This window comes from Pedobacter sp. PACM 27299, from assembly GCF_001412655.1.
Taxonomy (GTDB): Bacteria; Bacteroidota; Bacteroidia; order Sphingobacteriales; family Sphingobacteriaceae; genus Pedobacter.
In genome coordinates, this window is record NZ_CP012996.1 from 4267690 (window position 1) to 4325360 (window position 57671).

A 57671-nucleotide genomic window follows, 5' to 3' on the forward strand; every position below is an offset into this window, starting at 1 on the left:
TGATGGTGCTTCATCGTCAAAACCTTTACCAACTACATAAAACTCATCAAATCTTGTTTTCTGGAAAGAAAATCCTCCTGTAAAATCTAACTGATGGCTTCCAAAGGCTGTTTTATAATTAAGAACCTGTTCTGCAAGAAAGTCGTTTTTCCTGGAATTACCTTCTTCCAATGAATTGATCAGCACAGGCTTTCCAACTTCAGGGCGCTTTGGTGTAAATATTTTTCTATTGTTAAATTCTTTAGTTAAGCTAAAATTAGATTTAAAAGTCAGGCCTTTAGCAAGGTCTAAGATGATATAAGGATTGATCAAGAGCACATTTTTTGGCTTTTTAATGTCTATCCTTTTCAATTCTGCTACCGGATTCACGATATCACCATAATCGCCCGCATAAGCACCACCTGGTAAACCTGCGAAACTGCCATCTGGATTGTATGGCGTACCATTAGCAGGATAATAAATCGCCGACAATAAAGCACCAGTGTAATCACTGCTGGTATTTGCGCCCCGACCATTCGTGCTGCTAAAAGAAAGGTTTTCACCGATTTTCAACCAGGAATTCAATTTATGTTCAGAATTGATCCTGAAGTTATAGCGTTCCACCTCGGTATTCAAGACAATACCTTCCGCTTTACGGTAATTAAAACTCAAATACATAGCAGATTTTTCAGAACCACCGGAAGCAGCCAGGTTATAATCCTGAGTCTTTCCAGTTCTGAACACCTCATCCATCCAGTTGCTGCGGGTAATTCTGCCCTCCGGATATTTTGTAACATCAAAAGCAGGGAGCAAGTTCGTTTTACCATTCTTCGCAGCAGTTTCTGCTACTGTCGCCCTTTGTTCTGCATTTAGCGGCGTTAGCTTTTTCCAGGCACTCTGCGCACCGGCTTTTGCATCAAAGCTGATTTCCATCTTACCTGTCTTTCCTTTTTTCGTAGTGATCAATACCACCCCTCCGGATGCCCTTGCTCCATAAATAGCGGCAGCACCATCTTTCAGCACAGAAATTGATTCAATATCATTTGGATTGAGTACCGGTGTTCCAGGAAAAATTGAACCGTCCACTACATAAAGTACATTTTCTCCATTGATTCCACCAGAACCGCGAATGTTGACGCGCGGAGCAGAAGTAGGGTCACCACCTTCATTAGTGACCATTACACCGGGTGCTTTTCCTGCCAGTACTTCGCCAATACTATTGACTGATCTGGAAGATACTTTGTCTAAAGCAACTACACTTACTGCACCAGAAAGTGTGGCTTTTTTCTGTGTACCATAACCCACTACCACCACTTCCGACAATAACGAGCGATCTTCCATCAACACCACATTCAATTCCTCCTGCTCGGCTGCTTTCAGTGTCTTAGTTTTATAACCCACCATGGAAAAAGATAAGGATGCATTTTCTCCAACTGCGATCGTAAACTTTCCGTTTACATCAGTAGTAGTGGTCCTTGGTAATCCAACCACCTTTACTGATACTCCCGGCATGGCCATTCCTAAAGAATCCGTCACTTTTCCGGAAACATTAAAATCAGGCTTTGCAGGAGGAACAGGGATTTTTCTCAGGATCACATGACCGCCCTTTTCCTGGAAATCAAAACCCATCAGGCGAAGTAAAGCGGAAACGCGCTCATTTTTTAAAGCGACATTTTCCTTAATCTGATGTTCGCGGATGCCATCTGCATTGTATACAAAATGAAGTCCGGTACTGGCTTCAATTTCTTTAAGCATAGCGATGGTGGCACGTTTTGGACCTACATTAATCGTGACCCTACTTTTTTCCAATACCTGAGCCATTGTAGGCGAGGCTGACAATCCCGCACAAAAGGTGCAGAGTATAGAAAAAGTTAACAATGAATATTTCATGGCTTTCAAAAGAGCTGGTGACCTCTTTACTGAGGATTTTTTCATATTTTTATCTGTTTTATAACTTGAATTGGTTTTAAAATATTCCGGCTTTATAATTTCGACGTTAGCAGGCCGGTTTTAACACTTGCCGGTACTGATCTGATCAGTACCGGTTTATTGATCCCCTTTATATTCTCATTTTCTATACACATTAAAAGTTTTATGATTTTCTGATGCACTGAATTTCAATTGATGGAGTGCACAAATGATCTCCAAAATCTCTTCAGGGCTTTGTCTGGTGTTAAATATTCCCGTACATTTTAATTTCCCCAGCGCAGGACTGCCAAGGGAGATGCGGATATTATAGGCGTATTCCAGTTTAGGAATTAAATCTGCTATTGCAATATTTTCAAACTTAAGATCAACCAGCAGTTTAACCGGCGTATCCTTGATTTCAACACGCTGCTGTACCTTATCATAAGAAAGTTCCTGGCCTTTCACTAAGGTTCCAAATACCTGGTGTGTATTGCCCACAGCAACCTTACCGGTGGCGACTTGTATAGAGATCTTAGATTGATTTTTATATGATTTTATCCGAAAAGAAGTACCCAGTACTTTTGTATACAGGTCATTGCTGGTTTTCACAAGGAAAGGTCTGTTTTCCTCATGCGCCACCTCAAAAAAGGCCTCTCCTTCAGTCAGTGAGATCGTCCTATCCTTAGTATTAAATTTCAAGGGATAGACCAATTGCGCGAGGGGTGCCATGATCACCTTTGAACCGTCACTAAAAACAATGATTTTTTTCTCGCTGGCACTGGTATGCAGGGTAGCAAACCTTTCTTTAACCAGCTCGTTTTTTTGAACTGACCAATAGCCAATACCGATAGACAGTACAAAAAATACAGCTGCAGCAATTTTAGCCGCAGGATAAGTTCCAAAAAAACGGTGGCTTTTAGCGCTCTTCCGCGCCATTTCCTCCTGAAGATTTAAAAGTACCGCCGCAGCGATTTCTGATTTCTTCCCTTTTGCCAGAGGAGTTTGAAATTCATAAGACTGGTACCATTGTTCTACCTGTTCCAGTTCCTGCGGACTGGCTTCTCCATTTAAATATTTACTGAGCAGCAATTGTGCCTGTTCTTCCTTTGTCATCTGCAACTATGTCAAATGAAAAGAAGAATGGTACTAACCAAAGTTGTTACGCTTAGGTTAAGTTTAGATGAACAGTATACAAATCGTCATTAATAACAAGTACGACAGCCTTTTCTTCATTACTTTTAATGCTGAGGATATTTGATTTTTTACCGTTTGCGCAGAAAGATCCAGTTCTTCTGAAATTTCCCTAATGGTTTTTTCTTCCCTTCTGCTCATAGAAAAAATCAGCCTCATTCTTTCCGGAAGTTCCTGAATCGCCTCTTCCACTTCCAGGTGGAGTTCTTTGAGTATTAACCCCTGAGCGGCTGAAAGCCCGGTATTTTCTCTCATCAAAAGACGCAGATCTTCCTGATGCTTTTCTTTAACCTGGGAAGAACGGAAATAATTGATCACTCGGTATTTTACGGCCCCCATAAAATAAGCAGAAAGACTGCCCTTCAGTTCAATGGTTTCCCGGTTTTCCCAAAGGGAGATAAAGATCTCCTGACAGATGTCCTGAGCAATTTCCTCTTCACGTACGCGTTTATAGGCGGCATCCAAAACCTCCTCCCAATAGTAACGGTAAATGTCCTCCATTGCCTTATGTTCCCCCCGCTGTAGCAGCGAAAGCAATTCAGTCTCTGCTATCATCTGATGATCCCTCTGGTAATTTTTCCAAATCTACCTCGGGCATATTCCCTTAACGTTAAGAAATCTTTTAGTTAATAATAAGGCTGCTAAAACGAATCAACAGCTGCCCTTTGGAAAAATCAGGCAAAAAGAAAACGGAGTCCCTCTTCTAGCGATTTGGTTCTCCGTTTTCACCTCTTCGTTGCCATAGCAGCGAAAAAGCATCAAATTCTCTGTCATTCTAACCTCCTTTGGTACGCTTAGTATTTTTCAACTTTGATACCATTGAAATTTAATGCTCACATCCTTCCGTAGAATAATGGATCGTTTTAAATGTTTGTCCCGAATTCAGTGAATATACCTTCACTTAACAGCACAGGCATTTTAAGCATCATTTTCTCTGTCTCCTTTGAATCTGATCTTTTACTAATTCATTGAACGCTTCAGAATCTTCTGCCCTTCGGCACCTATTCTTTTTGAAGTCATTCTTTCAAACGGCTAAAGAACTTCCTTTTTGATATATCTAATTTACGAAGTATAACCTTCTAATCCAAAGATAATTAGAAATTATTTTTAACATTAATTCCACAGGTTATTAACGCGTTACCAACAGGTTTTACACATAGTTATCAACAGCGCTATTGTTCAGGGATTTATTTTTGAAGCCCCCATTTGGCTTCTATCGCCGCAATTTTGTCCAGACGTTTAACATGTCGCTGTTCTTCGGAAAATTCTGCCCTTAGAAATGCAAAAACAATGTCCTTTGCCAGTTCCAGACCAATTACCCGCGCACCAAGGCATAAAATATTTACATCATCGTGCTCTACGGATTGATGTGCAGAATAAGTATCGTGACATACGCCCGCACGGATCCCTTTAAATTTATTGGCTGCAATGCTTACCCCCACCGCACTTCCACAAATCAGAATCCCTCTTTCGCCCTCTTTATTCAATACTGCTTCCGCAACTACCGCAGCATAATCAGGGTAATCACTTGGCGTAACTGTATGTGTACCAAGATCGAGCACCTCATATCCTTCCTCATTTAGTGCCGCAGCTAAAATCGTTTTGTAAGCAAACCCTGCATGGTCTGAACCTAGAATAATTCTCATACCGCTAGGCACACAAATTTCATTCCCAATTCCCCGCCTTTTTAATCTAGATAAATTTGTAGCGTTTCAGCGACGAATCTCGTTTTAGCCATAACAATCTAAAACTTATTCAATATGATCCTTTCTACAAGACAAATTACCGGAAACTTAACCAAGATAATGACCGGCGCGTTATTTACCCTAAGCAGCTTATTGATCAGCTCCTGCTCTACAAAAGAGACTCCAATTCCAGAATCAGCCTCTTTAATGATGGTGAATACCTCACCTACTCCTGCTACTTACAATAGCTATGTGAACAACTCACCGGCTAATCAAGGCGCAATTCCATTTGGTGGTGCATTGCCTTATTTGAGAGTCGGTACTGGAGATCTATCTATTAAATTCACTACTGCAAGTAGCACAGAAAGTTTGATCACCAAAAAAGTTTATACTGAAAATAACAGAGCGTACTCTCTTTTTCTAATTGGAAAAGATGATAAACTGGACTATTTAGTGATCAAGGATGAAATCACGCAAGCTCCAAAAGAAAAAGCGCTGATCCGTTTCATTAATTTATCTCCAGATGCAGGAGCATTAGATTTGGGCATTAAAGACGGTGCCATCTTAATCAGTGATAAAGCTTATAAAGTAAATAGCGCTTTTATTGAAGTAGAGGCTAAAACCCAAACCCTTCAAATCAAAGACAAAGCCACTGGATTGATGAAATCAGAGTTGGTAGATGCAGAAATTAAAGCTGGTGGTATTTATACCATCTTAAGTATAGGAATGATGGCTCCGACAGGTCTGGAACAGAAAGCAGTTGCCAAACTAATTACCAACTAGTCAAAAATTAAATGATAAAAAAATAGGCCTTCCATTTGTGGAGGCCTATTTTTTTTATCGTATACGGCTGCGGTCAGCAATTCTGCTTAACGACCCCTGCCATTCTCATTTCCACGTTTTTCACGTTCATTTCCTCTTTTATTCTGGTCATTTCCACGGTTATCGCGTTCATTTCCTCTCCCATTGTCCCTAACTTGTGGTCTTTCTACTCTTGCAGGATATTTTTTCGCTTGTCCCGGAGGCATTCCATGTGGATGTCCTTTCACGACATAATAACGTTTATCGTTGCTATTTCTGATCACCTGCTGCGTACGTACATTTTTGTACCTCGAATACTGAAGGCGATCCCGGTCGAAATTGCGGTAAGGATCTCTGGAATTCACTACTACTTTGTATCCGTTATATAAGTCATAATTTCTGTATCTGACAGGTAAAGATCTGGAGAAAATCCATTTTCCTCTTTCCTGATAGATGAACTGCTGCTTTGATACAGAATAATAACTCTCTACATCAGGCAGGTAATAGTAATCTACATGGTCATAACCTACCGGCCCCCATAATGGCTGTGAGCCAATATTTATATTTAAACTGATCTGTGCAGCTGCAGGCTGAGCTAAAAAGCCCATAATCCCTAACATGCTCAATATGATTAACTTTTTCATATGTGTTTTTATTTGATGATCAAATGATTAACCTCTACCTCTTCCGTGTCTGTTATCGCCGCCACGGTCATTCCCTCTGCCTTCATTTCGGCCTCTTCCATGATCTCCGCGGTCATGTCCGCTCCGCTCGTAGCGATGTCCGTTGTCACGATCGTATCTTTTATTACCTTTCCAATTATCATGCCCTCTGTCGCTGCGATTAAAACCACCACGGTCTCCTCTACCATAATATGGATGCCCTTTCACTACATAATACCTCGAATCATGGCTATGTCTGATCACCTGCTGAGTTCTGATGTTTCTATACCTTCCATAAACGACACGGTGGTGGTTAAAATCACGATAAGGATCTCTGGAATTGATCACGACTTTGTATCCACTATATAGGTCATATCCTCTATATCTTGATGGTAATGAGGACGAATAAATCCATCTGCCACGCTCCATATAAATAAACTGACGTCTTGGTACACTATAATAGGATTCTATGTCCGGCAAATAATAATTATCTACATGATCATAACCTACAGGTCCCCATAATGGTTGAGAACCAATATTCAAACTGACACTGATTTGTGCCGAAGCCTTAAAGGGCGCCCATCCTATTACTCCAAGTAACCCTAATACTATTAACTTTTTCATAACCCTATGTTTAATGTTTCATTTGTGTGTTTGTTGATTCAAATGTCTATAGCGAACATGAAATGAACATGAAATTTCAGATTTATTTATTTTAATTTTCTTTTTCATCTTAATTTCATCTTCGGCCCGCATCTTCGTATTCAATACAAGTGGCGCAGATAATAAAACACACACAATGTTTTAAGGAGAGGGAGGAAAGTTTGCCTCGCAAGAGGCAAACTTTCTATATATTTACATCATGAGCACTAATAAATCCTTACGTTCATATACCGCAGCCCTACTTTTCCTAGGACTCCCGATTGGTTCTTTCGCCAGCGAAAAGATCACTACAGCCCTGTTTTCCAAGGAGAATACCATCAGTTCAAATGAAAACTTTTATCAGGATAGAAGAGATAAAAGACAAGAACGCGGCAAGGAAAAGAAAAAGCCAGATGTCAAAGAAGTTCCTCAATCCAGGAGACAGGAAAAACCAGGAGAAGTAAAACCTGAAAAAGAGAGCGACCAAGCCGGGACGATAAAAGAAGAAGAGACTAAAACCCCATTATGAAAGTCCTGATTGTAGAAGATGAAAAAACGCTGGCGTATGAAATGGAAGATTTCCTGAAAAAGGCCTTTTATATTTGCGACCTGGCCCATACCATTAAAGATGGCCTGGAAAAGATGGAAAGCAATAGCTATGATTTTATCCTGCTGGACCTTGGACTTCCCGATGGCGATGGACTTACATTATTACCAAAAGCGAAAAAGCACAATCCTGATGCAGCTTATATCATTCTGACTGCCAGAGGCAACCTGGAAGATCGCATTGCCGGATTAGATCTTGGTGCCGATGATTATTTACCGAAGCCCTTTTCTCTATTAGAACTTCAATCGAGGATGCAAGCCATCGCCCGTCGTAAATTCAACGTCAAAGAAGAACTACTGCCATTAGGCGATTTCCAGGTCGACCTGCAAAAACGACTGATCCTCTTCCAGGAAAATCAGATCGAACTTTCCAGAAAAGAATTTGATTTATTGAGTTACCTTTTCCTGCACAACAACCGTGTGCTGACGAGGATGCAGCTTAGTGAACACATCTGGGGCACTTTTGCAGATGACGACTATGATTCCAACTATATAGACGCACACATTAAGAACATCAGAAAAAAATTGAATGCCTGGGCACCAGCCGATTTCCTAGAAACCGTGCGAGGTGTAGGTTACAGAATCAGAAAATAAATGAAATTATCATCAAAGCTCATCCTGTTTATCACCAGCTCAAAACTGGCTGTTGTCTTGCTGTTTGTATTTTCATTGCCTTACCTCGTGAACAGGATTGTCTCAGAATACACCAACTACTCTTTGAGAAATCAGCAAAATAAGGTCATTGATGTGGTGCAAAAGAACGGGATTGAACATTACCTGCAGGGCGATGATAGTTATGGTAGCTATACCATGCTTAAAGAAGAGTATATAGCACTGGAGCCCGCAGCCAAAAATATCCACATTGATACGATAAAAACTGCGCAGCGGGTCGTAGAGCGCGATACGCTAACCTATAAAATTCTGATCCATACCTTTAAATACGACCAGAAGAACTACCTGCTGGAGATTGGAAAAACCATTTCCAGTATCAACCAATACAACAAAACACTGCAAAAAACTGCCCTATATGTGCTGATGGGCCTCATCGCCCTCACCCTATTAATTGATTTGATCTTTACCAGAATCCTCATCAGGCCTTTAGGTCAGATCATTAAGAGTAAACTGATCAATAGAAAATTTCCTTTTAAAGATTATTCTCCTCCGGTGCCCACTTCCACCCAGGATTTTAAATACCTGGATGAATCCCTGATTCTTTTGATGGACCAGATCAACGAGGCTTTTGAAAAAGAAAGAGAATTTACCGCCAATGCTTCTCATGAACTCATGACTCCAATCGGCATCCTTCAAAATAAAATGGAAAACTTATTGGGAGATGAAAATCTTCCGGAAAGTGTGGTGCTGAGAATTATTGAGATGATGAAAACATTAAGCCGCCTCAAGAAGATCTCCAATTCCCTCCTGTTGATCTCCAGAATTGAGAACCAGCAGTTTGTGAAATCCGCCAGCGTCAAACCTGCTGTGATCATTAATGAAGTATTAGAAGAGATCAATCACCGCCTACTGGAACAGGAAATCGACCTTAAAGTAGACCTAACCATAAATCAGACCTTAAAGCAGGTCAATCAGGATTTACTCTTTCAGTTGTTCTACAACCTGATCAATAACGCCATTAAATACAATGTTTATCAAGGAAGCATCCTGATCACAGACGGCTATACCCCTGAAAATGCCTATGCCATCACCATTCAGGATACCGGAATTGGTATTGCCGAAGAAGATCTGGATTTCATCTTTGATCGGTTTAGAAAAGCAAACCTTTCTGAAAATGTAGGTTATGGTCTTGGCCTTTCTATTGTTAAAAGTATTGCCCTTTATCATAATATTGAAATCAAGCTGCACTCTAAAGTAAAAGAAGGCAGTACCTTCACGCTTATCTTTCCAGCCAGCTAACTTACGATAACGCCGCTTCAACTGCACTTATCAATGGCATCATTGTTCCTGATAGCTGATAAAAAACAACCCGCTTTAGTTTTCCCTGAATACATCCGCTTCTTGTTTTATTTTTAACACCTGAATATCAGCAGATTAAACAATTAAACTACATAAATAGTTAGTAAACTACATAAATAGTTTGCTAACTATAAAAATAGTAGTATCTTTAATCAACAATCGTAATTAAAGCATACAATGAGAGAACTTACAAAAGCAGAAGAACAGGTCATGTTGATTTTATGGGAAATAAAGGAAGGCTTAACTAAAGACGTGATTGAAAAAATGGATCCACCTAAACCCGCTTATAATACGGTATCTACTGTGATCAGGGTATTAGAGGGCAAAGGTTTTATCGATCACAGAGCCGTTGGAAATACACATATTTATTTCCCGGTCATCACAGAAGACCAATATAAGCACTTTGCATTCGATAAAGTGATGAACAATTACTTTGAAAACTCTTATGAAAGCTTAGTATCCTTTTTAGTAAAAGAGAAAAACATGGATATGGAGGCGCTTGACGAATTAATTCAAATGGCAGAGCAACTTAAAAACAAGAAATGATGAACTGGTTCTATTATCTTCTGGAGGCTAATTTATACCTCGCGGTTTTTTACGGAGTTTACCGATTGCTATTGCATAAAGAGACTTTTTATGCTGCCAACAGGTTTTTTCTAATCGGAAGCAGCCTTCTGGCTTTCAGTCTGCCGCTCCTGCAAATGGGCTATCTGAATCAGCTTTTTGGGCGTGGAATTGATCAGCCAGCGGCCAAAATCATGAAATACACCAACAGCAACGACACTGATTTACAGCCATTAAACCTCTTACTCTATACGATTTACGCTGGAATTGCGATCTTCTTCAGCGTAAAACTCATCAGAGATATATACCGAATCTTTGCACTCTCCAAAAGATCCGAGCGCTATCAAAAAAACAAGGTAACTTATGTCAATTTGAACCAGGACAACCCAGCCTTTTCTTTTTTTAACCTATTGTTCATTCCCTCAGCTATTTCAGGAAAAGAAACGATTCTGAAACACGAATTGGTACACATTCGTCAGTGGCACAGTCTGGATATTATCTTTTTTGAAATCATTCAGATCTTGAGCTGGTTCAATCCCATCACCTATCTCCTTAAAAAAGACATCAAACTCCTGCATGAATATATTGCCGATGAACAGACCACTTTAAAAGAAATTGGAAAATATGATTACGCCTTATTTCTGATTAAACATTCTTTTGGAATGGAAGCCAATCCTTTGAGTAATCACATATTTAATCAATCTATACTTAAACAGAGAATCAACATGTTAAACAAGGAAAAATCAACAGGAAGGGCAAGGCTCAAGTTCCTGTTCGCATTGCCAATCGCAGCTGTCATGCTGGGCAGCTCCACCATGGCTTTTACCAAAGATTACAGTCTGGTAGACTTATATCCGGAAAAATCAGTCAGCAACACTGCAGAAATACTAAAGCCCTTACACTTTTCAACAAATCAGGAGCCCACTAAAATCAGAGCGCCTAAGACCCCTGCTGTACCACCAGCTCCGCCAGCTGCTCCACCGGCACCAGGAATAGCTCCTCCGCCGCCGCCACAAGAACCCATTAAAAACGGAAAAGTGAAATTCCCAAAACCAATTGTGAAGAAAAATGTCACCAGATTTCCTCCTCCGGTTATCGTACCTGATGCAAAAGAAAATAACAAAAAATTCCCTCCTCCAATTGTCACAAAAGACAAGGAACCAGTTAAAAAAGACGCAGCATCCAGTAAACCAGTATATCCTTAAACAGCAAACGTCATCAAGAGTGAAATCATGATGACGTTTGCTGCTTGGGTAAATCCCTGTAAACTATATGATTCTATTGACTACATTTCCTTTTGCGTCAAAAACTACTTTCTTTTCTTCTCCTACTTTTTTAAGCTCCACCTTATAAAGCAGTACTTTTCCTTCTTCAAACTGATCTACATCATCAATTCTATAGCCACTATAGTTTTTCTTGATGACATTAGATACCGCTACAGGCAGCTCCTTCGCTCTGATTTCTTTTTTATGCCTAACGATTACACCTTTATTATTGAACCAGACTTCATGATCACGTTTACCGATATCAAAATCTGCATTGTATAAATCTCCTTTCAATTCCCAATCTACCTTCGTGGCATTAGGGAATGCTTTCTTCAAGGAATTTCGCACCTCTAAAGGGACATCTTTTGCAGGAATATCCTGTGCATAACTGAAGCCTGAAAACAACAGGGCCAGGGCTAGTAATAGTCTATTTTTCATGGTAAATGATTTATGTTTCATAAGCCTACCACAAAGAAAGCGCCTAAATTTATCAGCAAATCAAATTAAGCAAGAAAACCCTGCTTTTTAGTGCTTAAACAAATATCTAAACGTAATTATTTTAGTTTTAGCCGATAATAATAGATTTACAGCGCCTGTAAAAGCATACGATTTTATGCCTCAGGACGAAGTTTAGCGGCCATTTTTCTTTTATGAAGGGAATCGAAGATGATCAATGACATCCCGGCCATAATAGACAAGTCAGCCACATTAAAAATACCGGTCTGAAATACAATGAAATCGATATGAAGAAAATCAGTAACGGATCCGTAAATGATCCTGTCGTATAAATTACCTATCCCACCGCCAATCACGCAGCAAATACCAAATATCAATACGGGGCTGAGGTCTTTCCTGCTCATGACAAAATAAATACCAGCGATTAATACGGCAACCGGCAGCAGCAGTAAAAAGACAAATTTAATTCCGGAATGCAGGGCATCACCCATACTCAAAAAAGCGCCAGAATTCTCCACTTTAGTCAGGGTCACATAATTACTGAAAACCTTTATATTTTCATAATAATCCACTTGTTCTCTTACGATAGACTTGCTAATCTGATCACAACCGACATTTAACAATATAATTACTAAGATCAGTACCTTTCCCGCCAGACCACTAAATTTTCTTTTTTTCATTTTGGCACCTCAATTGATAAATATAGGAATTGTATTTTTGAATTCAAATGACAGATTCCTCAGATGAGAACGCGATATTGCCAATATTAATCTATAAAAACACCTTATGAAATCATTTTTCTTTTCCCTGCTATTCATTTCATTTTCAATTGGCGCATTTGCCCAGGGCCTGGCAACAGGATCAACACTCCCTAAAGCTGTTTTTTACAAAGAAAATGGCGCAACTTTCTCTACTGATCAAATTCCAGGAGGAAAAAGATCATTGATCATGTTTTTTGATGCTACCTGTGAACATTGCCAGAAAGTGGCCGGAAACCTAAGCAAAAACACCAAAGAAATCTCCAATGTAAACTTATATCTGGTATCACAGGATGTATTTCGTTCCATTAATTACTTCGTGGATACTTTTGCCAAGCCTTTAAGAGGCATGAAAAACGTAATTACCCTACAGGATAAAGACTATGTATTCATTCCACTATTCCACCCGAAACAATATCCATCTTTATACTTGTACGGAGCAGATAAAAAACTAATCCTATTCTCCAGCAATGAAAAAGATTTACCAAAATTTCTGGCCTTAATGAAATAAGGAATTTAGTATTCTCTATTTATCGTAGAGAAATAAAATCTATAAAAAATGCCCAATCAAAAGAAATTGATTGAGCATTTTTTATGCTTCTGGGCCTTATTTTTTATAATTAATTCCCATGTTGTAAAATAAGAAAGACCACCTGTCGGCTATTTCTTCAATTGCTTTATCAGTTGGTTTCCCTGCACCATGACCGGCATTGGTCTGTATGCTGATTAAAATCGGGGCATCACCCGCCTGATCCTTTTGTAAAGTTGCAGCAAATTTAAAAGAGTGTGCAGGAACAACGCGATCGTCATGGTCTGCAGTGGTAATCAGCGTTGCAGGATATTTAACACCAGGTTTTAAAGCATGAACCGGCGAATATTTATACAGGTATTCAAACATCTCTTTTGAATCCTCAGCGGTACCATAGTCATAACTCCATCCTGCTCCTGCTGTAAATTTATGGTAACGAAGCATATCCATTACGCCTACCGCAGGGAAAGCCACTTTGAACAAGTCAGGGCGCTGTGCCAATGTAGCACCAACCAGCAAACCGCCATTTGAACCACCCATGCTAGCCAGGTAATCTTTTGACGTATATTGATTAGCAATCAGGTATTCTCCCGCAGCAATAAAATCATCAAACACATTTTGCTTTTGCATTTTCGTTCCTGCCAGGTGCCATTTCTCTCCATATTCACCACCGCCACGCAAATTCGCTACGGCGTAAATACCACCTTGCTCCATCAGCACAATATTGGCTGTACTAAATGCAGGAGTCAGACTGACATTGAAACCTCCATATCCGTATAAAACAGTAGGATTTTTGCCATCCAGCACGATTCCTTTTTTATAAGTAAGGATCATTGGTACTTTTGTCCCTTCTTTTGAAGGGTAGAACACTTGCTTAGACTCGTAATTTGAAGGATCAAAATCTACTCCTGATTTCTTGTAAACCTCAGATTTGCCCGTTGCGATCGTATATTTAAAGATGGTTGCAGGATAGACGTAAGAAGTGAACGTATAATACAATTCTTTATCTGTTTTTTTACTGCCAAAACCACCGGCTGTTCCCAGTCCAGGAAGCTTGATTTCATGTTCCAGCTTCCCATTCATATCATATTGCAATACCATAGATACCGCATCTTTTATGTAATCGGCAAATAGTTTTCCACCTCCAGTAGCAGCACTCAATACATTTTCTGTTTCTTTGATCAGCTCTTTCCAGTTTTCAACACCAGGCTGAGCAGCATCTACCGTCACGACACGACCATTCGGTGCATTCAGATTGGTATAGATGAATAACTTGCTGCCAATGTTATCAATAATACTGTGGTTCTTATCAAAGTTAGCGACTACAGGAATGATCTTTCCATCTTTTGCCTTCAGGTTTTTAAGGTATAATTCATTTCCAGAGGTAGAGTTTGCAGCAGAAATGATCAGGTAATGCTCATCTTCCGTCAAACCGGCTCCAATATAACGTCTTGGGGTTTGATCACCTCCAAAGATCAATTGATCGTCCTTTTGTGCAGTCCCCAGCTGATGGAAATATAATTTATGATATTGTGTTAATCCGGACAGCTGGCTGCCCTCCGCAGGTTTATCATAACTGCTGTAGTAAAAACCTGTATTTCCTTGCCAGGCAATGCCGGAAAACTTCACATCTGTCAAAGTTTCTCCAACTATAGATTTATCACTTGCTTTCAATACAATCACTCTCGTCCAGTCTGAACCGCCATCCGACACCTGGTAAGCCACCATACTTCCATCTTTTGAAAAGCTGATCCCCGCCATTGAGCTGGTTGCATCTTTTGAAAAAGTATTCGGATCAAGAAAAACTTCTGGTGCTCCACCTTCCTTCTGACGATAAAGTACACTCTGGTTTTGTAAGCCTGTATTTTTATAATAATAAGTATACCCCCCTTCTTTAAATGGCTGAGAATACTTTTCATAATTCATCAGCTTTTTCAGGCGCTCTTTAATGTCGTTTCTATAAGGGATTTTCGCCAGATATGCTTTGGTTACCGCATTTTGAGCCTCCACCCATAGTTTAGTCTCTTCCGATCGGTCGTCTTCCAACCATCGGTAAGGATCTGCTACAGTTGTCCCAAAATAGCTGTCTGTTACGTTTTCTTTTTTGTTTCCGGGTAAATCATAGTCTTTTGTTGAGGATTACTCAGCTGGGCTTCCGCAACGAATGGAAGCATAACGGCGAGAAAGATGAACCCTTTGCCTGAGTTTTTCATAATTTTTATTTGTTCGTTAATGGTGATGTTGCATTTATATGGCCAGATACTGCTGAACAATGGGTACATCCGCTTCGGCCCAATCGCAATTTAGTAAATCTGAGGGCGCCATCCAAGCATAAGCCGCATGCTCTCTTAATCGTATAGTTCCAGCCACAATGCGGCAAACAAAAGGAAGCAGGAGAATAGAAAATTCGGGATAATGATGTGCTGAACCTGGTTGCTGGGAGATAATTTCTATAGTGATGTCCAGTTCTTCTTGTATTTCCCTGATCAGGCCATCTTCCGCAGTTTCACCAGGTTCTATTTTACCACCTGGGAATTCCATTTTCAAGGGCATAGACATCATCGCACTTCGCTGGGTCACTAGAACCTGCCCCTCTTCATTTACAATAATTGCACAGCAAACTTCAATCATCACCGAAGATAATTTATTTATATAAAGAAAAGCCCGCTTATCTACCATTAATATGGAAAATAAGCGGGTTTTTAAAGCTAAATAAGGAGGTTTATGCTTAGTCCAGAGAAACAAAAAGTTCCGACTGTGTCAACCATACCCCATTTATTTTGCGCCACATGGCAGAATAATTACCTCTAAATGGTTCTGTTTTATAACTCCAGGCTCCAGTTTCCCAGGCTAAAATCCCACTGTCGCCAATTACAATGGACGAAGGAATGCGTTCAAATAATGGCGGTTTACTTGCAAACATTTCTTTCCAGGCTTTCAGCAATTTTGGTTTGCCTAAGTACTGTCCACCTTCACCAGAGATCACCACGATATCATCCATCCAATATTTAGCAACTCCTGCAACATCCTGGTTAGAGATGGCCATATTTGAGTCCATCCTGGATAGGCGGATGGCTTCTTCTTCTTGTCTTTTAAAAAATGATACTGAACTCATAAAAAATTAGCTTCGTCTTGTTTATTGAACCGCTAAGATGGTGAAAATATTAATTTTTCACTCTATTCTGTTCCGCTTCTGCTCCAGTATTTTTATGTTTTTTTAAGTCAGAAAAGGTCTTTCCAAAACGATAGCTGTAACTAACCACCACATTTCTAGAATCTGAACGGTTGCGCCAGCCCGCTTCTACGGAAGCCAGATTATTGATCTTTCCGTTGACGATCTTAGTATAAAAGAGGTCATTACCATTGATTTTAATCGTTGAACTCGGAGATAATTTCTTTTGCAGGCCCGCATTAAACTGGTACATCTCCCCTATGACAAACTGCACATCAGTAATCTTGGAACTATAAGATCCACTACATTCCGCCGTCCAGGTTTCTCCAATTTTAAATTGAAAACTACTCTTTGTGAAAAAGAAAGTACCCTTTGTGTGCAGGGCACCACTGTAAAAATCATTACTTTTTGCATTGATATTGGTCAATTCGCCATAAAACTGCCAGGAAAGCCCGGGAAACAAATCCAAGCCCGAATTTACGCTTAGGCTTTTCACGATCTTCCTGCCAATATTTCCAGGCCTGCTGTAATAAATCCCATCCCGAATCTCTATGGTTTCATTCACTTCATCTTTCGTGTCACTGTAGCTCAAAGCAGTAGTCACTTTATTTTTGAAGGTATGAGAAAGCTCGATACTATTGGTAAAAGAGGGATTCAGGAAAGGATTGCCTTCATAATAAGTAAACTTATCCAATGGAGAAATAAATGGATTCAGGTCTTGAAAATAAGGACGGTCTATTCTTCTTCCATAATTTAAACCAATCTGGTTGTTTCCTAATGTATCCAGTTTATAAGATAAGTAGGCTGTAGGAAAAAGACTGGTATAGTTTCTATTGAAAGCAGAGTCTGGCTTCAAAAGATTGCCCAATTGATGGCCATCAGAATTGGTGTTTTCTGCCCTTAATCCCAATTGTATGGACCATTTTCCACTTTCCCTGCTCAGGTTCATGTAACCCGAGTTGATGTTCTCCTTATAAATAAAATGATTGCTCTTTTGATAATCAGGTCTGGTAATATCGCCAATCGTGTAACTGTAATCTCCCACATTATCTGTCTTGGTATAGCTTGACTTCAAGCCCGCATCTATCTTCCAATTATTTTTCAGTGGCTTTGTATAATCTGCTTTCAGGGAATATATTTTGATATTAGCAGGTAATGCTCCATGAAGGATATCTTGAGATTTCAAGCTTTGATCAGGCAGGTAAGAAGAATTAAAGATCTGCTGACGGTTATTGGTATTGTATACCAGGTAATCGGCATCCATCGCAATTTGCTGACCATTTTTATCAAAATCATGGCGATAATTCAAGTTAAAACCCAAATTTTTAAAGCTTTCTTTTTCTTTACTGAGTGCTTTAACTACCGAATCTAATCCCCTTCCGGCATTTAAAAGCTGACTTACATTATCTGTCGTTTGATTTCCAGATCTGTTCATGCCAGTTAGCACCACTCCCCAGGTTGTTTTCTCCGATTGGTAATAGTCCATCCCAATTTTCCCGTTTAAAGTATTGGCCTTTCTACGGATATAACTGTTTTGTTCAAAAAAAGATTGAGTGCTGCCATCCTCATTTTTATACTTGCGGAATAAATCCAGATCAGTGAAATTATTTTGGTAATTCTGACTTAGATTGGCGAAAAAATTCAACTTATCTTTTCGAAAATTCATATTAAAACTATTGTTACTTCTTGGCAGTTCACCTTGTGTATATCCCAGATTTAATCCTCCATTCCAGCCTGTCTGGTTACTTTTACGCGTTTTAATATTGATCACTCCACCTTTTCCTGCAGCATCATACTTTGCAGGAGGATTGGTCATCAGCTCAATCTGATCTAATGAAGAAGATGGCATGGACTTCAGGTAATTTTCCAGATCTGCACCCGATAAATAACTGGGTTTACCATCGATAAATACCGCTACTCCTTGTTTTCCTTTTAAACTGATCAAACCATTCTGATCCACCATTACTCCTGGCGATTTCTCCAGTACGTCCAAGGCAGTGGTCCCCGCATTGGCAATTAAAGCATCTACATTGACCACGGTTCGATCAATTTTGCGCTCAATAAAAGCCTTTTTCCCAATAATGGCTACCTCTTTGAGGTCTTTTGTAGCGCCCAACAGGATTAATGCCGGAAGTACAACATTGGAATTGCTTTCCTGCAAAATCACCACTGCGCTCTGGAGGTTTTGATAACCCATGGCGGAGATTCTCAATTGATAACTTCCTTTTGGTAACTGTTCAAAAGAAAACTTACCATCCTGTTCTGTAAACGTACTTTTCAAAAGACTACTGTCCTGTACGTTAAACAAGGCCACTGTTGCCAGGTCAAAAGGCGCATTCGCATCTTTCATTATTTTACCTGAAATACGCCCCGTTCCTGATAATCTGGTTGCAGCGGGCGCTTGGGAAAAAGCTAAAATTTGGGCAGTACTCAGCCATGCGGTCAGAATTACCGCGATCAATATTTTCATTTATTTAAGAATTAAATTGTAGAAAAGCTGTTTTTACAGCGCGCTATAACACATGAATTGAATATTTATGCTCCCTACTTTGATTCATATTCCTGTTTATAGGAAATGATCCAATCTGCACTTTTCAGGTATTTTTGCTCATAACGTTTTTGAACTTCTTCCGGAAGTTTTTTATTATTTAAGAGAAATTGATGCTGATTGATTTCAAAAGATAACTTCTGGTCCTGCTTCACTAAACGGTCTTTTATCAAGTCCTTCAAAATATAATCTGGCGTTTTCTCATCATAAGGAGTCGCGGTAGAATTATCAGAAACAAACTTCTTGGTAATCCTACTTTTTGCAGCTGTCGATTTTACCTTTTTTTGAGCAGCTGCTCGTTTTTCCTCCTGAATTCTGCTCTCTTCGTTTTTGGTCCTGATTTGGTCATTTTCAGCTCTGATTTGATCATTTTTAGCCCTGATTTCATCGTTTTTAGCCCTGATTTTATCAGCGGCTATTTCCTCCTTACTCGGATCAGGTCTCCCTTGATTTTCCAATAATTCAGCTTTAATGGCCTTATCCCTTGCCTTATCAGCAGCATACATTGCTTTATCAGCTGCATATCTTAATCTATCCGCTTCATATCTTGCCTTATTAGCTGCATATTTTTGTGGGTCACCCGGAGACCATTGCTGCTCCACATCAACTACAAAGTTTTCAGTTTTAGCTACGGCATTTTCCGTTTCTAAAACACCTTTTTCTACTCCTTTCACCAAATGTTCGGCGGTCAGCACCCCGCTTTCAATAGCAGATATCACCTTTTGATAGGCTGGCACTTCTTTTTCAGTTTCTGCTAAGCTCTGACTTGTCAATGCTTCCTGTGTTGATTTCTGGACCGGTTTTTTCAATACGGTAGAAAATGCCATGCTAAAAGTAACCACCGCTAACAGGGAAACTGCTAAAATACTCTTCTCCATTTTATTTAAAGTCGGATGGTCATTAGAAACCATTCTCTTTACCCGTTTTACCAATTGATTGGAGTCCCCTGAAATCGCCATCGCATAGACTGGTTTATTCATTTGAAACTCTTCACAAGAAACCAGTGCACTGATGTAACCTGCTTTATTATTATTTGTATTCAAAACAGCCAGATCATCGCAGCAGCTTTCTCTTTCTTCTCTGATCAACCCACTCAGCCAGGAGACTGCTGGATTAAAGAAAAACAGCAATTCCATGAAACTTTGAAGGATATTCACCAGGTAATCTCTTCTTTTTACATGAGCTAACTCATGACATAAGATGGCATCAACTTCTTCTTTAGAAAGGTTATTCAGCAAACCAACAGGGATTAAAATTAAGGGTTTAAAATAACCAACTACCATAGGAACATTCACCAGTCCGGACTGTACAATGGCCACCATCTTATAAATACCAAATTGTATGGCCAGTTGCTGCAGCCTATTCTCCCAATACGGCCCTGCTGAGCTGATTTTAGTCTGGCGAATTCTTTTAATACTATACAATCCTGCAAACAACTGCACACTTTTAGCGGCGATCACTAAAAGCCAAAGCAACACAATCGTGCTGGCATAGGAATTAAAGAATGAAAGCCCCTGTTGCAGCCAAACCCAGGGTTGCTGTACCGCAGCAATAGAATCATTCCCAACGCTATCTTGTGCTGGTAAAGTGCCCGAGGACCATGGAAAGGCATTAGCCAGTCGATCCGAAGCAGTAACTACTCCAGTATCCACAGCAGCATCTGCAGATTGCCATTCATAGATAAAGCTGGCAAAAACACTTACTGAGAACAGCATCAGGCAAGAAATCAATAGGTTGTACCGTACCCTGGCACTGGATTTATGTGTAAAAACCAGCACTGCTGCAGTGAGGAGGGCAAGGATCAGGCCCTGCCAAAGGGAGTGTAATAGGGTTTTAAATATGATGCTTTCCATTCCTGTGGTTCTTTAGGTGGTCGTATTTATTTTAATAATCTAGTCTGCTATTTTTCTTCCAGTTGATTCAGTAAAGTTTTAATCGCCTCAAGATCTGATTTTGAAGTTTTCTTATTCCCCATCAATTGCATCATCAATCTACCTGCCGATCCATTGTACATGGTATCAATAAACCTGTCTAGTAAAAAATCTTTAGTCGTCTGTTCTTTTTGCGCAACATGGTAAATGTGTTTCATCTGACTTTCATCACGGGTTAGAATTCCTTTTTCTGCCATAATCTGCATCAGCTTCAAGGTAGAAGTATAATTGACTTCGCGAAATTCATTTAATTTATCATTCACCAAACGAACGGTAGTAGGGCCCTGCTCCCATAGTACCTGCAGGATTTCTAATTCTGCTTTGGTTGGCTCTATTGGTTTTAGATTTTTCGAGTGATTCGTTTCCATAAATCAAAGGTAGGAAAACTTTCGTACGAAACAACACTTAGGATTATTATTTATTTTTTAACTAAATACCTTAATGCTCGAATATGAAGGAAAACCATTACATCATGGATTCCGATGGGGTTTACTGGGGATTATAATCCTTGGTGTCAGCAAAGGGGTTATGGCATTGAGATATTCAGTACTTTATGTGCGATTCCACTGATCAGACTCTCCTTTTGGAATATTTACGAAAAAGAACACCTCGTTATTAATACAAAAACGATGATGTACCAGCATGACTATGGTTTTTTCAGGACCACCCCAAAATTAAAATTCTTTCAAAAGGGTCTATCTGTGATTAAGAAAGAGGCCGCAAAAGCGGGGAGCAATGCTCAAGTCCTTCTGGTTTTCCAGACTTTCAACACCTATGATTTACCTGAAGATGTATACCAGAGAGTGCTTCCAATTGCGAAAAGAAATGCCGATCTATTAATTAAGGCGATCAATTCGCTCTTTATTGAAAAAATAACGGAAGACTATAGTCTTCCGCCAATATTTATGAATTAAGCTTTACGGTTCATGATGGCTTGATAAGCACCATCCCAAAGTCCGATTCTTTTTCTTAAAGATTCCACGCTCATTTCTTCTGCAGCCAGCCAATAAGCTTCGTTACTGCCGCAAAGTTCCGCTGTCATTTCTAAGGAAAGATGGCTATGGTGATCTCCATCTACTTCTATATGTCGGTCTAAGTAATATTTAAACAGGGAAATCTGGTCAGGAAACTTCTGATTTAAGTCGTTAACCATCGTTAAAAACATGTTTGGAATCAGGTCTTCTCTGCCAAAGGTGAAAGTACTCGCCTGGATATGTGCTTGTTTTTCATCAATCACCTGAAAGGTAAAATCAACAAATTCTTTGGCCTCCAGCGGAGTTCCTGCAGCTTCATAAGCCGCATTCATCGTTTTTCCTGATTTTAAGGCCTCCAGAAATATGCCAATTGGCTTGATATCCGCGCCACATTGCTGCATAGCATCCAGGTACATTTCAAAATGACTCTTTTTAACCCCCTCAGCGTCAACATCTGATTCTTCACCTGCGACAATCTCGTTGATTAACGCGCGGGTATTTCCAGAACCAACCGGAAACCATGGAATACTGGTACAGGTCAGATTAATCTGTAAGGCTTTTAAAAGGGACATAAAATCCCAGACTGCATAAATATGGTATTCCATAAAGATCCTTAAATCTTCCAGGTCGTTGATGACACCGTAAACTTTATGCTGAATGATCTCCTGTCTTAAAGGTTCAATATGCTGTTGAATTCTTTCCAGGGTAGTGTGTGTTCTGTTTTCCATGGTCGTAAAAAATGCAAATGTATACATTCGTTGCGATGGAATATCAGCAGCCAACAGGAACTTATTTTAATATGACAATAGTCCTGATTTCCCTTCAGAATTACCCATATGGGTGCTAAAAAGCGTCATTTACTTACCTGCAGTGATCACAATAATATCTCTTTTCACATCCATACCTATATTATTTGTCACCTGTTCCTTCTCTTCCCATACTTTGATCACTTCAAAACCTACTTCTTCCAGCAAATCTTTCACCATTTGCGTATCGTACAATTGAAAATCCCATTTCGTAAAGGGCAGCTGCTCCATAAAGTTTTTGTCGGCAAAACCGATACAAAAATAACCTCCTGGTTTTAAAGCTTTATAAATTTCCGTCGCATACGCTTTAGGGTCTTTCCAGAAATACAGCGTATTCACCGTAAATATTTTATGAAAGTTGTGGGCAGGAAAATCGATATGGATGCCATCCGACAATAAAAAAGTAGCTGCACCGGTATTCAGCAGTTCATGATTGATCCGGCTCGCCTCTTCAATCATTGTTTCAGAAATATCAATTCCTGTATACTTTAAGCCCTTTGCCAGTGCCATCAGCATGGGCAGATGGCTCGCATTACCGGGTCCGATTTCTAATACCTGCTGCTGATCAGCCAGTTTCATGGCATCAATAGTCCGCTTGATCATATTTTCATTTGAAACAGCCATCCGTTCTCCGGTTTTCTTACCGGCCTCACCATTTGGCGAGCTCAATTGGCTGCCAACTTCCTTCAAATCGTCTTCATTCCATTTGTTTTCCATAATTGAGCTATTAAAATCTAATGTATCAAAAGAAAAACTCCTTTAATACCAGATTCGTTTTACAAGATAGAAAATAGCCAGCAGGAAATAAAGCAGCCCATCGGATTTCTAATGGAAATGACTATTTCTGAGCTATCGGAAAAGAAATGAAAATATATTTCTTCGCTCTATAGGATGAAAACCGAAAGTATTGCGATATTGCGACCCTTTTTTAACTATAACTATGATGATGTTTTTCCTGGTTGCAATCAATGCAATGATTTTTCTTTTCCTAGCATTTTTACATATCTATTGGGCATTTGGCGGCACCTGGGCATTGGAAAATGCACTTCCAGTTTGCAGCAGCGGCGAAAAAGCCTTACAACCTGGTAAAACAGGAACCTTAATGGTCGCCATGGGCTTGATTATTTTTGCCTTCATTACTGTAGCCAACACTGGATTGATCGGTAGTTTTATTCCAATGAACTATATCCATATTGCTACTTATTTCATTGCTGGAATCTTTTCATTACGTGCCATTGGCGATTTTAAATATATTGGAATGATGAAAAGTGTGAAAGGAACAGGATTTGCAAAAGAAGATACCAGAACTTATATTCCTTTGTGTTTATTGATCTCCCTTTTTAGTTTATCTATTCCACTGATGTCTTGTGGAAAATAAGCTGCAACTGATCATTTCACTAATAAAGCGGCAATCAACCTGATGCCGCGTTCCATTTCTTCGGCTTCCAAAGAGGCATAACCCAGTCGCAGTGCATTCAAAGGCTGTTCATCAAAAGAAAACCGCTCTGTAGAAATCACCTGAACGCCAGTTTTCAACAGCTGTTCTACTAGATGAATGGTATTTACAGGTTGTTTAAAGACCAGCCAAAAGGCAAGTCCACCTTCAGGAAGTTCGTAATCTGCCAGCCCTGTCATATATAGATCCAGGTATTTGACCATCATTGCTCTTCGTCCCCTATAAATTCCTAATGCCCGTTTAGCATGCTTATTTACCAGTCCTTCTTCCATCAATTCGGCGACCGCGTTTTCCATTACCGGATCTCCCTGACGATCAATTGTCATCCTCAATGCCGCTAAAGAATCTATAAAGGCTTCCGGTCCGGCCACATACCCCACCCTTACCGCAGGTGCAATCAGCTTACTCAAAGAACTGATATAAATCACATTATGTGCCGCCTCATAACTTGCCAGAGGCTGAAAGCTCCTGGACCCGAAATGATAATCATGGTCGTAATCGTCCTCCACAATGGCAAAACCATATTGATTGGAAAGATTTAGCAGCTGCAAACGGCGATCTGCCTTCATACTCCTCGTAGTAGGAAATTGATGGTGAGGCGTCACATACACTGCTTTTATCGGCTGGACCTTACAGATCTCCTCCAATTGCTGCAAATTGATGCCTTGTTCATCTAATCCAACAGGGATCATGGTGGCACCTGCACGCTGAAACACATCAAATGCGGGTCTATATCCAGGGTTTTCTATGGCTACAAAATCTCCGGCTTTCACCAAAACCTGAGCGGTTAGGTAAAGTGCCATCTGACTTCCTCTGGTAATACAAATCTCGTTGACATTAAAATTCAAGCCCCGATCCATGCTCAGCATGGTGGATATCGCTGCACGAAGTCGCTCCTCTCCCCTCTCATTTGCATAACCTAACATACGCCAACGTGCTTTCTGCTGGAATATCCTTTTATAAGCCCTGGCCAATTCATCCAATGGGGCCAATTTCACATCAGGTAAACCGTCATTAAAGACGATTAAAGGCATATCACTTGGAACTTCTGATGGACTTCCCCTATGATATGCCGTAAAAGAGAAGTTTTTCAAAGCAGAAATACTGTCCTCATTGATTTGTTTACGCCTAACCTTTTGCTTAGGCAGTTTTTCTGAGACAAAGGTTCCTTTCTTGTAAACAGTTTCCAGCCAGCCTTCTGCAATCAATTGCTCATAGGCTAAGACCACTGTTTTTCTATTGACGGTGATGTCTTCTGCCAGAATCCTGCTTCCCGGCAATGACATACCAGGCTTTAGTCTCCCTTTTAAAATTTCAGCAATAACACCATCAGCAATCTGCTGAAAAACAGCTTTATCTGTTCCCAATTCAATGTTTAATAGCGTTTTCCAAGGTCTCAACATCTGGCCCATTAGTTTTAGTAAAAACTGGATGATTTTAGTCGGCCAAAAATAAACAAATTTTGCAGTATCAAAAAGGAATTAAACTTTCCTATAATTCATCATTAAATCAAAAAATCATGAGTACAACAGCAAACAACAAATTCTTATCATCAAAAGATTTCCATCAAACTTTTGCCCGTCCAAATTACCAGCGTCCTGAAAAGTTCATCCATAAAAATGTAGAACAGGCAGGCATTCATGATCAGTTCTCCTTAGAAAGAAAACATCCGGTATTTTTTGTAGACCTCCCCACGAAAAATGTGAGCATGACGATTGGCGGACTTTTACCGGGCCAGCTGACCAACAAACATCGCCACACTTACGAAACTGTCCTTTTTGTCATTGAAGGAAAAGGTTACACAGAAATTGAAGGCGAAAAAGTAGAATGGCAGGCCGGAGACGCGGTTTACATCCCGGTTTGGGCATGGCATAGACATCAGAATAAGAGCGACAAAAATCCCGCAAAATATATTGCCTGTGAAAATGCACCGCAGTTACAGCATTTAGGGGTAGCCCTTCGCGAAGAAGAAGGAAGAGATTAATCATAGAAAACAGCAATTAAAAGACAATCCCATGCAGAAATCCATATTTAAAGGCATCATTGCCTATCCTATCACTCCATTTAATCAGCAGGAACAGATTGATATCCCTCTTTTCAAAAGACTAACGGAAAGGATGATCATAGCTGGCGTACATGCCATTGCACCACTAGGCAGCACTGGAGTGATGCCTTACCTCAGCGATGAAGAGAAAGAAGCGCTTACCGAAGCGACCATACAACAAGTTGCCGGAAGAGTTCCTGTGCTAACCGGTGTGTCCAATCTCACCACTGAAAGAACCATTTATCATGCAAAATTTGCCGAAAAAGCCGGTTCTGATGCGGTCATGATTTTACCAATGAGCTATTGGAAACTAAGTGACCTAGAGATTTTCGAGCATTATGAAGCAGTGGCTGCTGCGATTTCTATCCCGATCATGGCCTATAATAATCCTGCTACCGGCGGTGTAGATATGTCGCCATCACTATTAAAAAAGCTGTTAGAAATCCCAAATGTGACCATGATTAAGGAAAGCTCCGGAGATCTCCAGCGGATGCATACTTTACGTAAAGAACTTGGAGCGGACCTTCCTTTTTTCAACGGTTCTAATCCATTGGCATTAGGGGCATTTACCGCAGGAGCGAGCGGCTGGTGTACGGCAGCAAGTAATTTGATTCCAGAATTGAACATTGCCTTATATGAAGCCATCTTAAGGAATGATTTAAAGCGGGCACAGGAACTATTTTACCAGCAATTAGATCTCCTAAAATTCTTACTGGCAAAAGGTTTGCCTAGAGCCATAAAAGCTGGACTGGAATTACTGGGTGAAGATGCAGGGCAACTCAGGGCGCCTTTAAAACCTCTTTCAGCAGTAGAAATTGAAGTGTTAAAAGGTTTATTGCAAGGCTGCGAATTGGCTGTCAGAAGCAATTAATCAGTGTGCTTCTTTTCTAATGACTGTGCTTCTTTTTCTCTTTCTCTAACATGGTCTGCCAATTCATAACCAGTAGCTTCCGTTCCTTTATCATCCATAAACAGTAAAACGATCAGAGAAATTATAGGGATTAGAAAAGAGATAAAAAACCAGAACCAAAAGCTTCTGCCCATGCTGAAAGCAAGAATGCCGGCTACAGTCTGAGGAATTAACAAAACACAGATGAGGAGTATTTCTGGCATATTTTGAATGCTATGGCTGAAAAAATCCCATAGCATTCAAATATAAGCAATTTGTCAAATTTATTAATCGGCTTTAATACATTGAATCGGGTTCACTGTTGCGGCCTTAATTGCCTGAACGGCTACTGTTATCCAGGAGATCAATAAAGCCAATACCCCAGCAGCAACAAAATACCAAAGCTGCAGTTCTATTCGATAAGCAAAAGTATTTAACCAGTATTTGGTCATGATATAGCTAATGGGCAAGGCAATCAGTATGGCCGCAATGACTGGTTTGGTGAAATCTTTAGATAAGATCATGATGATACTTGCTTCTGAAGCACCCAATACTTTCCTGATACCAATCTCTTTCAATCTTCTTTCGGCAGTAAAAGTGGCCAATCCGAATAAGCCAAGGCATGAAATAACCATGGCTAAGGCGGAGAAATATCTGGACAATACGGCTACCCTGGTCTCTGCGACATATTGCTCCTGAAAGTCTTGATCCAGGAACCTATAATTTAAGGTATAACCAGGATTAAATTTTTTATAGAAATCCTGGATTCCTACAATTGTTTCTTTTTCCGATCCGCCCTTTATCTTAATCATAACCCGGGTCAGGTCTTTCTCTGCGTATTTAAAAAACAGGGGTTTCACCTCCTGATGCATGGATTCATAATTAAAATCCTTGATCACGCCTATAATCTGAAAATCTTCTCCCCAGATACCAAATGTTTTACCAATTGGATCTTTAAGCTTCATCATTTTTATGGCGGCTTCATTCACCAATACCTTTGAGCTATCAGCACCAAACTTGTCAGAAAAGCTTCTTCCCAAGGCCATTTCCATCCCTAATGCTTCCACCATGTCGACACCAATTCTTCCTTTCTGGAATTTGATAACTTCTTTTGGATCCATTCCTTCCCATTTAAAAGTACCTGTTGTGCCACTCTGATCTCCTAAAAAGGTTCTATCCATTCCACCTGCTTTAATGACGCCTGGTATCTTTCTAACCTCGCTGAGGAAAGAACCGACGTTATCCTGCAGTCTTCCTTCTGTTTCAAAGTACATCACATTGTCTTTCTGGTATCCTGGATTTCGGGTTTGTACAAATTCAATTTGTTTATAGATGACAAAAACGGAAACAATGAGGATCACTGAAAGCGTAAATTGAAAAACAACCAGGCCTTTACGCGTCCATAATTCGGCCATGGTAGCACCTAACTTGCCTTTTAATGCAGCTGCAGGATTAAATCCAGACAAGTATAAAGCGGGATAACTTCCTGAAAACAATCCTGTAAACAAGACAATTCCCAATAAAACAACCGTCATTTTTAAATCGAAATGAAGGCTTAGACTTTTCCCGGTAATGCTATTGAATTGCGGCAGAAAGAGTTCTACACAAAGTAAGGCGAGAAACAATGCCAACACGGTTAACAGGATAGATTCAGATAAATATTGAAAAATCAAGGATTTACGGCTCGCACCCATCACCTTTTTAATCCCTACTTCCTTCATTCTTCTGGAGGCTTTGGCTGTAGATAAGTTCATAAAGTTGATGCAGGCGATCACCAGAATAAAAATAGCAATCAGTGAGAATAACTTCACATAATCAATCCTTCCACCGGCAACCACACCATTTTCATACCTTCCATACAAGTAAGCATCGGCAGCCGGCCTGATAAACAGCCTCCGGTAAGGATGGCCTTTTTTAGCCATAAAATCTTCAATCTTGGCTGCAAATTCCCGAGGGTCAGTTCCTTTTTTCAATAGCAGAAAAGTATTAGGTCCCAGGTTTTGCCATTTCAAATAAGTACCTCCTTTAAAAAGCACATCCAGGGTGACCAGAAAATCAAAATGTTCTGAGGAATTGGCAGAAATATCCTTAAAAACCCCAGAGATTAAGACATGGTTATCACCTTTTATCTCAGAATTATTCCAAACCATCTCTTTTCCAACCACATCTGTAGTATGGAATAGTTTTTTAGCGAGGCTTTCGGAAATCACAATGTTATTTTTTCCTTCCAGTGCCTCCGAGGTATTTCCTGCAACTAAAGGATAGGAAAAGAGTTTTAGAAAATCTTTCCCGACAAATTTACCGCCTGCTTTTATCCCTGGATCATTTCCAGTTTTTACTTTACTTTCTGCTAACCAAAAGTTAGGTGAAGTGGTTACTGCTCCCTCTACTTCAGGCATGTCTTTAGCCAGGGCTTCCCCGAGTAAGCCAGCCGTTGCATCTCTGGTATTGATTCCTGAGGCAGTTTTTTCATTTTCCATCACCTGATACAGCTGATCAGTATGCGCATGAAACCTATCCATACGCAATTCATCCATCACCCAGAGGTAAATCAATAACGCACAGCAGAGACCGGCAGTAAGCCCCATCAGGTTAATTAAAAACGAGCTTTTATATCTTTTGAAATTCCGGTAGATCAGTAAAAGATGATGTCTAAACATAATGACAGGTATTTTTGCAAGGTGATAGCCAATCTATATGCCAGTCGCTAAATAGCCCATGATAGCTAAAACAAGCATTATTATGGAAATAGCTGTCCATAAGCGGACAGCACACTGTTCAAAAACGGACAATAATTATTGCTGTTGATCTTTGAGCATTTTTGCATTATGCGCTGCTGATTTTCCTTTTGGAATCGACAAAGACTGCCAATCCCCATCACGCAGCATTTTACCTATAAACACCAATTGTCCGATATGGTAAGGATAATGAGCCAACTGGCGATTTACAGCGGCTATTACGGAATGTTTAACTTGTCGGATGGTGATCTCTTTGGTAAGATCTTCTACCTTTAAACTGTTGATCAAGCTCAGAAAGCAATCCCAACCTTTGTTCCAACAATCCATCAGTGCTGTTCTGGTAGCAATTTGCTGGTTAAATTCGAAATCCCGGTGTCTGTCTTCTTTCTCTCCATCACTGGTAAAAAAATCAGTCCACCGGGATATCATATTACCTGAAAGATGCTGTACAATGACCGCAATGCTGTTACTTTCTTCATTAAATTGCCAAAACAATTGCGCATCAGAAAGTTGATCCATCGTTTGCTCTCCCAAATTTTTATAGTATGCCAGCTCATGCCGCACACTTTTAAGGTATTCTTCGCTCATCAAATAAAAATACAACTTATTATTTTCATAGGAACGAATAGCGAAATTATTACTGAGCTAATGACAACCTTTTAGTTCTGGAAATCAGCAACCAGGCAAATACTGCACCGATCAGGGCCATTACTGTCCCTACCCAAACTGGGGAGGTATAATCATAACCCGCAGCCAGTGGCAAACCTCCTAAAAATGCCCCTAGTGCATTTCCAATATTGAAACTCGCCTGACTCACTGAAGCGGCAATCATTTCAGAGCCTTTGGCCGTATTGATCATCAGCATCTGTATTGGGGCAGCTACAGCAAACGCAATTGCACCGGTAATAAAAGTCATCACCAAAGAAAGCGTCTGATTATAAGAAACATAATGAACGATAAATAAAGAAACGGCCATAGCAATCAAAAGAGAAACTGAGGCTTTCGCTGGGGAGAAACGATCCGCCAGTTTACCGCCAATAAAGTTACCCACCAGCATTCCTAAACCGGCAAGTACCAAGATGTAAGTGATGGAATCTGCGGAGAAACCAGAAACATCGGTCAGCAATGGGGCAATGTAGCTGTACCAGGAGAACAATCCACCTGTACCAATAGCAATCATCAAAATGATCAGCCAGGCTTCCGGAAGTTTGAAAAATGCCAGTTCTTTTTTCAGGTCTCTGTCTTTAGTTGCGGAAAGGTTAGGCATCCATAATTTCAAGCTTAAAAGTGTGATTAGCCCTACGATTACAATGATCACAAAGGTGTATCTCCAGGAATAATGGTGACCAATATACGTTCCAAGCGGCACTCCTATTACGTTAGCGATGGTTAAACCGGCAAACATTAAGGAAACAGCCTGAGCTTCTTTACCTTTTCCGGCAATGCGGCTAGCGACTACAGAACCTACACCAAAGAAGGCCCCATGGGGAAGTCCGGCAAGAAAACGTGCAGCAAGCATCATGCTATAATCCGGAGAAAAAGCAGACAAAGCGTTAAAAGCAGTAAACATCACCATCAAGGCGATCAGGATTTTTTTTGGAGGATAACTCCCGGCAATGGCCACTAAAAGCGGCGCACCTACCACTACCCCTAAAGCGTAAGCAGAGATCAAATGACCAGCCTGAGGGATGGTAATGGCTAGATCTTTGGCGATATCTGGCAATAGACCCATCATTACAAATTCTGTAATGCCAATTCCAAGTCCGCCAAGGGTTAAAGTAAGTAAGCTTTTCTTCATAATCAACTGCAAGTTAGTGTAATAAATACACCATGCAAAATTAACTAATTCATTTGCTTTATTTCGTCTTCATTCTGTCAAATAGAATCTGTTTAATTTGTTTTTTTTCAAACACTTTGGAATGCTACTTGTTGGTACATCACACAGGTTATCATCCAATTAGATGAAACCACAAAACCTAATCCCATGAAATACAATAATTATCGTAACGCAATTTCTTCATTAACCGCTCATAAAACTGATTCTACTATTCCGGTAGTGGCACTCTTAGCAGGATTGGCCATTGGTGCCGCGATAGGTGTGTTATTTGCACCAAATAGTGGAACAGATACCAGAACAAAAATAGCTGACAAGGCAAAAGATCTTTCCGATGCGGCAAAGGAAAAGTTACACCTGGCTAAAAGTAAAGTCTTATCAGAAGCAGATCAATTGGCTGAATTAAAAGATCAGGCAGTGGATAAAGCGAAAACAAAATCAAAAGAGGCCTTGAATGCAGTGGGTGACGTTGTAGATCAAGTAAAATCTAAAGCTAGGGATCTGGAATCCGATGCAAAACATACAGCAGAAAAAGTGCTGAATAGTTAATTCTACCCCCCCTTTTCTTTCATTTCTTCAAAAGCCCGTTTCTTACGCTGTAAGATTATGGGCTTTTGCTATTTAGTGCCCTTCTGAATTGGAGCTGATCCCAGTATGATCCCAGGTTTTCTTCTGGGTTCCAGCATATTTGAAAGGTCCTTGTACCGGGGTTGATAGGACCATTAGACCTATCAAGGACCTATCACCCCCCTATCAGAGGCCTACCAATGACTTTACAAGTGTACGCACAAGAAGGCCTGAATACCTGCGTAGGCTCTAGTGAAATGGGATGGATCTTGTATCTACAAACAATTGATTTGTATTTCCATTCCTAGCTTGATTTTACAAAACCCATCGTTACTATCGAAAGCATTGTAATAATGGCTAGTATGATTGTAGGTTCAATGTGGAAGGATATTTTAGTGAATCGCTGGTTTCCAGCACTAGGCAACTTCTTTATCTGCGGCTTTCTGGTGGTTGAAAAACATCCTGGTGATCGGAATCAGCATCAATCCACATAAGGCAAAAATGATAAAGGAAACCCTAAGGTTGAAAGCATGGGCCAGATAACCGATCAATGGAGGGCCTAAAAGCATTCCGGTGATCGAGTAAGTGGCAATAATGGAGATGGCCATGCCCGGAGAATATTTTTTTGAGGCACCAGCCAATGCATAAGACATTGGAATAATGGATGCTGTACCAAATCCTACTAAAGAGAAACCAATCATTGCAGGCCAGAAAACCGGAAAGATGATGGCCAGACTAATTCCTGAAACGATAAATCCTGCACTCATGATATAAGTTTTCGGCATTCCGATTTTACCAATGATGATGTCTGATAAGAACCTGGAAGCTGCCATAAAGGTCATAAAGATCAGGTAACCATAAGTGAAGATCTCCACTTTAATCACCTCCTGAAAGTAAATTCCAGACCAGTCGAACATTCCTCCTTCGCAAATTGCGCATAAGAACACCACAATCCCCAGGTAAAAGATATAAGGATCAGGTTTACTCAGAATCAATTTATTACCGGTTTTAGCACGGTCGCCACTGAGCAGGAACTGATATGAATAGAGCGTAATTCCCAGCATGATCACAGCGACGATGGAAAAATGGAGTTGAATAGAAACGTTTAATGCCAGTAAGGCTGTAGAAAGTGTAATTCCGGCAATTCCACCAATACTCCAATAGCCATGAAAAGAACCAATAATTTTCTTTTCAAATTGTTTCTGTAAGGTTAAAGCTTGAGTATTTACGGAAATATTAAAAATTCTGGTGGTAAATGCGAATAAAATTACCGCGCCTACCAGGCTATAGATGTTGTGTGCAAAGCCGATCAATGCTAATGAAAAGGCATTTAAAGCGTATCCCCCGGCCAATGGCACCTTGCTATTGAATCGGGAAATCAACCATCCCGAGATGGGTAAGCCCAGTAATGAACCTATTGGCAAGGCCAATAAGATACTCCCCAACTCCGCTTCATTCAGATCAAATGCCATCTTAATCGTTGGAATTCTTGATGCCCAGGTTGCGAAACTAAAACCAGAGATGAAAAAGAAAAGACTTAGAAAGAAACGATGTTTTTGCTTTGAAATCATTGGCCGAAGAATTATGGTACAAAAGTAAGCATTCATTTTGTACGATTCTTCTATTTTCCAGCGCATCAGACAATTTCAGGAACATCTAGATAGAATTATTCTAAATAAGTTGTTTTATTAGTGTAAAAAGTACACTTTTGCAGCGGGGATTAGAATCAGTCTAAATTGAAATTACTTTACACAACACTGCTATTAATAGTTTCAACGGCTATTTACGCGCAAAAAAAAGCGGTCATCACTGGAAAAGTGAATGACGAATCACATCAGCCTATTGATTTGGTGAACATTAAACTGCAGGAAACCAATCAGTATACCATCACTAAAAAAGACGGAACTTTTACGATTCAGGTCTCAGAAGTGAATAACCAGGAAATTAATCTGGAGTTTAGCTATATCGGTTACAAGAAAATCACCAAACAGGTTTTCATCAATAAAGAGCAAATCGATTTGGGGGTCATTACCCTTAAAACACTCGACTTGAGTTTAAAAGAAATCTCAATTAACGCAAAAAGAAATGGAGATGGTTCCTCAAATTCATCCATTATTATTGACAGGGACATGATTGAACAAATTCCCGCATTGAGCTTAAACGACCTGTTGAATTTAATTCCAAACCGAAAAACCAGTCCACCTTCCTTACAAAACGTACAGAATTTAACCTTAAGGGCAGCTTACCCAGATCGGAATAACGGCAGGGATGCTTTTACGCTGAATAATTCCTTTGGGGTTGCCATCATTGTAGATGGTCAGGCGATCAGTAATAATGCAAATATGCAGAGTTATAATCCTGGTTTAACTGGATTATCGGGTTCTTCGATTGAAAAACCTCACAGCTGGGGCTTATCTGGGGCAAGAAACCCGGCATACTCTGGCGACTATGCATTTGGAGGTACCGACCTCCGACAAATTCCGGCAGACAATATTGAAAGTATAGAAGTGATTGCGGGTGTGCCATCCGCAAAATATGGCGACCTCAGTGATGGAGCTGTAATTGTGGAACGTCAGGCAGGTGCTGGTCCAGCTCAGATCCGCATGCAGCTCAGAGACAATGCCACCTCCTACTCTTTTTCTAAAGGAACAAAATTGGGTCATGATCTTGGTGCTTTAAATATGGGTTTAAATTATGTCAATTCATTTTCTGATAACAGGGAAAAACTGAAAGCTTACAAGAGGATCAATGCCAATACGATGTGGACGAATTCTTTTGGCCGGGAAAAGCAATTAAAAAACACCTTCAGCCTCGATTACGGAAGAAATCTGGATGGGGTTAAACAAGATCCTGACGATCCGAAATCCACTAAAACCAGATTCGACAGCTGGAATTTTGGCATTGGCAACCGGATGAATTACCGCTTGAATGGTAATTTTCTGAAAAATATCGGGTTAAATTTAAAATACACTGAAGGTCATCAGCAAACTTATTTAGAAGAATTGAGGAATGTGGCCTATATTCTATATTCTGAGGCTACAACTACGGGTATTACCGAGGGTCAGTTTGCTTCTGGAATTTATAATGCCATTTCACTGGTAGATGGCCGCCCGGTAAACCTTTCGGCAAAGCTCGACTTCAATGCTGAATTCAACACAGGAAAAACCGTCCATTACCTTTCTTTTGGAACAAGTTTCAATTACAGCGCCAATAAAGGAGAAGGACGTATGTCTGACCCTTCAAAACCAAGGAGCGATGCGACCACAAAAGATACAGGAACCTCATTATTCAAATCTACCGGATCTGAAAGGTATTATGATTTCGGTTTGGCTATCGCCCAAAAAGACGTTGGCCTATATGCAGAGGATATATTTAAACTGAAAGTTGCCGGCAGAGACCTGAATTTCCGTACCGGTGTACGTCTGGATGTGCAAAATGGTTTTGCCTCTGTTGCGCCAAGAACCAATATCAATTACCAGGTGAGCGACAATCTAAGACTAGGATTAGCTTACGGTATTGGATTTAAAGCACCAGGGTTGGCACAACGCTATCCTGGCCCCACTTTCATGGAAGTTCCATTGTTAGTTTCCTATAATGGGAAGGCGAATGAGAGTATTTATCTCTTGTACCTGGACCGATACGACCCGACCAATAAGAACCTGAAACCTGCTCAAAATCAAACCCTGGAGTTCACTTCAAATCTGAAAGTAAACCAGTTTAACCTTTCTATGTCGGCATTTTACAAAATGGCCAGAAATGGTATCAATACCGTGGAACAGCTGAGGGTAGTGCCATTACCTCGATATTCAGCAGAGTTTGTAGCTGGTCAGCAACCCACCATCACGCAAACGGGTACAGAAAACCAACTGCTGACGTACTATTCATTTGAAAACAGCTTAAAGTCCAACAGCAGCGGGCTGGAATTCATGATGAGCACTCCAGCGATTAAAGCGATTGCCACTTCCTTTAACCTGAGTACCGGCATATTCAGGACATCAACTAGCAATCAGTCGAATCAAAGAGACAATCCTGTTGAAAATAGTAACACCAACCTCAACTATGGCCGCATTGGTATTTACAGACGTATTTCGCCGGTCACCTATCAAAGTAACGCCCGTATTTCTGCCACCACTCACATCCCACAAATCAGTTTGATTGCAGAGTTTACGGCAGAATTTGCTTTGCTTCAAAAAACAGAGGTTCCTGACAATGCAGGTATCCCAATTGCCTACCTTAACAATGCTCTTGAATACATTACCATCACAGATTTCAACCCAAAAGACCCTTTATATGGTCACCTGGCTATCTCAAAAAGCTCATATAGAGAAAGTAATCTTCCCAGAATCATTCCCAATTACCACATGAGTATTGGAAAAGAGATTAAAAAAAGGTTCAAATTCTCCTTCAATGTCTACAATGTTTTCAATTACCAGCCTACTTATACCACCCCTGGTGGAACTATTATTAACCCCAATCCCAGCCCTACTTTCGGTGCAGAATTATCATTAAAACTCTAATATAAATACTCATGAAAAAACTTGTACTTAGCCTTTTCCTCGCGGCCAGCTTACTGGCTTGTAAAAAAGACAAAACTCCTGGAACACAGCCAGTAGACATTGACATCAATCTTAGTTTTGACGACCAATCACTGGGATATACTTTACCGCTTGAAAAAATAACCGTTAAAATCACAAATACCCAGAGTAAAGCGAGCATGGAGTTAACTTCAGATGCTTCAGGAAAGCTTGCTTTTAAATCCGTTTCACCAGGAAGCTACGACATTGATGCGAATTTAACGATTTCTGCAGCAGATTATACCAGAATTACCGGGATCCCAACAGATGCCCCAGTGACCTTTAATGCATCCGAAAAAAATAAAAAACTTGATGCTGCTTTCACTGGAGTATTAGACCTCAAATTAATTGCGGGCACACCTGGCGAATGGCTGATCAAGCAAATCTATTATGCTGGTTCCAATACCACTACCGGAGCGATCTTCAGAGATCAATTCCTTGAATTCTATAACAACACCGATCAGGTCTTATATGCAGACAGTCTCTATTTTGCGCAGCTCAATGGAAGGGTGTCCAGCGAATCTCCAAATATGAATTACACGTCTACAGGCCAAATGGATTGGAGCAAATCAATTGGTATGGTGGATGGCGCCAATGCGAACAAAGACTATGTGTATGCGAAAACTTTATTTATGATCCCTGGTACCGGAAAACAATATCCTGTACAACCAGGAAAGAGCATTATTGTGGCACAAACAGCCTTAAATCACAAAGCACCTTTTACCGGAAATGATGGCAAAGTGGTTACTGTGAGAGATCCAGAACTAACAATCGACTTGAGTGGTGCCGATTTCGAAGCTTATTACGGAGATGTTCTTGGTGGAAAACCATTTTCATCAGATATAAACAACCCTCAGGTTCCTAATATTGAAATCCTTGCTTATTCAGGAAATGATATGATCCTGGATGCCAATGGAAAAGACAGTTACGTAATCTTTAAAGTAGATGGCACGCAAAAAGTGAGAGAATGGCCGCAATATTTTGAGCCTTTAAAAGCAGCCCCATTGCCTACAGTGAAAAAATACTTCCAGATTCCGGTAAAATACCTGATTGATGGGGTAGAAATTCAGCCGAATATTGCTTCCAGCCGTTTTCCGAAAAAATTAGGCGCCAATGTTGATGCTGGATTTACCTTCGTTCCTAAGGGAAATTACAGTTCGCAGTCGGTCATTAGAAAAACTGAGAAAACAGTAAATGGCAGGGTGGTATTAAAAGACACGAACAACTCTACGGAAGATTTTATCTATCTGGAGAAAGCAAATCCAAGAGGTTTTCAATAAAATTTGCTGATCATTTAAATAACGGTCATGATCATTATGGTGTTCATGACTGTTAATTATTCCAATTCCCCGATGAAAAAAATATATACGATTGCTTTACTGCTGCAGCTCTGTGCAGCTGCTGCCTACGCTCAAAAGTCAGATTCGACTGCAAGTAGGAAAGCCAGGTCATTTGCCATAGACTCTGCGGCTTATAATTTTTATAATTTCGCAAAAAACAAAAGTTTTTTCACGGCTACTATGCCTGATGGTTTTAATACCCTGAGCTTAGGTCACCAATTGACAAAAGGCAGATTTATGCCTTACCAGGAAAGCAGTAAAACAAATGATACATATTTTGCAACAGAAGGAAAAACTACACTTTCCGATGTAGCCTTATGGGGATCTTTAGTGTACCATAAAATCAGGGAAGATAGCACCCGATGGGCGCATCAAACCAGAAATAACACCACTGCACCGCTATACTATGGCTCGGAAAGGAACGTAAACTACGAACGCTCTGTTTACCAGTTCAATGCGATGGCACAGCGCAATATGATTGGAAAGAATTTACCGCTTGCTTTGGGCATTGATTATCGGATTGGCGATCATTATTCGACTAATGACCCCAGGGCAAAGCTAAATGACTATCAGTTTAACATGCAGGCAAGTCTGGGTTACCACCTTTCTAAAAGACTATTGTTAGGACTGGGGTTTAGATACGGTTATGGAGAAGAGCGAACAGACATCGCTTACAAAAACAAGCAAAATGAAACGAATACCGATCAGCCGCAGTACATCACCCATTTAATCAATGGATATGGAGATCCTGAAATGAAGCCCATCAATAGGGTTTTCCACAACAAGCAATCGCGCAAAGGGATGGATACCTACCTGAACTATGAGGCCCCCAGTTTTGGGACGTTCTCCTGGTCGGGATCTTACCTTAAAGAAACCCAGAATTTCCTCAACAAATTTCCAGACATCACCTATAAAGATTTCTTTAACGACTATTACCTGACCAGCTATAAATTTGACCTGGCTTGGAAGAAAAAGCTGTCCAAATATCAGCTTTTACTGATCGCCAACTACAGTAATTTAGATGGTGAAGATTTTAGTTATAAAGTAAGTGCCAATAATTACCTGTACAACCGGGAACAATGGGGTATAAAAGCAGTCCTGAGTAAACCTGGTAAGACAAGTTTCAACTATGTACTGGAGCTGAGAAAAGATGGAGAAGAACGTCAGGATGGCTCAAAAGCGAACATCCTTTCTTACAGTGCGATTAAACCGGGTTTGGGATTTGGTTTCAACAGGCAGCTTCCGGGGAATCAGAGTTTCGGAATGAATGTGAAAGGTGTATATTCAAAAAATATAAATGATCAGTTTGTAGTTCCAATTATTAATGAAGGTCCATTTACAAAAACGGTCATCTACAACGATTACCTCTATAATACCGCTGATTATTTTAGTGGAACTGTGCAGGCAGACTATACCTTCCCCACTTTCAGACAGATTCAGACAGGAATAAAACTAGGCTTTACTTACAACGAGGCTACACAGTTTAAAAGTTTAGACAGAGCAGTGGCTACCCTACCAGGAAACCAGCGATTTTCTACCAACCTTTCTCTCAACTTCTATTTTTAAGATTTTCAGGAAGAATGCTTTTACTGGTATTCTTCCTTCATTTTTTGATGATCTGTTTTTATCCTTCGTCAAGTTCTTCCTCGATTTAACTTGCTCCTCATCAGCTGGAAATATTTTGATCTTTTGGTCTTAATTACGCTGATCTCTATTTTACTCCTTTTATTTTTATTTCACAACAACTATCCATAACCAACTGCTTTTGAGATAAATAAATAATTATTTTTTATATTCCGTTAAACATTTTTTGTGTTGGACTAGTTTATAGGGGCATAAGTCGAACCTAAAGAAAAACACGAATTATGGCAACTACAACGAAAAGTAGCAGTACTAAAACTGTAGCAAGTTCAAATGGAAAAAATGGTAAAATGGAGGAATCTGAATTTCACAAGTTCTTCATTGATGAGTTGAAAGACATCTATTGGGCAGAGAAACATTTATCCAAAGCTTTGCCAAAAATGCAGAAAGCCGCGACCAGTACGGAGCTCGCAGCCGCATTTAAAAAGCATACAGAAGAAACAATGACACACATTGCTACCCTTGAGCAGGTTTTTGAAAAGCTTGGAGAAAAAGCTCAGGCTAAAAAGTGCGATGCCATGGCAGGATTGGTGGAAGAAGCAAATTCTATCATTGAAGATACAGAAAAAGGCACCTTAGTACGTGATGCCGCTCTGATTCTCGCTGCACAAAAAGTAGAGCATTATGAAATTGCTACTTATGGTACATTAAGAACATTTGCAGTAAATATGGGCCATACCGACGTGGCTGAGCTATTGCAGCAGACATTAGACAATGAAAAAGAAACGGATGTGGCGCTAACCGAGATTGCCGAAGAGTTTATCAACGAGCAGGCAGCGGCTGAATAATTCCGTTTTTTTTAATAACCCTTACAATTTTAATCCGACCCTTCAGGTTCCTACCTGAGGGGTTCGTTATTTCTGATAGGCAGTTTTATCTCCACTTATCATTTAATTCTTCTCCTCCTAAAGGATTTGCTTTCTTCAGGATTGATTTTTTCCCTAAGAACTACGCTGATTTGCTATTCTCCCTTCTCGTTACTGGTGGGTCCTCCCTGTGAGTACCAGTTGTTCTGAGCACACAATTCCTTCCTTTTTCCTGATTTTTTCAGTACAGACTTTGTTTTTCAGAAAAATAGCCTAGTTTTACAAAAAAACTTTAGGGGTGCCTTGCGCTGAGAAATACCCTTTGAACCTGATGCAGTTAGTACTGCCGAAGGGAAAAGTAGAAGCAAATTCGTTTGCCGTCTTTTCATGCCTGTAAAAAGGTCATGCCTATAGTTTTTCCTATTTATCAAAAAATGGAAATAACTGTAAATCAACAAAACTATCCGATCAGCGAAACTTGTTCCGTAGAACAATTGCTATTAAACGTGCTTCAAATTCCCGTTCAGGGAATTGCTGTAGCCATCAATCAAACCATCATCTCAAAAACGGAATGGCCCGAACGGCTGCTGCAAGATGGCGACCGACTTACCGTCATTAAAGCCACTCAAGGAGGCTAAGCGACTCTAATCCAAACAAAAACACCTTAAAATTTCTAAGCATACTCATTTTCTTCACCAAGAAACCGAAAAATATGAAACACGAAAAGACTCCAGACGAGCAAGTCATCAGCCGCACTCCTTTTCCGGCCTCCAAAAAAATCTTTGTTCCCGGACAGCTTCATGACATCCAGGTAGCGATGCGTGAAATCACGTTAAGCGAGACTAAAATCCACAATGGTTTTGGCGCCACAGAGGTCAACCCACCAGTAACGATTTACGACACCAGCGGTCCTTATACCGATCCAAATGCAGAAATCGATGTCAAAAAAGGTTTACCAAGACTTCGGGAAACCTGGATCACCGGAAGAGCAGACGTAGACCAGCTGGATCAGATTTCTTCTGATTACGGTCAGGAGCGACTGGCAGATGGAAAACTCGACAGCCTCCGCTTTTCCCACCTGAACAAACCTTACCGCGCGAAAAAAGGCATGAATGTTTCTCAAATGCATTACGCGAAAAAAGGGGTCATCACTGCCGAAATGGAATACATCGCCATCCGCGAAAATCAAAGGATTGACCTTTTGAATGAACAGCTTGGCGCGCAGTATGGCGTAATGGCACACCAGCATCAAGGTCATAGTTTCGGCGCAAATACTCCAAAAGGATACATCAGCCCAGAATTTGTCAGGTCTGAAGTGGCTTCCGGAAGAGCCGTGATCCCTTGTAACATCAACCACCCGGAACTGGAACCGATGATTATCGGCCGGAATTTCCTCGTTAAGATCAACGCTAACATCGGAAACTCTGCAGTGACCTCTTCTATCGAAGAAGAAGTAGAAAAGGCTGTATGGGCTTGCAGATGGGGCGCAGATACGATTATGGACCTGAGTACCGGAAAAAACATTCATGAAACCCGCGAATGGATCATCCGTAACTCCCCGGTACCAATTGGAACGGTTCCGATTTATCAAGCTTTAGAAAAAGTAAATGGCAAAGCCGAAGACCTCACCTGGGAAATTTTCAGAGATACGCTGATTGAACAGGCTGAGCAAGGCGTGGATTATTTCACCATCCATGCTGGTGTATTGCTTCGCTACATCCCATTAACTGCAAAAAGAGTGACCGGAATTGTTTCTCGTGGTGGTTCTATCATGGCAAAATGGTGTCTGGCTCACCACAGAGAAAGTTTCTTGTATACTCATTTTGAGGAAATCTGTGAAATTATGAAAGCTTATGACGTGGCCTTCTCTCTTGGAGATGGCTTGCGCCCAGGCTGTATTGCCGATGCAAATGATGAAGCACAGTTTTCAGAATTGGAGACTTTAGGAGAATTGACAAAAATCGCCTGGAAGCACGACATCCAAACCATTATCGAAGGCCCAGGCCATGTACCTATGCACCTGATCAAAGAAAACATGGAGAAACAACTGCAACATTGTTCGGAAGCGCCATTTTATACTTTAGGTCCATTGACTACAGACATCGCCCCTGGCTACGATCACATCACCTCTGCAATTGGTGCAGCGATGATCGGCTGGTTCGGTACTGCTATGCTTTGCTATGTGACGCCAAAAGAGCACCTCGGTTTGCCGAACAAGAAAGATGTGAAAGATGGCGTGATTACCTACAAGATCGCAGCTCATGCCGCAGATTTAGCCAAAGGGCACCCTGGCGCACAATACCGGGATAATGCTTTGAGCAAGGCAAGATTTGAATTCAGATGGGAAGACCAGTTTAACCTTTCCTTGGATCCGGATACCGCAAAAGAGTTTCATGACGAAACCCTTCCTGCAGATGGTGCAAAAATCGCACACTTCTGCTCGATGTGCGGCCCAAACTTCTGTTCGATGAAAATTACACAGGATGTGAGGGACTATGCCGCCAAGCAAGGCCTCGAAGAATCAGAAGCTTTAAATCAGGGAATGGCTGAAAAGTCTAAAGAGTTTACCGCAAAAGGAAGTGAAATTTATTTATAAGTGGAACTGATTGTCATTTCAAAACCCAGCTTTTTTAAGGGGGAAGCGCAGCTGATCAACGAGCTGTTCGACCTCGGCATGCAGCGCTTCCACCTTAGAAAAGAATCGGCTGACCAGCGGGCTTATGAGTTGTTGTTAAGGGAGATCAATCCTCGCTATCTGGAGCGTATCGCCCTGCACCAATCCCATGAGCTTGCTGTTGATTTTGACATTCATAGACTTCATTTTAAAGAGAAGGAACGGATAGAAGGAAGGCATGTTGATTTTTTAAAGAAAGCAGGAATCATCTTAAGCACGTCTATACATTCAATAACCCATTTACCTGATTTAGTACATTTTAAATATACTTTTCTTGGCCCTGTTTTTCAAAGCATCTCAAAAAAAGACTATCCGGGAATGATTCCAGCAGATTTTAAACTACCCCTGACTGCCGGTCTGAAAGCGTCGCAGCAAGAGGTTAAAAACCTGTCCCCATCTATGACAAAAGTGATTGCTTTGGGTGGGGTTACAGATTCAAAAATCAGTCGGCTTCAGCAAATGAATTTTGATGGGGCAGCAGTTTTAGGGGCGCTTTGGAATGCGCCGGAACTGGCCATACCAAATTTTAAAAAAATAAAACAAGCATGTCAAACCACCGCATAGTGCCATCGATAGAAAGACCTTACGTGATCAGCATTGCTGGCTTCGACCCCAGTGCCGGGGCCGGACTGCTCTCCGATATGAAAACTTTTGAAGCGCATCAGTTGTATGGTTTTGGTGTGTGTACCGCCATGACCATTCAAACTGATACTGCGTTTTTGAAAAATGATTGGCTGGAAAAGGAACACCTCCTCGCACAGCTCAAGCCATTGCTTGAAAAGTTCCCGATACCAGCCGTCAAAATTGGATTGATCAAAGACCTGGAAACTTTATTAGCAGTTTGCGATTGTTTAATCTCATTTGATCCGCAGATTAAAATTGTGCTGGATCCTGTTTTAAAGGCCAGTGCTGGATATAACTTCCACGATTGGATATCGGGTTCGGTTATTTTTAAAAACGTCTTAAAACGGCTTTATTTGATTACGCCAAATTATCTGGAACTACAAACCTTAATGGGGGCTGATCAGGAGAACCAGAAGGATGTTAAAGCGGTTGAGCAACTTTGCCTGAGCTGGTCGCTGGACTGCGCGGTTTTACTCAAAGGAGGCCACCACCCCTTAACGCCGGGCACCGACTATTTGTTCCACAAAAATGAAAGGCTGGAATTCCATTCCGGCAGCCCGGTTGTTTATCCAAAACACGGCTCCGGATGTGTCCTGTCTTCTGCCATTACTGCCCAGCTTGCTTTGGGTAATTCCCTTCAAAAATCTTGTCGCTTTGGCAAGGAGTATATCGAGCGTTTTTTAAACAGTAACACCAGCCTTTTAGGCTACCATAACTTATGATCGACAGACTACATTACATCTCCCAATCCAACGCTGAGATCAGCCATCTGGAAGCCATTGAACAGGTATTACATGCCGGTGGAAAATGGATTCAGCTCCGCGTAAAAAATCAGCCAGAAAACGAGGTTTTAAACCTGGCTAAAGCTGCAAATGACCTATGCAAAAAATTTGCAAGTAAATTAATCATCAATGATTTCCCCTTAGTATCTAAGGCCGTAAACGCCCAAGGAACACATGTAGGATTAAATGATATAAGCGTCGTAAACACCAGATTATTAGTAGGTAAAAATAAAACAATTGGCGCCACTGCAAATACTTTTGCAGACTTGCAAAACGCGGTTGCAGCAGGTGCGAATTATATTGGACTAGGTCCATTTCGCTTTACCAGCACAAAGCAGAATCTAAGCCCTATTTTAGGACTGGATGGCTATAAAAAAATCATGGAACAGGTCAGAAATGCCGACATCAACATTCCGGTAATTGCCATTGGCGGCATCACTCCGGAAGACCTTCCGGCACTGCTAAAAACTGGTATTTACGGACTGGCACTTTCAGGCGTTTTAACCAACAAACCTGACACAGATCTGCTCATCAGACAGCTGTACCAGGAGCTCCAAAACCAGTCCTCCACTTAACCCTTAACCCCCAGCGAATCATGTTAAAAATAGCAAACAAAACCTTCCACTCCCGACTGTTTACAGGAACCGGAAAATTCAGCGCCAGCGCCATCATGGAAGCCGCTTTACTGGCCTCAGGATCGGAGCTGGTTACTGTAGCACTAAAGCGGGTAGACCTCAATCATCCCGCAGAAAATCTACTGAAGCACCTCCATCACCCACAACTTAACCTTCTTCCCAATACCTCTGGGGTTAGAAATGCCAAGGAGGCTGTTTTTGCTGCCCAAATGGCCAGGGAAGCCCTGGAAACCAATTGGATTAAACTGGAAATCCACCCAGATCCAAAGTACCTGATGCCAGACCCGATTGAAACCTTAAAAGCTACAGAAGAACTGGCTAAACTAGGTTTTATAGTATTGCCTTACATCCACGCAGATCCCGTACTCTGTAAAAGACTGGAAGAAGTAGGAACCGCAGCTGTCATGCCATTAGGCGCCCCAATAGGCAGTAATAAAGGCCTAAAAACCATAGATTTCCTGGAAATCATCATTAGCCAAAGCCAGGTACCTGTAGTGATAGATGCTGGGATAGGCTCCCCCTCTGATGCCGCAAAGGCCATGGAAATTGGAGCAGATGCCGTCCTGGTCAACACCGCAATCGCCGTTTCCGGAAATCCGGTATTGATGGCTGAGGCTTTTAAAATCGCAGTAGCAGCAGGTAGAATGGCCTACCTCGCCAAATTGGGCCAAATCAATTCACAGGCTGTTGCGAGCAGCCCCTTAACGGCATTCCTGGAAGATGAGATTTAACGAGATTTTTCAAAACCAAAGCTGGGAGGAGACCAGTAAAAGCATCTACGCCAAGACCACAATGGATGTAGAACAAGCTTTAAATGCTTCAAAAAGAACACTGGAGGACTTTAAAGCCCTGATCTCCCCTGCGGCGGCTCATTACCTGGAAAGCATGGCAAAACTGAGCCAGGAGCTTACTTTGAAGAGATTTGGCAATACCATACAGATGTATGTACCGCTTTACCTGAGCAATGAATGCAATAACATCTGCACTTATTGTGGTTTCAGCTACGACAACAAGGTGAAACGTAAAACACTGAGCCCCATGGAAATCATGGAAGAAGTGGCTGTTATTAAAGAAATGGGCTACCAGCATGTGTTATTGGTGACCGGAGAGGCCAATCAAACCGTTCATACGGATTACTTTAAAAAGGTCTTAGACCTGATCCGGCCTCATTTCGCCCATATTTCCATGGAAGTGCAGCCTTTAGACCTGAGCGATTATCAGGAATTGACGCCTTACGGCCTCAACACCGTACTGGTTTATCAGGAAACCTACCATGAAGAAGATTACAAAAAACACCATCCAAAGGGGAAAAAATCCAATTTCCAGTACCGCTTAGACACCCCAGACCGCCTGGGTGAAGCAGGAATTCACAAAATGGGCTTGGGCGTACTGATCGGATTGGAAGATTGGAGAACAGACTCTTTCTTTACTGCGCTCCATCTGGATTACCTGGAAAAGAAGTACTGGCAAAGTAAATACAGCATCTCTTTTCCGAGATTAAGGCCCTTTAGCGGTGGATTGGAGCCTAAGGTAGCGATGAACGATCGTGAGCTGGTACAACTCATCTGCGCCTACCGTTTGTTTAACGAGAGTGTGGAGTTATCCATCTCTACCAGGGAATCCATCAGCTTCCGCAACCACATCATCAAACTGGGAATTACCTCTATCAGCGCGGGTTCAAAAACCAATCCCGGCGGCTATGCAGTGGAGCCGCAATCGTTAGAACAATTCGAAATATCTGATGAAAGAACCGCTCCTGAAATCGCCGAAATGATTCATAAACAAGGCTATGAGGCGGTATGGAAGGATTGGGACTTGAGCTTAATGAAATAAAACCATGGAAAACGAAGGACTTAAAAGATACCACAGACAAATACTACTGGAAGAACTGGGCCTGGAAGGACAGCAAAGGCTACAGAAAAGCTCGGTGTTGGTTATTGGTGCCGGCGGATTGGGCTGTCCCCTCCTATTCTATCTTGCCGGGGCAGGTATTGGCAAAATTGGAGTAATGGATGGGGATACCATAGAAGAAAGCAATCTCCACAGACAAGTAATTTTCCAGCAGCAGGATATAGGAAAAAACAAGGCTTCAACTGCTGTCGAGCGCCTAAACTTATTAAACCCAACACTGCAGCTGCAGGCTTTTCCTTTCCATATCTCGCCAGAAAATGCCGCTCAATATGTGGCAGACTATGACCTGATCATTGATGGCTCAGACAATTTCCCAACGCGTTACCTGGTCAATGATACCTGCGTTGCTTTGGGAAAACCTTTGGTTTTCGGCTCTATTTTCCGCTTTGAGGGGCAGGTTTCTGTGTTTAACCATCAGGGAGGCCCCAATTATAGGAACTGCTACCCGGAAGCTCCAGCCAGTCAGGACAGTCCAAATTGTGGGGAGAGTGGCGTAATTGGGCCCTTACCAGGGATCATTGGCAGCATGATGGCCAATGAAGCGATGAAAGTGATTTGTGGTTTTGGCGATGGTCTTTCCGGAAAACTCCTTATCTTCAATGCACTAAATAATGATATGCAGCTCTATAACATTCAACCAAAAAACCAGGTCGGCCAGGACAAGCAGGCAGCTAAGCCTAATCCGAAGAAAGCCATCGTGTATGAAGAAATCTTTCCAAAAGAACTATTGGAATGGGAAGAAAATAAAGTTGAGTATTGCCTGATAGACGTTCGGGAAGCTTTCGAATTTGAGGAAAAAAATATCGGTGGCATTCACATTTCACTGTACGATCTTGAAGCTAGAATTGACGAACTTCCTTTTCAAAGCAGGCTGGTATTTTGCTGTACTTCCGGTGCAAAGAGCAGGATGGCCACCAAAATTGTTGGCTCAAAAAGAACAGAAGAGCTATTTGTTGTCAGCTTGTTAAAGCAATAGAACTAAAGCTTACATTTAGATAGATCAACAGATCACTAAAAAAAACAGGCTTACATTTCCTTAAGGTCTGTCCGGTAATAGCAGAAGAAAAAGTACAGAAAATAGCTGGCTAACAGGAGCAGACTATAGGGAACAGCGTATCCAGCCAGGATCACAAACATGCTGACAAAGAAGAAAGCCAGCAGCCATTTGAAGTAGCGGTCCAGGTCTAATTTGATCCAGTACAACACCATTCTTAAGGTCATCAATCCAGCAATACCAAAGCCTAGTCCGACTATAAATGGCCAGAACTGCCCATCAGATCTCAGCAGGTAAAATAAGATTTCGGGAATAAAAAGAACCAGAAACACGAGCAGCGTATGTCCCATTCGGGTACTTAACCTGATGGGCAAACTTCTGCTAAAGGACAGCTGATCGCTTTCCTGTCTGAGCATCACCTGGATCACCATACTGTGCGCCAGTACTGCGGCCAATATACCAATCAATGCCACTCTAAGGTCTTTCGAGACATCATTGAACATCCACATGACTACTGTAAACATGGTAAAAGACAGGATTTTGCTCAAAAAAAGCATCATCATCTGCTCATTGAGGAGATAGTATAAAGGCCATGTCCAGTAAGGTTTCTTCAATTGGGGGCAAGGGAAGACAAAATAAACCTTGACTGGAACATGGCTATAATTAATGATCCGGAACATATACGCGGACACGGCAGCTAATAACAAAAAAAACACGCTGATGATGATAAAAACAGCTATAAAAGCCTTTTCAGCTAGACCAACATAAATTAAAGGCAGCACATAAATGAGTATTGGCAATAATAGTACCGCATATACCTGGAACCATAATATGAATTGTCTTTTTTTTTCTGTGGTGGCCAATAACCTTAGGAAATGGTATTGCTCCAGCTTCATTTGTTTTCTAATGAAAAACAGGCATTTGAGGAGATACAATGCCCAAAAACAGCATACTGAAGCGAGGATGAAGTGCGATGCGTACACCATAAGCATTAGTGTTTTATGGTAGCTCAGCAGCTGAGAGGCTTCTACCACCCCAAAAGCCACATAAAAACCAAAGAGAAAGAGACCGGCATGTGCCGCATAGAACTCTTTAATTAAGGTTTTTAAAAGCAGTCTTAGCATGATTGGATCTGACGGTCTACAATTTTAAACACTTGTTTTATAGGCAAATGACTCATTTCCAACTCCTGATGAGAGGAAAGTAAAAAGGAGCAGCCTTTCTCCTGGTAAGTACGAATCAGCTGATAGAGTACTTGCGCGGCGGCTGTATCAATAGTAATCAAGGGTTCATCCAGTATATAAAGCTGTACCTCTCCTACAAAGGCACAGATTAAGGATAGTTTTTTAAGCATTCCACTGGAATAACTGCCTACTTTTTGATCCATAAAACTACTCATCCCCAAATCCGATATCAAGATTATGGAGGCTTCCGGATTGGCATTGCGAACATCGATATGGTAATTGAGCAGTTCATTTCCGGTGACAAAGGAAGGATATTGAGGCTCCGCCTCTGCATAACTGATCATCGACCGATACGCAACCGGCTGATTTTTAAGGCTAATGTCATTTAAAGTCAAGCTACCTTCAAAAGGAGTTTGCCCGGAAATCATTTTAAACAGCGTGGTCTTACCGGTGCCATTTCCACCTTTAAGCCAGTAAATACCCTGATCCAGCTGCCATTCCTCAAAAGAAAAGATGGCATGACTCCCGTACTTTTTATCGATATGACGTAAGGCTAGTTTGATCAATTTCGTTTATTTTTTGCATTTAGATGTCCGTATCATGGATATGTTACTGCCTATATCGCTACCTTTGCAAAAATGCCTGCAAGAAAATGATAGAAATAGGAAGATATAACGATCTAAGAGTTATAAATAAAACCGAAAACGGCCTCATCTTAACGGAAGGTGATAAAGAAGTACTTTTACCTTATGTAGATGTCCCTAAAAACATCGAAATCGGAGAGAACATCAACGTTTTCGTGTATATGCACAAAGATGGCCGATTGATGGGAACCACCAAAAGACCTTTCGCTTGTGTAGGTGATTTCGCTTACCTGACCGTTGTTGATGATGGTGAAGATGGTGTTTTCATGAATCTTGGCATCGATAAAGACATCTATGTTCCTCAACGTGAGCAGAAACGCCCAATGTTTAAAGGAGACAACCATGTGGTTTATGTATACCTGGACGAGAGCAATGACCGTATGGTAGCCTCTTCCCGCTTAACCAATTATGTGGAAGATCAGGACATCGATTTAGAAGAAGGCGATGAGGTGAGTTTATTGATCATTGACCGCTCTGATTTAGGGTACAATGCCATTGTAGACAATAAATACATTGGTTTGCTATATACTAATGAGCTTTTTGACCAATTGTCACCGGGAGAGATCAGAAAAGGATGGATTAAAAAAATCCGTGTAGAGGGCAAGATTGATTTGAGCTTACAGCCAATGGGTTACGGCCATATCCTAGAGAACAAAGATGTTATCCTTGATGAATTGAAAGCTTGTGGCGGTGTAGTTCATTTAGGTGATAAAAGTGCTCCAGATGACATTTACGACCGTTTTAAAATCAGTAAAAGTGCTTTCAAAAAAGTAATTGGCGGTTTATACAGAGACCGTTTAATCACGATTTCTGACCACGAAATCAAGTTATTCGTAGACGAAGAAGCAGATTAGCCCTCCTCCATACAGCACCTAAAAAAGCCGGTTATCTATACAGATAACCGGCTTTTTTAGGCGTAATAGCGCTGTTTTTTACTATTCAGCTTGCTATTTAGAAGTTAAAACCTACAGAGAAATAAGGCATGGTTGCTTCTTTAGAGAAGCCCAATGTTCCTTGAATCAGGAACTGATTGCCTGGCATGACGTATAACCCACCGCCATAGCCCTGATGCCATCTGCTGCTCGACTCTCCTGGCTGCCATACCCTACCCACATCATTAAATGCAATCATTCCAACTGTTCCGGGCACCAGATAAGAGGTAAAATTAAACAGCTTCAACCTCAGGTCCAGGTTATGGTATAGTCCTGTTTTACCGGTAAAACGTCTGCTGTTGAAGCCTCTGAGGCTGTTTACACCCCCTAGCTGAATGTGCTGAAAGAATGCTGGATCTCCTACTGTAGTTCCTCCACCAATTCTATTGGCAATCACGAGGCCTGATTTTCCCGGGTTCCAGTAAAAGCGGAATTCGGTGTTCAGGACACCGTAACGCTCATCGCCGCCATTCACACGCTGCTGTGCGGAGATCGTGGTTTTCCAGAAAACACCTTTTGTAGGAATCGCAATATTATCACGTGTATCATAAGACCATCCAGCGGTTAAACCTGCATAAAAGCGGTTAGAAAACACTTCTTCTTCTGGGTGTAAAGCATCATAATCATTCAAAAAGCGCTCTTCGTTTTTCTCGCGGCTACTGGTATAATAAGACAACAACACCCCACCTTCTACGGTCCAGGACTGATCTAAGACCCTTTTCAGTTTAATATTCGCATTTAAATAATTGTACCTATTGCGGTAATAAGAGATGCCATCTTCCCGATCCTCGCCATTTGGCAGGTCTTCATCATGGTCGTCTTTTTGATAAATTGTATTGTTTCCTAAACCAAAGAAGTTACTCAGGTTATTTGGGCCCAGCATATTGATCCCGATATTCAGGTCGTTATTTCCTATTGCCTTTTTAAAGTCGCCGGTATAATCCAGAATAAAAGACTTTCTGCCAGTGGAGTAATGGGCCCAGATCTCTTGTTTCGAGGCATAAGGCGATTTTCTGAAACCTTGTTTCTCAAAAATATAGCCCAGTCCTAGCTGGATTCCCTGGTCAATATTGTAATTCCCATCTACAAGCACACCTTTCCTATCGTATAAGAACCCATTTTTATTGAACTGGTTGACTGCCGAATCCTTAGCTAATCTCATTTTAGCATATCCTTTTGGCGGAAGCACGTTAGTTTCATCGGAGCGGTCATAGATAAACAACCCTGATTTATTGGGTACATTTTCCGCTATTTTAAACTCATCTACCTCCTCTCCACCGATCATTCTCACTTTTATCGGGGATTCATTCTTTCCATGTACGTCGAAAACGTCCTTTCCTCCTAATCCGAATAAACGGATCTCTTTAGTTACCAGCGGGTCGAAAGTGCGGTTAAAAAAGCGGCGGCCTTTGGTCCCGTCCTTCTTAATATTGAAGATATGCACAGAAACTTTTCCATCTTCCTGCTGCTTCACATCGAAGTATTCTGTCTTATCGGAAGCAGGAATATCTACATTAATAGATAGGAAACGGTAGTAACGTAAGGCTAATTCTTCCAATTGATTCCTTCTGGAAGTAAAATTGTGAATCAGCTCCTCACCACATTGCTTAAAGATAGGATCGGGCATTTCCCTGAAAGCTTTCGCGATCAATTCGTCCGTCATTTCTTTCTGCACCAGCTTTGCAGCTTCCTTCCAATCGTCTTCATTCAGTTCATTTAAGAAATACCGGTCGAAATATCTTTCGTTAAAGTTCCAGTACTCCACCTCTCTGATGGTTGGAGAATACGGCTGCAAATGGGTTTTAAGCCATTGGTGATTCAATATCCAGGGGAAAACGCCGGATGTTTTATAGAATACTTTATCCCGATCGCGAGGTACCGGGGTGTAGGTCGTTCCGTCTGGGGTTTTATCTGCAGCCCAGCGCCAATTGTCTTCATGCCTATCCCAATCACCGAGCAGGAAGTCCAGCAAACGTGCTCTAAGCGTCAGTTTCTGGTCTGCTTTAGTATCATTGTCCTTCTGGATTTTCTTTTGCACCTTCTCCGTATTGTCGGTTTTCTCCTCCGCAGGGGATCTTTCTTCGAATATATAGGCTGCGTTGGCAAATTCTTTACGGTATTCGCCAAGTCCGGGATCATCGGCAACATAGACCATCTCCGGTTTTGCATGTGGCAATTCCAATGCGGCGGCCAATGGCGGCACGATTAAGGCGGCAAAAGGATGGTTGGTAGAGACCTGATCCTGGGTAATGTCTTTAGCGATCGTAGCCCTCAGATTTTCCGGCAAACTTCTGTCTGCGTACTTCTGCACGGTCCTTAGCACCCATTCTTTACCTGTTGGATCTACCAAACGTAAGGAACGGGTTTGCATACCCCCACCTAGTTTTATGATTTTTAATCCCCCTTTTTCCTTTTGGAGGTCCATAATTCTTAAAGTTACCGGCGTTGCCCATAACTTCCGGTAGCTCTCTCCAAGCCAAAAGCGGTGAAAACTACTTACTTTATCGTATTCAGGGGCGATCGCCACCGTAATCGAGTCTGATTTTAATGTCTGTTGTGCAAAGCCCACAACAGGGATGGCTCCAAGCGCCATATTCATGATTAGTGCCGCTTGCAGCTCCTTTTTAAAACGCATATTGAATTTATTTAAGCGTTACTCCTATTCTGAGGGCCTTTAAGCCCTCCACTCCTTGCAATTCTTCAATTTCCAGGTACTCCAGGTCATCATTTAAGAGACCAATACCCTGAAGCGTTTTGATATATCCTACATATTCTTTGGCTTCCCAGCTGTTAAAATACACAATTGCGATCTTTCCTGGCTGGGTAATCCTTTCTGTGGTGTCTTTTACATGAGCTTTATCGATGCGTTTTTTGACCATCTGGTAGCGGATATTGTAGCTGCCTTCTACATCAAAACGTTGCTCATCAATCCTAAAACTTATATCGATCACCTTCTCATAGACGAAAATCAACTGGGTAGTTTCCAATGGTAAAGAAAAGTAAGGCGCTAAACTATGACTGGTTTGCGCTACTTCTGCCAGAACTTTCAGTTGTTTCAGTCTAAATTCATGAAGAATTTCCTCCGTGAAGTCGGTATTTGGTGCGATAGATCTACCCAGGTAGATGTCAAATTCAACGCCATCTGTGCGGAATTTCTCAAAATAACAAGGATAAATCGCCTGGATTTCTTTGTTAAATACATCTAAATGCCTGGTGACTGCCAGGTTGATCATTTGCAGGCTCTTTTCATACCTATCTCGATGTTCATAGCTCTTTCCATCTACTGCTGTCCATTCAAAATACTCATCAACAATCGGTTTAAGTTCCGGATGAGTTTCCTTTAAATGTACCAGAGCAGAGGGGATCTGCCTTTGCAGGTAGTCTTCTGTTTTGAGAATTTCGCGATCTGTCAGGTCTTCAAACCTGGATTTACTCCAGATTTCATACTTTTTTGGAAGTTCATGTTCCAGTGATTCGCAGACCTTCTTTCTAATGGTATCCAGGGTTTTCTGCAGCATTTCAAAATGTACATATAAATCCTTGCGGACTGCCATGTTTCGCAGGATACTGGAATTTCTGATGTCTACTGCACCATAAAAAGGGTGTACGTTTTTAAAGAACACCTGTTCTACCGGTAGATTGCGCTTTTTCCCTCCGGATTGAAGGTAATGATAAGCTGCTTCATTGAAACGCCACTGTACAGAAGGCTGTAATGCCGTGAATTTATCGGTCACGATTTCCGCGATTTCCTGGTTGAAATCGGTGATGATATTTTGATATAATTGTGCCAATAAAGGAAAGGCCAGGTCTATTTTAGTGAGCGCATTGCCATTAAAATGACTGACTTCCTTGGTATATAGCTCCAGACAGCCTACCAATCTTGCATTATAGTACAATGGAAAAAGGCCGTAAGACTTGATTCCTTTTTCCCATAACAAGCGGAGCATCGGGTATTTATCTTGTTCTTCCAGTGTAATTTCAGGGAAAATCAAGGTTCTTGGCTGTTTCAGATAGTCTTGAATCAAGTCAAATTCCTCTTCATCTTTCCATCCTGCCTCTTCGGCCAATTTGATCAGGATACTCTGAAAACCAGACTTTTCATTGATCAAAAGCTTATTATTTAGCTTCAAATAAGGCAGCATTCCAAATTCCAGATGGTCAGAGCCAGCCAAGGCTTTTAAAGCATTACCGATTTCCTTACCATAATTCACATTTTTGGATTCATGGTGATCAATCATTACATTTTTAATGGATTCCAGGGCATATTCACCGGTTACATCCGTTAGCGTCACAATAGAAATCCCCTCAATAGTAAAGATATCAGGTGGAATGAGCTTGGTTAAAATATCCAGTGTATTGGTTTCATCCTGAATATAATCTTTCACAATATTGAGGTCATACTCGGGCAGTTCTACATTTGCAGTGATGGTTAAAAACCTGGTATCTACGTTTAAGCGGTAATATTTAGGGAGTTTTGTTAACGGATCTACGATAGAGTTTACGGTAAACTCTGTTGCTGTTAATGAAAAGTTATAAAACCGGTGTAATACCATATTATAAAAGGCAGACAGCACGCTTTTCTTCATTTCCAAAGAGGAAGGCAGCGATAAATCGGCTTTCAAAGTACAGGTAGAAGGCTCTAGCAGTACATTATAAAACGCATTCGTACCATAATGAAAACAAGGCGTCATTGGGGTACTAATCGCCCAAAAATGCTCTTTCTCTTCATTAATGATCGGCGATAAAGCGGTATAAATCAATTCAAACAAGGTATTGTACTTACGGACATTCTCCATTGGGATGGGGTCTTTGAGTTCTGGATATTGTTTAAATTGTTCAAGGATATAACGGTAGAAGTTAATTTTCGCGGTTTTCTCAGTATTAGCCTTCTCTTCCACGAAAGAGATAAAGGGCTGCAAAGACAGCTTAATTTCAGCACCCAATGGAGGGCGTTCTCTTAAGCCAGTAATACTATTATTCAAATCCAGCGTGATAGCTTGCATTTTTCGTATTTTATTATTTTACTTTTTTAAACTTAAGGATATTTCCATTGGTTAGTTCATCTCCTTCATTAGAGATGTACAAGTTCATATCGTTATCAAAAGCTATGCCTTCCGGCTGATTATAAATCGAAGAATTCAAACGATGTACTTGTTTTACTTTCCAGTTTTCATCTGCAATAACCAATAATTTGTTGGCAGAAGCCAGTATATACCATTCCTTAGTCTTCGGATTTTTTGTCAGTGCCGAAGGGCTAAGACTTGCTTTTAACTTCGGGTTGAGCTTTTTTATCTGCTCCAAGTCAATGCTGAAAGTACTTTCAGGAATTAGGCTATCCAGTTTCAGATCATAGTTTAAGACATACCCCGTTGATGTTTTCTTTTTCTTATCTACCGGGCAGGATTTACATAAAACGTATACTTTTTGAGTCTCTGGATCTGCATATAAACTTTCATACTCCCCTTTAGGAACCAGTTTCTTGGTAACTTTCACCTGTTCTGCCTTTTCTTTTACTCTTTCTGAGAAAGGAAAAGAATAAAGGTGCCCATTACTCTTTAAGATGAATATTTTTTCATTGAAAATGGCCACATCTTCATAGTCTCCTTTACTGCCGAAGCTCACGTTTTTCTGATGCTTCACCCCCCATTTTTGGCGGAAAACGCTGCCTTCTTCATCTTGAATAGAGTAAACAGTATCCGGTTTACCTTTATAAAAGGCGATACCTGAGATTTCGAGCAGGCTTTCAGGCATGTTAAATTTCTCTGGGTGTTCCAGGTCATAACCCGCCGGACTGCTAAACTTTGAAGCTACTGGCTTACAGGCATAAAACGCCACTAATGCCACAATGGGCATCATATATAATAATTTAGTATAGATTTTCTTCATAAACATGGGTCCATTTATTAGTTATTCAACACTTGTAAGAATTGATAAATAGCTTCCTGAGAGCGTATTGCAGGCGAACCATTGATTTCTTCATTCTCCAATTCCGCAGTAATATTTACCGCCTGAACATTATCTTGAAGCTGCAAGGTAATAATTTCCTGGATGAGACGTTTCAAATCCGCGTCATATAAAGGAAAGCAAACCTCTATTCTACTGTAGATATTGCGGTTCATCCAGTCTGCAGAGCCCATATATATTTCTTGCTGGCCATTATTGTCAAAGATAAAAACCCTTCCATGTTCCAGAAAACGGTCTACAATTCTCCTTACAGTAATATTTTCACTGAGTCCTGGCTTGCCTGGAACCAGGCAGCAGATTCCCCGGATGATGAGTTGTATTTTCACCCCTGCCTGTGATGCTTCATATAATTTAGCAATCAGCACCTGTTCTTCCAGGTTGTTCAATTTGAGGGTAATACCAGCGGGTAAACCTTGCTGAACATGGTCCATTTCACGTTGAATCAACCCCAAAAAGCGCTGATGCAAATTAAACTGTGCCACTAGCAAATGATTAAATTCCACAGGATCTTCCAATACTGCGGTCTTATCTTTTCTACTTAGAAAGTCAAAAAGGGATTCTAATTCCTGCAGCATCGGCTGATGGGCAGTCAGTAAAATATGATCGGTGTAAAACTTAGCTGTACTTTCATTGAGGTTTCCGGTGGCTAAAAGCCCCAGGTACTGGTTTTCTCCATTGATCGTCCTTTTTACCAGTGCCACTTTCGCATGCACTTTCAAATCTATACTGCTATAGATAATCTTCACCCCTGCAGCTTTCATTTGCTTAGCCCATTTGATGTTATTTGCTTCATCGAACCTTGCTTTCAGCTCCACCAGTACCACGACCTTCTTCCCATTTTTTGCAGCGGTCATCAAGGCATTAACAATTCTGGAATTTCGCGCTACTCTATATAAGGTGACATAGACCTCTGTGACATTCACATCATTGGAAGCTTCATTGAAAAAGCGCAATACGGCATTATAGTTCTGATAAGGTACATTAACCAGG

Annotated in this window: 53 protein-coding genes and 1 riboswitch (2 of these 54 only partly in view); of the genes, 25 read left to right on the top strand and 28 right to left on the bottom strand. The window is 41.0% G+C overall.

Going from position 1 to position 57671, the window contains the following annotated elements:
- From AQ505_RS17970 to rpiB, 4 genes are all read right to left on the bottom strand, one after another.
- Positions 1 to 1914, bottom strand: the 5' portion of a protein-coding gene (locus AQ505_RS17970) for a SusC/RagA family TonB-linked outer membrane protein (protein ID WP_231634927.1). The gene continues 1446 nt to the left of window position 1, outside the view; the window shows 1914 of its 3360 coding nt (coding positions 1-1914); the start codon lies at positions 1912 to 1914; the stop codon falls past the left edge of the window.
- 132 nt (positions 1915 to 2046) lie between these two features.
- Positions 2047 to 3000 carry a FecR family protein gene (locus tag AQ505_RS17975; protein ID WP_062549448.1) on the bottom strand — a complete coding sequence of 318 codons (954 nt, stop codon included), beginning with the start codon at positions 2998 to 3000 and terminating at the stop codon, positions 2047 to 2049.
- Positions 3001 to 3063: 63 nt separating this feature from the next.
- Positions 3064 to 3633, bottom strand: coding sequence for an RNA polymerase sigma-70 factor (locus AQ505_RS17980; RefSeq protein ID WP_062549449.1), 570 nt, complete (start codon positions 3631 to 3633; stop codon positions 3064 to 3066).
- 632 nt (positions 3634 to 4265) lie between these two features.
- Positions 4266 to 4724 (bottom strand): ribose 5-phosphate isomerase B, encoded by a 459-nt coding sequence (gene rpiB, locus AQ505_RS17985; RefSeq protein ID WP_062549450.1) that lies wholly within the window; start codon positions 4722 to 4724, stop codon positions 4266 to 4268.
- Positions 4725 to 4838: 114 nt separating this feature from the next.
- Between rpiB and AQ505_RS17990 the strand changes: the two genes are divergently transcribed.
- Entirely contained in the window at positions 4839 to 5546 is a 708-nt protein-coding gene (locus AQ505_RS17990; RefSeq protein ID WP_062549451.1) for a DUF4397 domain-containing protein, read from the top strand.
- A gap of 86 nt (positions 5547 to 5632) precedes the next feature.
- Here the strand turns inward: AQ505_RS17990 and AQ505_RS17995 are convergent, their stop codons facing one another.
- Both AQ505_RS17995 and AQ505_RS26105 read right to left on the bottom strand, forming a co-directional pair.
- On the bottom strand, positions 5633 to 6208 hold the full coding sequence (locus tag AQ505_RS17995) for a hypothetical protein (protein ID WP_062549452.1): 576 nt from the start codon (positions 6206 to 6208) through the stop codon (positions 5633 to 5635).
- A gap of 27 nt (positions 6209 to 6235) precedes the next feature.
- Positions 6236 to 6850 (bottom strand): hypothetical protein, encoded by a 615-nt coding sequence (locus tag AQ505_RS26105; RefSeq protein ID WP_197286219.1) that lies wholly within the window; start codon positions 6848 to 6850, stop codon positions 6236 to 6238.
- A gap of 238 nt (positions 6851 to 7088) precedes the next feature.
- On the opposite strand from AQ505_RS26105, the gene AQ505_RS18005 reads away from it, so the two are divergent.
- The 5 genes from AQ505_RS18005 to AQ505_RS18025 all read left to right on the top strand — a co-directional run bounded on the left by AQ505_RS18005 (position 7089) and on the right by AQ505_RS18025 (position 11214).
- A complete protein-coding gene (locus AQ505_RS18005; protein ID WP_062549454.1) occupies positions 7089 to 7397 on the top strand; it encodes a hypothetical protein in 309 nt (102 codons plus the stop codon).
- Positions 7394 to 8068: a response regulator transcription factor gene (locus AQ505_RS18010; protein WP_062549455.1), complete on the top strand. Its 675-nt coding sequence runs from the start codon at positions 7394 to 7396 to the stop codon at positions 8066 to 8068. Before AQ505_RS18005 ends, AQ505_RS18010 begins: the two co-directional genes overlap by 4 nt.
- Positions 8069 to 9385 carry a sensor histidine kinase gene (locus AQ505_RS18015; protein WP_062549456.1) on the top strand — a complete coding sequence of 439 codons (1317 nt, stop codon included), beginning with the start codon at positions 8069 to 8071 and terminating at the stop codon, positions 9383 to 9385.
- Between the two features lie 237 nt (positions 9386 to 9622).
- A complete protein-coding gene (locus tag AQ505_RS18020; RefSeq protein WP_062549457.1) occupies positions 9623 to 9991 on the top strand; it encodes a BlaI/MecI/CopY family transcriptional regulator in 369 nt (122 codons plus the stop codon).
- Positions 9988 to 11214: a M56 family metallopeptidase gene (locus AQ505_RS18025; protein WP_062549458.1), complete on the top strand. Its 1227-nt coding sequence runs from the start codon at positions 9988 to 9990 to the stop codon at positions 11212 to 11214. The genes AQ505_RS18020 and AQ505_RS18025 overlap by 4 nt, the downstream gene beginning before the upstream one ends.
- A gap of 63 nt (positions 11215 to 11277) precedes the next feature.
- On the opposite strand, the gene AQ505_RS18030 is transcribed toward AQ505_RS18025, so the two are convergent.
- Both AQ505_RS18030 and lspA read right to left on the bottom strand, forming a co-directional pair.
- Positions 11278 to 11712, bottom strand: a complete 435-nt coding sequence (locus AQ505_RS18030) for a PepSY-like domain-containing protein (protein WP_197286220.1) — start codon at positions 11710 to 11712, stop codon at positions 11278 to 11280.
- 173 nt (positions 11713 to 11885) lie between these two features.
- Positions 11886 to 12410 carry a signal peptidase II gene (gene lspA, locus AQ505_RS18035; RefSeq protein ID WP_062549460.1) on the bottom strand — a complete coding sequence of 175 codons (525 nt, stop codon included), beginning with the start codon at positions 12408 to 12410 and terminating at the stop codon, positions 11886 to 11888.
- Positions 12411 to 12516: 106 nt separating this feature from the next.
- Between lspA and AQ505_RS18040 the strand changes: the two genes are divergently transcribed.
- Positions 12517 to 12999, top strand: a complete 483-nt coding sequence (locus AQ505_RS18040; protein ID WP_062549461.1) for a TlpA family protein disulfide reductase — start codon at positions 12517 to 12519, stop codon at positions 12997 to 12999.
- A 96-nt stretch (positions 13000 to 13095) separates the two neighbouring features.
- Here AQ505_RS18040 and AQ505_RS27265 read toward each other — a convergent pair whose 3' ends face one another.
- The 6 genes from AQ505_RS27265 to AQ505_RS18070 all read right to left on the bottom strand — a co-directional run bounded on the left by AQ505_RS27265 (position 13096) and on the right by AQ505_RS18070 (position 21036).
- Positions 13096 to 15063 carry a prolyl oligopeptidase family serine peptidase gene (locus tag AQ505_RS27265; protein WP_335337969.1) on the bottom strand — a complete coding sequence of 656 codons (1968 nt, stop codon included), beginning with the start codon at positions 15061 to 15063 and terminating at the stop codon, positions 13096 to 13098.
- Positions 15064 to 15264: 201 nt separating this feature from the next.
- Positions 15265 to 15648 (bottom strand): (deoxy)nucleoside triphosphate pyrophosphohydrolase, encoded by a 384-nt coding sequence (locus tag AQ505_RS18050; protein WP_062551098.1) that lies wholly within the window; start codon positions 15646 to 15648, stop codon positions 15265 to 15267.
- Between the two features lie 97 nt (positions 15649 to 15745).
- Positions 15746 to 16132, bottom strand: coding sequence for a YybH family protein (locus AQ505_RS18055; RefSeq protein ID WP_062549462.1), 387 nt, complete (start codon positions 16130 to 16132; stop codon positions 15746 to 15748).
- A 49-nt stretch (positions 16133 to 16181) separates the two neighbouring features.
- The gene (locus AQ505_RS18060) at positions 16182 to 18659 is read right to left on the bottom strand and encodes an outer membrane beta-barrel family protein (protein ID WP_062549463.1); all 2478 of its coding nucleotides are present in this window, start codon (positions 18657 to 18659) and stop codon (positions 16182 to 16184) included.
- Between the two features lie 74 nt (positions 18660 to 18733).
- The gene (locus AQ505_RS18065; protein ID WP_062549464.1) at positions 18734 to 20590 is read right to left on the bottom strand and encodes a M56 family metallopeptidase; all 1857 of its coding nucleotides are present in this window, start codon (positions 20588 to 20590) and stop codon (positions 18734 to 18736) included.
- A 47-nt stretch (positions 20591 to 20637) separates the two neighbouring features.
- Positions 20638 to 21036, bottom strand: a complete 399-nt coding sequence (locus AQ505_RS18070; RefSeq protein WP_062549465.1) for a BlaI/MecI/CopY family transcriptional regulator — start codon at positions 21034 to 21036, stop codon at positions 20638 to 20640.
- A 114-nt stretch (positions 21037 to 21150) separates the two neighbouring features.
- Here AQ505_RS18070 and AQ505_RS18075 point away from each other — a divergent pair, with 114 nt between their 5' ends.
- Complete coding sequence (locus AQ505_RS18075; RefSeq protein WP_062549466.1) at positions 21151 to 21582, top strand: hypothetical protein; 432 nt, start codon at positions 21151 to 21153, stop codon at positions 21580 to 21582.
- Here AQ505_RS18075 and AQ505_RS18080 read toward each other — a convergent pair.
- Positions 21579 to 22370, bottom strand: coding sequence for a DUF3050 domain-containing protein (locus AQ505_RS18080; protein WP_062549467.1), 792 nt, complete (start codon positions 22368 to 22370; stop codon positions 21579 to 21581). The two genes, AQ505_RS18075 and AQ505_RS18080, sit on opposite strands and share 4 nt — an antisense overlap.
- Positions 22371 to 22499: 129 nt before the next feature.
- Positions 22500 to 23165: a class I SAM-dependent methyltransferase gene (locus tag AQ505_RS18085; protein WP_062549468.1), complete on the bottom strand. Its 666-nt coding sequence runs from the start codon at positions 23163 to 23165 to the stop codon at positions 22500 to 22502.
- A 223-nt stretch (positions 23166 to 23388) separates the two neighbouring features.
- Here AQ505_RS18085 and AQ505_RS18090 point away from each other — a divergent pair, with 223 nt between their 5' ends.
- The gene (locus AQ505_RS18090) at positions 23389 to 23826 is read left to right on the top strand and encodes a DUF3995 domain-containing protein (RefSeq protein WP_062549469.1); all 438 of its coding nucleotides are present in this window, start codon (positions 23389 to 23391) and stop codon (positions 23824 to 23826) included.
- Positions 23827 to 23837: 11 nt separating this feature from the next.
- On the opposite strand, the gene pdxR is transcribed toward AQ505_RS18090, so the two are convergent.
- A complete protein-coding gene (pdxR, locus tag AQ505_RS18095) occupies positions 23838 to 25307 on the bottom strand; it encodes a MocR-like pyridoxine biosynthesis transcription factor PdxR (RefSeq protein WP_197286221.1) in 1470 nt (489 codons plus the stop codon).
- Positions 25308 to 25423: 116 nt separating this feature from the next.
- On the opposite strand from pdxR, the gene AQ505_RS18100 reads away from it, so the two are divergent.
- Together AQ505_RS18100 and AQ505_RS18105 are read left to right on the top strand one after the other, a co-directional pair.
- Positions 25424 to 25888, top strand: a complete 465-nt coding sequence (locus tag AQ505_RS18100; RefSeq protein ID WP_062551099.1) for a cupin domain-containing protein — start codon at positions 25424 to 25426, stop codon at positions 25886 to 25888.
- A gap of 31 nt (positions 25889 to 25919) precedes the next feature.
- Positions 25920 to 26819: a dihydrodipicolinate synthase family protein gene (locus tag AQ505_RS18105; protein WP_062549471.1), complete on the top strand. Its 900-nt coding sequence runs from the start codon at positions 25920 to 25922 to the stop codon at positions 26817 to 26819.
- On the opposite strand, the gene AQ505_RS18110 is transcribed toward AQ505_RS18105, so the two are convergent.
- The 4 genes from AQ505_RS18110 to AQ505_RS18125 all read right to left on the bottom strand — a co-directional run bounded on the left by AQ505_RS18110 (position 26816) and on the right by AQ505_RS18125 (position 31373).
- Positions 26816 to 27061, bottom strand: coding sequence for a hypothetical protein (locus AQ505_RS18110; RefSeq protein ID WP_062551100.1), 246 nt, complete (start codon positions 27059 to 27061; stop codon positions 26816 to 26818). The genes AQ505_RS18105 and AQ505_RS18110 overlap by 4 nt on opposite strands.
- Before the next feature lie 63 nt (positions 27062 to 27124).
- Positions 27125 to 29497, bottom strand: a complete 2373-nt coding sequence (locus tag AQ505_RS18115; RefSeq protein ID WP_062549472.1) for an ABC transporter permease — start codon at positions 29495 to 29497, stop codon at positions 27125 to 27127.
- A 135-nt stretch (positions 29498 to 29632) separates the two neighbouring features.
- Positions 29633 to 30163, bottom strand: coding sequence for a DUF1572 family protein (locus AQ505_RS18120; protein WP_062549473.1), 531 nt, complete (start codon positions 30161 to 30163; stop codon positions 29633 to 29635).
- A 49-nt stretch (positions 30164 to 30212) separates the two neighbouring features.
- Entirely contained in the window at positions 30213 to 31373 is a 1161-nt protein-coding gene (locus tag AQ505_RS18125; RefSeq protein ID WP_062549474.1) for an MFS transporter, read from the bottom strand.
- A 186-nt stretch (positions 31374 to 31559) separates the two neighbouring features.
- Between AQ505_RS18125 and AQ505_RS18130 the strand changes: the two genes are divergently transcribed.
- Positions 31560 to 31958: a YtxH domain-containing protein gene (locus AQ505_RS18130; protein WP_062549475.1), complete on the top strand. Its 399-nt coding sequence runs from the start codon at positions 31560 to 31562 to the stop codon at positions 31956 to 31958.
- Positions 31959 to 32392: 434 nt separating this feature from the next.
- Here AQ505_RS18130 and AQ505_RS18135 read toward each other — a convergent pair whose 3' ends face one another.
- Positions 32393 to 33547 (bottom strand): MFS transporter, encoded by a 1155-nt coding sequence (locus AQ505_RS18135; protein ID WP_062549476.1) that lies wholly within the window; start codon positions 33545 to 33547, stop codon positions 32393 to 32395.
- Between the two features lie 165 nt (positions 33548 to 33712).
- Here AQ505_RS18135 and AQ505_RS18140 point away from each other — a divergent pair, with 165 nt between their 5' ends.
- The 12 genes from AQ505_RS18140 (at position 33713) to AQ505_RS18195 (ending at position 47939) form a co-directional block, all read left to right on the top strand.
- On the top strand, positions 33713 to 36493 hold the full coding sequence (locus AQ505_RS18140; protein WP_062549477.1) for a TonB-dependent receptor: 2781 nt from the start codon (positions 33713 to 33715) through the stop codon (positions 36491 to 36493).
- Between the two features lie 11 nt (positions 36494 to 36504).
- Positions 36505 to 37830, top strand: a complete 1326-nt coding sequence (locus AQ505_RS18145) for a DUF4876 domain-containing protein (protein ID WP_062549478.1) — start codon at positions 36505 to 36507, stop codon at positions 37828 to 37830.
- Between the two features lie 72 nt (positions 37831 to 37902).
- The gene (locus AQ505_RS18150; protein WP_157262473.1) at positions 37903 to 39456 is read left to right on the top strand and encodes a DUF6850 family outer membrane beta-barrel protein; all 1554 of its coding nucleotides are present in this window, start codon (positions 37903 to 37905) and stop codon (positions 39454 to 39456) included.
- Positions 39457 to 39755: 299 nt separating this feature from the next.
- Positions 39756 to 40319: a YciE/YciF ferroxidase family protein gene (locus AQ505_RS18155; RefSeq protein ID WP_062549480.1), complete on the top strand. Its 564-nt coding sequence runs from the start codon at positions 39756 to 39758 to the stop codon at positions 40317 to 40319.
- A gap of 302 nt (positions 40320 to 40621) precedes the next feature.
- Positions 40622 to 40709, top strand: a riboswitch (TPP riboswitch).
- A gap of 62 nt (positions 40710 to 40771) precedes the next feature.
- Positions 40772 to 40975, top strand: a complete 204-nt coding sequence (gene thiS, locus AQ505_RS18160) for a sulfur carrier protein ThiS (protein ID WP_062551101.1) — start codon at positions 40772 to 40774, stop codon at positions 40973 to 40975.
- A gap of 74 nt (positions 40976 to 41049) precedes the next feature.
- On the top strand, positions 41050 to 42933 hold the full coding sequence (gene thiC / locus AQ505_RS18165; protein ID WP_062549481.1) for a phosphomethylpyrimidine synthase ThiC: 1884 nt from the start codon (positions 41050 to 41052) through the stop codon (positions 42931 to 42933).
- A complete protein-coding gene (locus tag AQ505_RS18170) occupies positions 42934 to 43575 on the top strand; it encodes a thiamine phosphate synthase (RefSeq protein WP_062549482.1) in 642 nt (213 codons plus the stop codon).
- Positions 43557 to 44357, top strand: coding sequence for a hydroxymethylpyrimidine/phosphomethylpyrimidine kinase (locus AQ505_RS18175; protein ID WP_062549483.1), 801 nt, complete (start codon positions 43557 to 43559; stop codon positions 44355 to 44357). Before AQ505_RS18170 ends, AQ505_RS18175 begins: the two co-directional genes overlap by 19 nt.
- Positions 44354 to 44992, top strand: coding sequence for a thiamine phosphate synthase (locus AQ505_RS18180; RefSeq protein WP_062549484.1), 639 nt, complete (start codon positions 44354 to 44356; stop codon positions 44990 to 44992). The genes AQ505_RS18175 and AQ505_RS18180 overlap by 4 nt, the downstream gene beginning before the upstream one ends.
- A gap of 20 nt (positions 44993 to 45012) precedes the next feature.
- Entirely contained in the window at positions 45013 to 45783 is a 771-nt protein-coding gene (locus AQ505_RS18185; RefSeq protein WP_062549485.1) for a thiazole synthase, read from the top strand.
- Positions 45773 to 46885, top strand: a complete 1113-nt coding sequence (gene thiH / locus AQ505_RS18190) for a 2-iminoacetate synthase ThiH (RefSeq protein WP_062549486.1) — start codon at positions 45773 to 45775, stop codon at positions 46883 to 46885. Before AQ505_RS18185 ends, thiH begins: the two co-directional genes overlap by 11 nt.
- Before the next feature lie 4 nt (positions 46886 to 46889).
- Complete coding sequence (locus AQ505_RS18195; RefSeq protein WP_062549487.1) at positions 46890 to 47939, top strand: HesA/MoeB/ThiF family protein; 1050 nt, start codon at positions 46890 to 46892, stop codon at positions 47937 to 47939.
- A gap of 50 nt (positions 47940 to 47989) precedes the next feature.
- Here AQ505_RS18195 and AQ505_RS18200 read toward each other — a convergent pair whose 3' ends face one another.
- Together AQ505_RS18200 and AQ505_RS18205 are read right to left on the bottom strand one after the other, a co-directional pair.
- Positions 47990 to 49081 carry a hypothetical protein gene (locus AQ505_RS18200; RefSeq protein WP_062549488.1) on the bottom strand — a complete coding sequence of 364 codons (1092 nt, stop codon included), beginning with the start codon at positions 49079 to 49081 and terminating at the stop codon, positions 47990 to 47992.
- Positions 49075 to 49707 (bottom strand): ABC transporter ATP-binding protein, encoded by a 633-nt coding sequence (locus AQ505_RS18205; protein WP_062549489.1) that lies wholly within the window; start codon positions 49705 to 49707, stop codon positions 49075 to 49077. Before AQ505_RS18205 ends, AQ505_RS18200 begins: the two co-directional genes overlap by 7 nt.
- Before the next feature lie 86 nt (positions 49708 to 49793).
- Between AQ505_RS18205 and AQ505_RS18210 the strand changes: the two genes are divergently transcribed.
- Positions 49794 to 50639, top strand: coding sequence for a CvfB family protein (locus tag AQ505_RS18210; protein ID WP_062549490.1), 846 nt, complete (start codon positions 49794 to 49796; stop codon positions 50637 to 50639).
- 97 nt (positions 50640 to 50736) lie between these two features.
- Here AQ505_RS18210 and AQ505_RS18215 read toward each other — a convergent pair whose 3' ends face one another.
- The 4 genes in view from AQ505_RS18215 to ppk1 are tightly spaced (at most 17 nt apart) and all read right to left on the bottom strand, a layout consistent with a single transcriptional unit that may run on beyond the window.
- The gene (locus AQ505_RS18215) at positions 50737 to 53352 is read right to left on the bottom strand and encodes a BamA/TamA family outer membrane protein (RefSeq protein ID WP_062549491.1); all 2616 of its coding nucleotides are present in this window, start codon (positions 53350 to 53352) and stop codon (positions 50737 to 50739) included.
- A gap of 7 nt (positions 53353 to 53359) precedes the next feature.
- Positions 53360 to 55720 (bottom strand): hypothetical protein, encoded by a 2361-nt coding sequence (locus tag AQ505_RS18220; protein WP_062549492.1) that lies wholly within the window; start codon positions 55718 to 55720, stop codon positions 53360 to 53362.
- A gap of 13 nt (positions 55721 to 55733) precedes the next feature.
- The gene (locus AQ505_RS18225) at positions 55734 to 56603 is read right to left on the bottom strand and encodes an SdiA-regulated domain-containing protein (RefSeq protein WP_062551102.1); all 870 of its coding nucleotides are present in this window, start codon (positions 56601 to 56603) and stop codon (positions 55734 to 55736) included.
- A 17-nt stretch (positions 56604 to 56620) separates the two neighbouring features.
- Positions 56621 to 57671, bottom strand: partial view of a polyphosphate kinase 1 gene (ppk1, locus tag AQ505_RS18230; protein WP_062549493.1) — the 3' portion only. 944 nt of this gene lie beyond the right edge of the window; the window shows 1051 of its 1995 coding nt (coding positions 945-1995); its start codon lies off the right edge, out of view; it ends in the stop codon at positions 56621 to 56623.

Bases quoted from the DNA above. Each gene is read 5' to 3' on its own strand.
- lspA (WP_062549460.1), bottom strand. From the start codon at position 12,410: ATGAAAAAAAGAAAATTTAGTGGTCTGGCGGGAAAGGTACTGATCTTA.
- AQ505_RS17995 (WP_062549452.1), bottom strand. From the start codon at position 6,208: ATGAAAAAGTTAATCATATTGAGCATGTTAGGGATTATGGGCTTTTTA.
- thiC (WP_062549481.1), top strand. From the start codon at position 41,050: ATGAAACACGAAAAGACTCCAGACGAGCAAGTCATCAGCCGCACTCCT.
- AQ505_RS17975 (WP_062549448.1), bottom strand. From the start codon at position 3,000: ATGACAAAGGAAGAACAGGCACAATTGCTGCTCAGTAAATATTTAAAT.
- AQ505_RS18180 (WP_062549484.1), top strand. From the start codon at position 44,354: ATGATCGACAGACTACATTACATCTCCCAATCCAACGCTGAGATCAGC.
- AQ505_RS18055 (WP_062549462.1), bottom strand. From the start codon at position 16,132: ATGAGTTCAGTATCATTTTTTAAAAGACAAGAAGAAGAAGCCATCCGC.
- AQ505_RS18210 (WP_062549490.1), top strand. From the start codon at position 49,794: ATGATAGAAATAGGAAGATATAACGATCTAAGAGTTATAAATAAAACC.
- AQ505_RS18130 (WP_062549475.1), top strand. From the start codon at position 31,560: ATGAAATACAATAATTATCGTAACGCAATTTCTTCATTAACCGCTCAT.
- AQ505_RS18225 (WP_062551102.1), bottom strand. From the start codon at position 56,603: ATGAAGAAAATCTATACTAAATTATTATATATGATGCCCATTGTGGCA.
- AQ505_RS18025 (WP_062549458.1), top strand. From the start codon at position 9,988: ATGATGAACTGGTTCTATTATCTTCTGGAGGCTAATTTATACCTCGCG.
- AQ505_RS18085 (WP_062549468.1), bottom strand. From the start codon at position 23,165: ATGGAAAACAAATGGAATGAAGACGATTTGAAGGAAGTTGGCAGCCAA.
- AQ505_RS18105 (WP_062549471.1), top strand. From the start codon at position 25,920: ATGCAGAAATCCATATTTAAAGGCATCATTGCCTATCCTATCACTCCA.
- AQ505_RS18065 (WP_062549464.1), bottom strand. From the start codon at position 20,590: ATGGAAAGCATCATATTTAAAACCCTATTACACTCCCTTTGGCAGGGC.
- AQ505_RS18155 (WP_062549480.1), top strand. From the start codon at position 39,756: ATGGCAACTACAACGAAAAGTAGCAGTACTAAAACTGTAGCAAGTTCA.
- AQ505_RS18050 (WP_062551098.1), bottom strand. From the start codon at position 15,648: ATGATTGAAGTTTGCTGTGCAATTATTGTAAATGAAGAGGGGCAGGTT.
- AQ505_RS18120 (WP_062549473.1), bottom strand. From the start codon at position 30,163: ATGAGCGAAGAATACCTTAAAAGTGTGCGGCATGAGCTGGCATACTAT.
- thiS (WP_062551101.1), top strand. From the start codon at position 40,772: ATGGAAATAACTGTAAATCAACAAAACTATCCGATCAGCGAAACTTGT.
- AQ505_RS18215 (WP_062549491.1), bottom strand. From the start codon at position 53,352: ATGCGTTTTAAAAAGGAGCTGCAAGCGGCACTAATCATGAATATGGCG.
- AQ505_RS18145 (WP_062549478.1), top strand. From the start codon at position 36,505: ATGAAAAAACTTGTACTTAGCCTTTTCCTCGCGGCCAGCTTACTGGCT.
- AQ505_RS17980 (WP_062549449.1), bottom strand. From the start codon at position 3,633: ATGATAGCAGAGACTGAATTGCTTTCGCTGCTACAGCGGGGGGAACAT.
- rpiB (WP_062549450.1), bottom strand. From the start codon at position 4,724: ATGAGAATTATTCTAGGTTCAGACCATGCAGGGTTTGCTTACAAAACG.
- AQ505_RS17990 (WP_062549451.1), top strand. From the start codon at position 4,839: ATGATCCTTTCTACAAGACAAATTACCGGAAACTTAACCAAGATAATG.
- AQ505_RS18135 (WP_062549476.1), bottom strand. From the start codon at position 33,547: ATGATTTCAAAGCAAAAACATCGTTTCTTTCTAAGTCTTTTCTTTTTC.
- pdxR (WP_197286221.1), bottom strand. From the start codon at position 25,307: ATGTTGAGACCTTGGAAAACGCTATTAAACATTGAATTGGGAACAGAT.
- AQ505_RS18200 (WP_062549488.1), bottom strand. From the start codon at position 49,081: ATGCTAAGACTGCTTTTAAAAACCTTAATTAAAGAGTTCTATGCGGCA.
- AQ505_RS18015 (WP_062549456.1), top strand. From the start codon at position 8,069: ATGAAATTATCATCAAAGCTCATCCTGTTTATCACCAGCTCAAAACTG.
- AQ505_RS18175 (WP_062549483.1), top strand. From the start codon at position 43,557: ATGTCAAACCACCGCATAGTGCCATCGATAGAAAGACCTTACGTGATC.
- AQ505_RS18020 (WP_062549457.1), top strand. From the start codon at position 9,623: ATGAGAGAACTTACAAAAGCAGAAGAACAGGTCATGTTGATTTTATGG.
- AQ505_RS18125 (WP_062549474.1), bottom strand. From the start codon at position 31,373: ATGAAGAAAAGCTTACTTACTTTAACCCTTGGCGGACTTGGAATTGGC.
- AQ505_RS26105 (WP_197286219.1), bottom strand. From the start codon at position 6,850: ATGAAAAAGTTAATAGTATTAGGGTTACTTGGAGTAATAGGATGGGCG.
- AQ505_RS18115 (WP_062549472.1), bottom strand. From the start codon at position 29,497: ATGTTTAGACATCATCTTTTACTGATCTACCGGAATTTCAAAAGATAT.
- AQ505_RS18110 (WP_062551100.1), bottom strand. From the start codon at position 27,061: ATGCCAGAAATACTCCTCATCTGTGTTTTGTTAATTCCTCAGACTGTA.
- AQ505_RS18005 (WP_062549454.1), top strand. From the start codon at position 7,089: ATGAGCACTAATAAATCCTTACGTTCATATACCGCAGCCCTACTTTTC.
- AQ505_RS18220 (WP_062549492.1), bottom strand. From the start codon at position 55,720: ATGCAAGCTATCACGCTGGATTTGAATAATAGTATTACTGGCTTAAGA.
- AQ505_RS18030 (WP_197286220.1), bottom strand. From the start codon at position 11,712: ATGAAAAATAGACTATTACTAGCCCTGGCCCTGTTGTTTTCAGGCTTC.
- AQ505_RS18075 (WP_062549466.1), top strand. From the start codon at position 21,151: ATGGGGTTTACTGGGGATTATAATCCTTGGTGTCAGCAAAGGGGTTAT.
- AQ505_RS18010 (WP_062549455.1), top strand. From the start codon at position 7,394: ATGAAAGTCCTGATTGTAGAAGATGAAAAAACGCTGGCGTATGAAATG.
- AQ505_RS18090 (WP_062549469.1), top strand. From the start codon at position 23,389: ATGATGATGTTTTTCCTGGTTGCAATCAATGCAATGATTTTTCTTTTC.
- thiH (WP_062549486.1), top strand. From the start codon at position 45,773: ATGAGATTTAACGAGATTTTTCAAAACCAAAGCTGGGAGGAGACCAGT.
- AQ505_RS18040 (WP_062549461.1), top strand. From the start codon at position 12,517: ATGAAATCATTTTTCTTTTCCCTGCTATTCATTTCATTTTCAATTGGC.
- AQ505_RS18100 (WP_062551099.1), top strand. From the start codon at position 25,424: ATGAGTACAACAGCAAACAACAAATTCTTATCATCAAAAGATTTCCAT.
- AQ505_RS18080 (WP_062549467.1), bottom strand. From the start codon at position 22,370: ATGGAAAACAGAACACACACTACCCTGGAAAGAATTCAACAGCATATT.
- AQ505_RS18150 (WP_157262473.1), top strand. From the start codon at position 37,903: ATGAAAAAAATATATACGATTGCTTTACTGCTGCAGCTCTGTGCAGCT.
- AQ505_RS18070 (WP_062549465.1), bottom strand. From the start codon at position 21,036: ATGGAAACGAATCACTCGAAAAATCTAAAACCAATAGAGCCAACCAAA.
- AQ505_RS18195 (WP_062549487.1), top strand. From the start codon at position 46,890: ATGGAAAACGAAGGACTTAAAAGATACCACAGACAAATACTACTGGAA.
- AQ505_RS18060 (WP_062549463.1), bottom strand. From the start codon at position 18,659: ATGAAAATATTGATCGCGGTAATTCTGACCGCATGGCTGAGTACTGCC.
- AQ505_RS18185 (WP_062549485.1), top strand. From the start codon at position 45,013: ATGTTAAAAATAGCAAACAAAACCTTCCACTCCCGACTGTTTACAGGA.